The following is a 55,646-nucleotide window of genomic DNA, read 5'->3' on the forward strand; positions in this document are numbered from 1 at the left end:
GAAATACTCCGCTCGACTTGCATGTATTAGGCACGCCGCCAGCGTTCGTCCTGAGCCAGGATCAAACTCTCCATAGTAGCGAACGATTGCTCGTCCGTATATCTGAAAGCTGAAATGCTCAATTGACTTGCTAGCGAGATTTTGCAATCTCTTTTTTGAACGATTGCTCGTTCGTGCTTACTCACTCGTTGTTCAGTTTTCAAAGATCAATTTCTCTCTTTATTTCATCGCCTTCCGTTTAGCGGCGACTTTTTCAATATACCACAGCGACTTAGCACAATGCAAGTTTTATTTTCAAGAACTTTTAAAATTCTTTTCAACAACGCTCTTGCTTGTCCACCTTTTCGAAGGGGCGAGATATAAAATACCATAGAAAGAGAGGGTAAGTCAAGAACTACCCTCTATTTTTTTTGAGCCTGATTATTGCGGTTTCTGGCATACTTGGATATTTCCTTTGGTGACGCTAAACGAGCATACATCCTGAAGATGACTTTATATCTGGATTCTATGGCCCCTTTAATTTCTTGATCCATTCGTTTGTCATTAAGATCGAATAGCATTTCATCTAATTCTTTGCGCAAAACATAATCTAACTCTCTGCATTCCCGTTCATTGAACAAAAATCCGAGCATACATCCATCCAAACCCCTCTCAGCTGTAGAGATTTATGGCACTGCCAGTAATGGGTTAACGGAAGATAAGCCTGATCAAACAGCCCACCTCCTTACCGCTTTACTGTTATGCTCAGATTTTGCCATTTTTATGACAAGGATCTGAAAATATTTTACAGATGCACCAACCAGTACGTAAGGGTGCTTTCAATAATAGCTGCGAGCAGCAGCAAGACAACAATAGCTACTATAAGCGGCTTCGTGAGAGACATTACTTTCTTCAATTCGATACTAGCCGTTCTGAGTTTAACGGGAACAAACAGCTGCAAGCCTGATTTCCAAACCAATAATCCTAGCTTAAGCCCGTACGCGCACGCAATCAGAATAACCGGAATTTCTATAATGCCATGGGGAAGTATCCCTTTGAGAACTGCCGACAATGCGCTCTCATGTGTCTGCAGGGTGAGTACATAGCCAAGTATCATACCATTAGCGACAAGCATAAAGAGCGGTAAAATACCGAAGAGCAATCCAAGAAAAATAATAAGGACAGACTTAATAGCATTATTCAAAAAAATGATTACAAAATACCAAATTTGTGGATTGTCTTTGTTGCTAAGTGACTGGCTAATCGACTTAAGCCCCTGAATTTGCCCTTCTAGAAAGTGCGAGAACTGACTTGAATTGGACCAGCCCAAGTAAAAGCTGAATGCAAATACCAACACAACTACGATGAAATAATGTTTCATTTCTTTAAAATGGTGAAGCAGCGGTTTGAATGTCATCTTCCATTCCTCCAATTTCGGAAGCATAAGTCCTGTGTACGAGCATACAGTATTTAATAAAGAGTATACAAGCCTTGCCTGCCCAGGACGAGGTTTACAAGGAGGTACAAGCTACGGATGAACTACTTTTTCGTTGTCAACGCTAGGAAATTCAAACAATATGTGTTTATTGCGCTTGCTATTGTGTTCGCGGGAGCAATCGTCTATTCCGAGCAAAGCAATGTATCTGTTTTCTCAAACACGGAACCTTCGGCTATTTATAGTGTCCAGACGGAGAGAAAGGTCATTGCCCTGACCTTCGATATTTCCTGGGGTGAGAAGCGTGCAGAGCCTATTTTAAAAATACTTAAAGATAAAGGTGTGAATGATGCGACTTTCTTTCTATCCTCCCCCTGGAGTAAAAGCCACCCAGAAATTGTCGAAAAGATCAAAAAAGATGGCTTTGAAATCGGCAGTCATGGGAACAAACACGACAATTACAGCACGCTTAGTGACGAGGAAATACGCAGGCAAATCAGTACAGCACACGGTATTTTGACGGAATTGATCGGAAAAGAGCCGAATTTGATACGGCTACCCAATGGCGACTTCGACAAACGGGTTCTGCGGATTGCAGAGGACTTGGGCTATTCTGTTATTCAATGGGACACCGATTCGCAAGATTGGTTAAACAAAGGGGTCGATACCATTATTAATCGCGTCGTCTCCAAAGCTCATCCCGGAGACATCGTCCTCCTGCATGCCAGCGATTCTTCCCAGCAAACACATGAAGCACTCCCTGTCATCATTGATCAGTTAAAATCCAAAGGTTATGAGTTCGTTACCGTAAGCGAGTTAATCAAACAAACCAAAGTGGAAACAACGCCAGTAGAAGATCGCGCGATGAAGCAAATTCAATAAGGGTCTGTACGAAAAAAAGAGCTAAGTGATTAGCTCTTTTTGTTATCTAATATTTTATGTAGGATGAGGATTTGCCATGCATTACATACAAGCAATGGGGCTAACATGAAGAAGCTCGATGCTGCATTATCCAGCTTAAGCGCAGGCACAGCTTCCAAAACAGTTACCGCACACATGAAAAACAAAGTCGGGATAAACGCATTTCGATTCGTCATTTTTACTTTCCAGTAAGCAACGCCTAACGAAATAATTAATATAAGGATTGGCAACACTATGTAACTGAATACCGAGCCGGTGCCTTCAAAATTAGTCATTCTGAGATAGACGAGGTCAAACAATACAACAATGACAACGGCAAGCTGCAAGAGATCCCATACCGTTTTGGATCGAATAATCCCCACAGCAATAAATCTTACAATTAGATAAGCAAAAAAGCCCATTTGGCTGAGTACACTGATGGTTGCCCCACCAAGAAGCATGTTCAGCACATTAAATCCAACCGCCGATAACCCCATGACAGAAAATTCTTTGTCGGAATATTGTAATATGAGTCCAATAACTATAGATACAACCATTCCTAATAATAGTGTTGTCCAAAATAAATGAAACCATTTACGCAACGTCAAGATCATTACCTCCACACTTCAACTCTAATTGTTAATTGTACCAACGTTTGAGATAAAAAGCCAATGAATCCCCCTTATAATATCTCCCTAACCACACATACTAACATTATTAAGCTAGGGAAGGGAGCATGCTTTTATGTTCATAAGAAGGCTAAGAAAACTGCAAGTCTTACCGTTCATTTCAATCGCTTTGCTTCTCTCATCGTGTGGGTCTGATAATTCATCACAAGGTCAATCTCAAGCCAATACGTATAAAGAACAAAAGACCATGGTGCTCGACATCCTCAAGTCAGATGATGGTAAAAAAGCCATTAGCGCTGCAAACCGCAGCATCATGAATGGCGATGTTGGGACCAATAGCATTGCTGGTCAATCTCAAATCAAACTTCTTTCGGCGAATGAATCTTTACAGCTGCAAATGGCCGTTAAGGATGTTCTCACAGCCAAAGAAAATAATATGTTCCTTACCGACATGATGAAGGATCCCAAGTTTGCGGGAGATTTCGCCAAGGCGATTCAAAAGGAAACGAAGCAGATGTTTAAAGAGCTGCTCAAAGATCCTGAATACCAAAAATCGCTCGTTGATGTGATGAAAAATCCAGATTACGAGAAAATGATGCTAGATGTTATGAAAACAGCCTCCTATCGTCAGCAAATGATGACCGTCATGGAGGAATCCATCCAGAGTCCCCTATTCCGCTCACATATGGTAGATCTGCTTAAGTCAGCCATTGCGCAGCAAAGTAAACCGGATCAAATGCCTACAGCCAAAAGCGCAGATAAGAAATCTGGCGGCGGCGGTGGCGGCGGGGAAAGTAAAAGCGGAGATGATAAGCAGAAGGACGAAAAAAGCGATTCCAGTTCCGAGGACTCGGACCAGCAAGATGACAAGAAGAAAAAGAAGGACTCCGGTTCTTCCGAATCATAGGCCAACAAAAAGGGCGCGCGGACTTTCATCCGCATGCCCTTTTTGTTGTTTACTTCTCTAATTTGTTAATGATTGCCGCGGCCATTTCGAGGTACAACTGGCCTGTATTGGAGTCCTGCTTGTACACGGATGGAGAATAATCAATTTCGGAAATATGATTGTCTGGAGCTCCTAGTGGAATCTGCGCCAATAGTTCACTATGCAGATCTTCCGCCAGCTTTGCTCCGCCGCCTTTGCCGAACACATAATCTTTGGTGCCATCCTTGCTTTCGTAATAAGACATATTCTCAACAATACCTAGAATCTCATGGTTGGTTTGAATCGCCATAGCCCCCGCTCTGGCTGCCACAAAAGCCGCTGTCGCATGCGGGGTAGTCACGATGACCTCTTTGCTCTGAGGAATCAATTGATGCACGTCCAAAGCAACGTCACCGGTGCCTGGAGGAAGATCTAACAGTATATATTCAACATCTCCCCAATTAACTTCATTGAAGAAATTCCGCAGCATTTTGCCCAACATAGGTCCACGCCAAACAACGGGTGCATTGTCTTGTACAAAGAAACCCATAGAGATCACTTTAACGCCAAACTTCTCAACCGGAATAATGACATTGTCAACAAGCTTTGGCTGTTCTTCTATGCCCATCATATCCGGAATGCTAAAGCCATATATATCGGCATCAATAATGCCCACTTTCTTGCCTTGCCGAGCCAAAGCTACAGCCAAATTAACCGTTACCGTGGATTTACCAACTCCACCCTTGCCGCTGGCAATGGCGATGAATTCAACTGTAGACTTTTCTCCTAAAATAGGTTGGTCAATCGGCGGTTGAACAGGTTGCGTAGATTTCGGCTGCTCTGCCGATGCTGCATCGTTATTCCCAATCTGATTGCGCTCATAATCGGTCATAAGTCTAAAACGTACATGTACTTGGGCTGCACCCAATTTCTCTAAGGTTTGGCTTATGTAGGATTTGGCCTTCTCTTTGAAAGCCTCATCTTCTGATGTAATAATCAGGCTTAATGATACGTTCTCGCCGTTAAACAAGACGTCTCTAATTAAATTAAGCTCAACAACACTTTTGTTATACTGAGGTTCTATAAGAGGTTTTAATGCTTCAAACAGCTGATCTTTCGTTATCATAGCCACACCGCACCTTTATTTAGACATCGTATTTGTGGCTTTTATTATAACACATTCTGATTAAGAACCCACTTTTTCCCCAGCAAAATATCGCAGCACCCCTTGATAAATCGAAGCCGCTATCTTTCTCTGATATTTTTCATCAGCCAATAACCGCGCTTCCTCCGGATTTGAAAGAAAGCCTACTTCAATTAACGCACTAGGAATTTTTAAGGCTTTTAATAAATAAACGGTCTTGTCCGCTAGCTTGGCGACACGATCGGTATTTTCCAGATTTCTCTTAAGTTCAAGCTGTATGAGGGAAGCCAAATTCGGATTATTGGGATTATTCGCATAGTAGAACGTTTGTGCGCCTTTCCATTTTGGAGAGGGAATGCTGTTTAAATGCACACTAAGAAACAGATCCACATCCTTATCGTTGATAAGATCCGCACGATTGTGAAGATCTTCTGTTTTTCTCTTACTATAGCCTTTGGTACCTGGCTCAGCCAGATCCGTATCTGTTTCCCTTGTCATAATGACGAGAGCTCCGGCTTGCTGCAAGTAATCCCGCAATTGCAAGGTGATGGCAAGATTAATATCTTTCTCAATCACCCCTTCCTTGCTTGAAGCACCGCCATCTGGCCCTCCATGCCCAGCATCTAAAGCAATCGTTTTGCCTGACAAGGGCAGGCTCCAATCGGACCAGGTTTTCGTAGCCGGCAGCTCATAGGCATAGATGAATACGACCAGAGCGACCAACAAGGTCGAAAGGACAAGCTTAAGACTACTGTTAAAAGTCAGCCAAACGACCAACCTCTTCTTCCTTTTGCGCATAAAAAATCCACCTCTGTTCCCCATAGACTCTGTATCATCTATATGGGACAGGGTGGACAAATATACCTTGCTTACACTTGTTATCCAGGGTCTTTCAGACCTTCGACAAGAACTTCCGCTACTTCTGGACGCGTGAACTCCGGAGGCGGGCATTGGCCACCTCGAAGCAAACTGCGCACCTTTGTACCAGACAGTGTCATATGGTGAGATTTATCGTGCGGACACGTTTTGCTTGAAGCCATGTTGCCGCATTTGGCACAAAAGAAGCTGTGTTCGAAGAATAATGGCGTAATCCCGATCTCTTCTGCAGTAAAGCTGCTGAAAATCTCTTGCGCTTCATACGTGCCATAGTAATCGCCTACACCTGCGTGATCGCGTCCAACGATGAAATGGGTACAACCATAGTTTCTTCGTACAATCGCATGTAGAATCGCCTCACGAGGGCCTGCGTAACGCATAGCAGCTGGGTAAACCCTTGGGAAAGTACGATCTTTGGGATAGTAATACACGAATTTGTTTCAATGAAGTTGCTAAGCGAAGAAGTTATCTCTTTGTTCTGCAGGAACCAAGAGGTTAATCAAAGAACCACCATGAGGTTGTATCGTTGCCATACGTCGCACCTCCATGATATCTAGTTCAATAATTATTTATGGAGTCCACATTCTGTTTTCTCAATACTTGCCCAACGGCCCGCACGTGGATCTTCACCCTCAGCCACTGGCCGCGTGCAATGTGTGCATCCGATACTTGGGAAATTACGATCATGCAATGGATTATAAATAACGTCATTCTCACGAATGTAGTTCCAAACATCTTCAGAAGTCCAACCAGCAAGTGGATTGAATTTAATTAAACCAAATTTCACATCATATTCAACTTTTTTCGCATTAGCGCGTGTTGGCGCTTGATCGCGGCGGATACCAGTGATCCATGCATCATAATTTTTGAGGATATCTGTTAATGGATCTACTTTACGAATGTTGCAGCATTGGTTTGCATCGCTTTTCCAAAGCTCATCGCCGAATTTCTCAGCTTGCTCATCTAAGGTAAGCTTAGGCAGCACTTGAACAAACTTTGTTCCATAATGCTGTTCCAAACGATCTCTAGTCTCATAAGTTTCCGCGAAATGAACATTCGTGTCCAAATAAAAAATATCTACATTTGGATTAATCTTTTGCAGCATATCTACAAGCACAACATCTTCAGCGCCAAAGCTGCAAGCAAGCGTCAAGCTTGGAAAAGTCTCAACCGCTAATTTCAATAAAGCTTCCGGCGATTGATTTTCGAATTCCTCAGCAGCCTTCGTTACAAAAGCCTCTTTTTCAAAAAGATTCATGTGAGTACCTCCATTTTTATTTCATCTTTAATCCCGACTGATATTGTATGATTTACAATTAATTATAGCTGAGATCTTTCTTCTGTCAATGACTTTTCATCATTTTGGTATAAACTTTTGTTATCTTTATGAAAATAGACTCCATCTTGCTAGTGTATGAACACAAAAAAGAAACCTTTCCAGCAAAATGCCGAAAAGGTTTCTCTTGAGCGCCATAAGACGCCATTTCTTAACGTTTGGAGAACTGAGGAGCACGACGAGCGGCTTTCAATCCATATTTTTTACGCTCTTTCATACGGGAATCACGTGTTAAGAATCCTGCTTTTTTCAAGGATCCACGGTATTCCGGATCAACTTTCAGCAATGCACGGGAAATCCCATGACGAATTGCGCCAGCTTGTCCGCTGATGCCACCGCCATTTGCAATTACAAGAATGTCGTATTTACCAACAGTTTCTGTAAGTGCCAATGGTTGTTTAACGATCAGTTTCAAAGTTTCTAGACCGAAGTACTCATCTAGATCACGTTTATTGATGATGATACGTCCTTCACCCGGTAATAGGCGTACACGCGCTACCGAATGCTTACGACGACCCGTTCCATAATATTGAACTTGTGCCACGAAACGTTCCTCCTTATATTAACCGCGAAGATTCCAGACTTCTGGTAGTTGTGCTTGGTGTGGATGCTCTTCTCCACCGTAAACTTTAAGCTTTGTTTTCAAGCTATCACCAAGACGGTTCTTTGGAAGCATACCGTGCACGGCAAATTCGATCATGCGATCAGGTTTGCTGTTAAGCAAATCTTGAGCGGAAGTCACTTTTAAACCACCTTGGTACAAAGAGTGACGGTAGTACATTTTGTTTTGCATTTTTTTACCAGTTAGCTTAATTTGGGAAGCATTGATAACAACTACGAAATCGCCAGTATCTACGTGTGGAGTAAACTCCGGTTTGTGCTTACCGCGGATAATGCTAGCTACTTCACTTGCAAGACGGCCAAGTGTTTGGCCTGCAGCGTCAACAATGTACCATTTACGCTCAACTTCATTTGGCTTAGCCATATATGTGGTGCGCATGCTTAGTCCTCCTAAAAATATATCTCAATAACATTATTATTATGATTAAATTACATTAACGATGGATGGTATTCAAGGCAATTGAGGATCAGGGGCTGTGGGGTAGCCGATCACTAAACGCCAAGTTATATTTTACACGAAGATTCGATAAGAATCAAGTAGTGTTTTAGGCTTTTTAATACTCAACTCGCCATAGCGTTAAACCCATAGCTTCGGCCGTAGGCCCTGCTTCAGCTCGATCTCTGGCTTCAAGAATACGCAGCATGTCGCTGCTTGTTCTCTTGCCTTCACCGATCTGTATCAGCGTCCCTACGATGATCCTAACCATGTTATACAGGAAGCCGTTCCCCGTCACAATCAGACGGATCCTTGCGACCTTGTCCGTCGACATCATCTCATCGGTTTCAGTCTCCATACGAACCTCGTAGAGAGTTCTCACCTTGTCTTCCTTATCTGTTCTCACCGTACAAAAAGAAGTGAAATCATGCTCTCCTAGCAAGCAAGGGAGCGCCTCTCTCATGGCTTCCACATTTAAATGCGTAGGGTGATGGTATTCAAAGTTGCGGTGAAAGACATCAGGGAAGCGCGCCGAGCGAATCGTATAACAATATGTCTTGCGTTTCGCGGCTTTGCGAGAATGAAAGGAAGGAGGGACCTCTTCCGCGGTATGTGCGACGATATCTCTAGGCAATCGAGCATTTAGAGCTAAACACCAACGTTCCACTGGGATCTTGGAGTTCGTGGTGAAATTAATAACTTGTGCTTTCGCATGTACACCGGCATCTGTACGGCCGGATGAGATGACTTTCACCGACTCACCCGTCAACATCCTTACAGCTTGCTCCAAACGATACTGAACCGTATCTGCTTTGGGTTGTATCTGATATCCTGAATAGACCGTGCCATCATAGCTAATGGTAAAACGTAGATTTCTCAAGGCTTGTTCCTCCATGAGTCATCCTTCCTATCTCCGTGGTTAGCCAATGCTAAACTCACACTAGGGGAACGCGCCTAGACTGCAAAAAAAGGGCTTCACCAGAATCTAAGTAGATTCCGTCCACCCTTTCCCATCCGTTTTTATGCGCGATCTACTAGCTCTAGGTAAACCATTGGTGCTGCGTCACCGCGGCGTGGTCCCAGTTTAAGGATACGTGTGTATCCACCTGGACGCTCGGAGTAACGAGGTGCCAAATCGGAGAACAGTTTTTGAATCGCATCTTGATTCTCATTTGCAGCTTCTCTACGTACAAAAGCAGCTACCTGACGGCGTGCGTGCAGATCTCCGCGTTTCGCAAGAGTGATTAACTTCTCAGCGATTGAACGAAGTTCTTTTGCTTTTGCTTCTGTAGTTTGAATGCGTTCATGTATGAACAGATCTGTTACCAGATCACGGAATAATGCTTTACGATTACTGGAATCGCGGTTCAACTTCCTGTAGTTCATTGAATTAACCTCCTTCTGACACGATTATTCCTCGGTACGAAGACCCAAACCAAGCTCTTCGAGCTTTTCTTGAACTTCTTCAAGCGATTTGCGACCTAAGTTCCGAACTTTCATCATGTCTTCTTCTGTTTTGGTAATAAGCTCTTGTACGGTGTTAATCCCTGCGCGCTTGAGGCAGTTATAAGAACGAACAGATAGATCAAGTTCCTCGATAGTCATCTCTAGAACTTTCTCTTTCTTATCTTCTTCTTTCTCCACCATAATCTCAGCGTCTTTGGCTTCATCCGTCAAACCGACGAATAAATTCAAATGCTCCGTTAAGATTTTGGCACCCAAGCTCACTGCTTCTTCTGGTCGAATACTTCCATCGGTCCACACTTCGAGGGTCAACTTATCATAGTTAGTCACTTGGCCGACGCGAGTATTCTCAATACTGTAGTTTACTCGGGTAATAGGCGTGTAGATCGAATCAATTGGAATTACACCAATTGGTTGTTCTTCATGCTTATTTTTGTCCGATTGGACATAACCGCGACCTCTGCCCGCATGAATCCTCATATGAAGACGCGCATCTGGAGACAAGGTAGCGATATGAAGATCCGGATTAAGAATCTCTACATCGCTATCACCGCGGATATCAGCCGCCGTGATGTTGCCTTCTCCTTCAGCATCAATTTCAAGCACTTTCTCCTCGTCGGAGTGAATTTTCAACGAGAGACCTTTCAGATTGAGGATAATTTCCGTTACATCCTCAAGCACGCCAGGAATCGTTGAAAACTCATGCAAAACGCCATCGATTTGGACAGAGGTTACTGCTGCCCCGGGTAAAGAGGACAGTAAGATACGACGTAGTGAGTTACCTAAGGTTGTACCATAGCCACGCTCCAACGGCTCAATGATAAATCTACCATAAGCGCCATCTTCACTTAATGCTACAGTTTCTATTTTTGGCTTTTCGATTTCGATCATGAAATGTACCCTCCATTCAATACGTCGTTTCCCTCTGGATACTTCGCTTCAAAATTTAATAGTATGCCTATCCTTCAACCCATTATTCACGATTTTAGGAAAATTATACTACAAAGTGATCCCGAATTATACGCGACGACGTTTTGGAGGACGGCAGCCATTATGAGGAACCGGAGTCACGTCTTTAATTAGGTTTACTTCCAGACCTGCTGCTTGCAAAGAACGAATTGCAGCTTCGCGGCCAGCGCCTGGTCCTTTTACCATAACTTCAACAGTTTTCAAACCATGCTCCATTGCTGCTTTAGCTGCTTTTTCAGCTGCCATTTGCGCTGCGAAAGGAGTACTTTTACGGGAACCTTTGAATCCAAGGTTTCCTGAACTTGCCCAAGAAATTGCGTTACCATGAGGATCCGTGATCGTTACGATCGTGTTGTTAAACGTTGAACGGATGTGTGCTACACCAGTCTCAATATTTTTCCGGTCACGACGTTTCGTACGGACGACTTTTTTAGGTTTTGCCATTAGCTCTAACCCCCTTTATTATTTCTTCTTATTAGCTACCGTACGACGAGGACCTTTACGTGTACGAGCATTAGTTTTAGTACGTTGTCCACGAACAGGAAGACCACGACGGTGACGAAGACCACGGTAGGATCCGATTTCGATTAGACGTTTGATGTTTAAAGAAATTTCGCGGCGAAGGTCGCCTTCTACTTTAAGGGTTTTGTCAATTACATCACGGATTTTGCTCACTTCATCTTCCGTAAGGTCGCGAACGCGAGTACTAGCGTCGATACCTGTGGAAGCGATAATTTTCTGAGCAGTTGTAGTGCCGATACCGAAAATGTAAGTCAACGCGATTACAACTCGTTTGTCACGAGGTAAGTCAACTCCAGCTAAACGTGCCATCTACAGATTGCACCTCCTTTTAACCTTGTTTTTGTTTGTGCTTAGGATTTTCACAAATTACCATTACATTACCTTTACGGCGAATAACTTTACACTTCTCGCAAATCGGTTTGACTGACGGTCTTACCTTCATTTTAAGCCCTCCTTTAAGATTTCATCGTAAGCACCATGTTGCGTTTTCGTTAGAAAACTTGCTTCGTAAGCATACGCCTTGAAAGAGTAACTTACATATAAGCCAAACATTTATTTAAAACGGTAGGTTATACGGCCTCTCGTTAAATCGTAAGGCGATAATTCTACGGTAACCTTATCTCCAGGCAAAATGCGGATAAAGTGCATTCTGATTTTACCGGATACATGGGCTAGGATTTTATGACCATTTTCCAATTCAACTTTAAACATTGCATTCGGAAGAGGTTCAATCACTGTACCTTCTACTTCAATTACATCTTCTTTGGCCACAGTCATTCTCCTTTCAATTGTGCTTCATCTTGCATAAGTTCAACGAATTTGGCAATTGCGAAACGCAACTTTCCATTAGTAACACGACCTGTTTCCCTAATGCTGGACTCGACTTCACTGCTAATCGTTTCTTGTAATTGAAGATGATTCAGGTTCTTCTTCTTCGGTTGATCGAACTTGCGATGAACGCCGTCTGCAAGCCAGACAAAGCGATGATCGACAATGCCAATCACGACCGCATATTCTCCGGGATCTCTACCGCGAAGCACCTTTACGATTTGACCCACTTTTGGAATCCCACTATCCACACATCATCACCTACGATCTAGGCAAAGTTAATATTTCATAACCGGCTGCCGTAATTGCAATCGTATGTTCAAAATGAGCACACAGCGTACGATCCGAAGTGACTACAGTCCAATCGTCTTCGAGTGTTTGGACATATCTTTCGCCAACGACCACCATCGGTTCAATGGCTAGGACCATGCCTGGTTTGAGACGAGGACCTTTGTCTGGAACACCGTAATTCGGAATTTGTGGTTCTTCGTGAAGATCCGTTCCGATACCGTGACCGACATACTCTATAACCACGGAGAAGCCTGCGTCTTCAATACAAGTTTGGATTGCATGCGACAACGTGTAGAGTCTAGTATCCGGTTTAGCTTCTGCTATGCCTCGATAGAGTGATTCTTCTGTCACAGCTAACAAACGTTTGGCTGTTTCGGAAATCTCACCGACAGGATATGTCCAAGCAGAATCTCCATGATAACCTTTATACTGAGCACCAATATCAATACTAATGATATCGCCCTCAGCCAGCTTTCTTGGACCAGGAATACCATGAACTAATTCTTCGTTGACTGAAGCACAAATGCTTCCAGGAAAACCGTTATAGCCTTTGAAAGATGGAATCGCTCCCTGACTGCGAATGAATTCCTCTGCGATCTGATCAAGTTCTTTCGTTGTAATGTTCGGACGAATCGCCCTTGCCAATAAGCGGTGCGTTTCGGCTACGATACGACCAGCTTCTCGCATTAGGTCTAGTTCAACCTCGGACTTACAAATGATCATTACGCTAGACCTCGTAGCAGTGAGCTAATTTGTTCGGTTACCGCATGAATGTCTTGTTCCCCGTTAACCTCACGCAATAATTCCCTCTTTTGGTAGTAATCCAGCAGCGGAGCCGTTTTGTTGATATACTCATCCAAACGTGTTCCAACTTTCTCTTCCGTATCATCAGATCGTTGGTACAACTCACCTGAACATTTATCGCATACGCCTTCTTGCTTTGGTGGGTTGAAGATTACATGATACGTAGCACCACAGGATTTACAAATTCTTCGGCCGGTTAGTCGAGCAAGCAAGAAACTGCGATCAACGGAAAGATTAATAACGATCTCAATCTTCTTACCCAATGATTCAACGATTTCAGATAATGCATCTGCTTGAGCAACAGTTCTAGGGAACCCGTCAAGCAAGAAACCTTTGTCGCAATCCGGTTGAGCAAGTCGCTCTCTCACAATACCATTCGTGATTTCATCAGGAACCAGAAGTCCCTTATCCACATAACCTTTGGCTTCAACACCAAGTGGTGTTCCTTGGCTCATCGCCAAGCGAAATGCATCTCCAGTTGAAATATGAGGAATTTGAAATTCACTTACGATTTTCTCAGCCTGCGTACCTTTGCCTGCACCAGGAGGCCCCATAAAAATTACGTTCAACTTTATAACCTCCCATCGCACTCGGCATTACGAACAGCACAATAGGTGCCGATGTCGCATAACTTGCCCCATCAGAACCTATTAGCTATTTATTGATAAACCCTTTGTAATGCCGCTTAATCAATTGGCTCTCGATTTGTTTCATTGTCTCAAGACCAACGCCTACTACGATAAGTAAAGATGTACCACCAATCCGAACCGAACTAGGCAAACCTGCAAGTCCTCCAAACAACATGGGAAGAATCGAGATTGCTGAGAGAAACAGAGCTCCAGAAAGAGTAATTCTAGTCATTACACGAGTCAGATAAACGGAAGTTGTCTTCCCGGGTCTAATACCTGGAATGTAGCCACCATTTTTCTTCATCTGATCAGCCATTTGAACTGGATTAATTTGAACGAAGGTATAAAAGTAGGTGAAGCCAATAATCAACAGTACATACAATACAATCGCTAAAGGTGCAGTTTGGTTAATACTCAAGTTATTAATGATCCACTCTGCAACAACATTCCCTCTCCAATAACTTGCGATAGTAGGAGGAAACATCAACAACGATAGTGCAAAGATAACTGGGATTACGCCAGCAGCATTCACTTTAAGTGGAATGTGCGTCGTTTGACCACCGTACATTTTACGACCAACTACGCGTTTGGCATATTGAACAGGTATCTTGCGAACACCTTGTTGAACAAATATGACTCCGGCAATAATCAGTATGACAACCAAAGCAATAATGATCAGTTTCACGATGTTCAGGAACAAAGCTCCTTCGGTCGCAAACAGTGATTTGTAAATTTGCTGTATGCTTGTAGGAATCGCCGCGACGATACCTGCAAAGATGATAATGGAAATACCGTTGCCAATCCCGTACTCCGTGATTTGCTCACCAAGCCACATCAAGAAGGCTGTACCAGCTGTCAGTATTATAGCAATCATGGCAAAAGTAGTGAAGCCCGGATCAATCACGAGTCCGCTGTAAAGACGGTTAAACCCGATGGAAAGACCAAAAGCTTGAATCACACCTAGCACAATCGTACCGTACCGAGTAACCTGTGTCATCTTCTTTCTTCCGACATCTCCTTCTTTTGCCCATTGCGCAAAGCGCGGGATAACATCCATGGACAAAAGCTGAACAATGATGGAAGCCGTAATGTAAGGCATAATTCCCATCGCGAAGATGGAGAATTGGAAGAGCGCACCGCCGGAAAACGTGTTAAGCAAACCAAAGACATCGCTCTGATTCGCTTGATCTTGAAGTTTCAGAACATCAGTGTTAATGTTCGGCACCGGAATGAACGCGCCTAAGCGGTAGACGATAAGCAAAATGAGCGTGAATAAAATTCTTCTCCGTAAATCTTCTACCTTGAAGATGTTGGCTATGGTACTGAACATTAAATCACCTCGGTTTGACCGCCGACAGCTTGGATTTTCTCAATCGCTGATTGAGAGAACTTATTCGCTTTAACGGTTAATTTTACTGTGATTTCACCGTTTCCTAAAATCTTGATGCCGTCTTTAGGAGCTTTAACAATACCAGCCTCCATTAGAACTTCTGGAGTAACTTCAGTACCAGCTGCGAAATTGTTCAAATCTTCAAGGTTCACAATTGCGTATTCCGTACGGAAACGGTTCGTGAAACCACGTTTAGGTAAACGACGGTATAACGGGTTTTGTCCACCCTCGAATCCAGGACGAACGCCTCCACCGGAACGTGCGTTTTGACCCTTGTGTCCGCGAGTTGATGTTTTACCCATGCCGCTACTAGTACCACGTCCAACACGTTTACGAGTTTTACGGGAACCAATAGCAGAACTTAGCTCATGTAACTTCATCGTTGCACACCTCCTCTAGATCTTAATATGTGTTACTATGCTTCGATTTCTTTAACTTCTACCAAATGGCTTACTTGATTAACCATGCCTCTGATTGCAGCATTATCTTGATGAAGAACAGTTTGGTGCAGCTTGCGCAGACCAAGTGTTTTCACAGTAACGCGTTGCGTTTCAGGGCGGCCAATCAGGCTGCGTTTTAGGGTAATTTGTAATTGTTTCGCCATGTTTACCCCTCCTAACCTAATAGCTCTTGAACTGTTTTTCCACGAAGCTTTGCAACTTCTTCCGCTTTTTTCAAACGGCTTAAGCCTTCAAGCGTTGCGTTAACCATGTTCATGGAGTTCGATGAACCCAGGGATTTTGTCAAGATATCGCCGATACCAGCAAGTTCAAGTACTGCACGAACTGGTCCGCCTGCGATAACTCCTGTACCTTGGGAAGCTGGTTTCAACAGAACACGTCCTGCACCAAACTTACCTGTTACAAGGTGAGGAATCGAAGTGCCTACGATTGGAACATGAATCAAGTTCTTTTTCGCATCTTCAATGCCTTTGCGGATTGCATCAGGAACTTCGGAAGCTTTACCGATTCCTGCGCCAACCCAGCCATTGCCATCGCCAACGACAACAAGTGCGCTGAAGCTGAAACGACGTCCGCCTTTTACTACTTTAGCTACGCGATTAATATTAACGACTTTTTCTGTTAGCTCTAAAGTATTAGGATCTACACGCAAGTCTTTTACCTCCTTATATATGTTTTTCCTAGAATTCTAGTCCAGCTTCACGAGCTGCATCAGCTAATGCTTGAACACGTCCATGATAAAGGTATCCACCGCGGTCAAAAACCACTTTGTCAAAACCTTTAGCTTTCGCGCGCTCAGCGATTAATGCGCCAACTTTACGAGCAGCTTCTACGTTACCACCGTTACCAATATCACTTTTCAGATCTTTATCTTGAGTCGATGCCGAAGCGATTGTTACACCCGTTGTATCATCGATCAATTGAGCGTACATGTGTTTGGAAGAACGGAAAATGTTTAAGCGCGGACGAACAGTTGTACCTTCAATTTTCTTACGAACACGAAGGTGTCTTTTCAGACGTGCTTTGTTTTTATCGCTTTTAGTAATCATCTATACTTACACTCCTTTCATCATCTTATGATGCGAGGCTTATGCTTACGTAGCAAGCTCTCTCGAGAGAACTTTTAGCTATTACTCGCGATCTTACGATCTTATTTCTTCTTACCTGCTTTACCTTCTTTACGAAGGATGCGCTCGCCTTCATACTTGATCCCTTTACCTTTATACGGCTCTGGTTCACGTACGGAACGAACTTTTGCTGCCATAGCGCCTACTAATTCTTTATCAATACCTTTAACGATAATTTTCGTGTTCGTTGGAACATCGAATTCAATACCGTTCTCAGGAGTGATTTCAACTGGATGGGAGTAACCAACGTTGAGAACCAGCTTGTCACCGCTTTTGTTTGCACGGTAACCTACGCCTACTAGATCCAAAGATTTCGTGAAGCCTTCCGTTACGCCACTTACCATGTTGGCAACAACACTACGTGTTGTACCATGCAGGGAACGGTGGAGTTTGTTATCGGAAGGACGCTCAACGGAAATCTCGTTTTCTAGAACATTTACTTTCATATCTTTATGAAGTTCACGGGATAAAGAACCTTTAGGGCCTTTAACCGTAATTTGAGTATTGTCTAGTGTTACATTTACACCACTTGGAATGGTGATTGGCTTACGACCAATACGAGACATGTTTGCACCTCCATTCAATTACAATTGTATTACCAAACGTAGCAGATAACCTCTCCGCCAGCTTTGGATTGACGAGCATCTTTATCCGTCATAACTCCTTTAGATGTGGAGATGATGGCAATCCCTAATCCGCCCAATACACGAGGGACTTCTTGTGATTTTGTATAAACGCGTAGACCTGGTTTACTAATTCTTTTCAAACCAGAGATAACACGCTCATTGTTTGAACCGTATTTCAGGAACAAACGAATGATACCTTGTTTGCTATCTTCAACGTACTCAGCATCACGGATAAATCCTTCTTTTTTAAGGATTTCAGCGATTTCCCTCTTCACTTTTGACGCAGGAATTTCAACTGTTTCATGACGTACGATATTCGCATTACGAATGCGAGTTAGCATATCTGCAATTGGATCTGACATGACCATTTTGTGTAAACCTCCTTCCCGAAAATAGGGTGATTACCAGCTTGCTTTTTTAACGCCAGGAATCTGACCTTTATGTGCTAATTCGCGGAAACAAATCCGACAAATTTTGAACTTGCGAAGCACTGAATGCGGACGTCCGCAGCGCTCACAACGTGTGTATGCTTGCACTTTAAACTTCGGGGTACGTTGCTGTTTGACTTTCATCGAAGTTTTTGCCACTTAATATAACACCTCCTGATAGGTACGACTGGTGACCTATTTTACGAATGGTGCTCCGAGTTGTGTTAAAAGCTCGCGAGCTTCCTCGTCAGACTTAGCCGTCGTTACGATAACAATATCCATACCACGAACTTTATCAATTTTATCATACTCAATTTCAGGGAAAATGAGTTGTTCTTTCAGACCAAGTGTGTAGTTTCCACGGCCATCAAAAGCCTTGTTGGAAATACCACGGAAGTCACGTACACGTGGAAGTGATACGTTGAAAAGTTTATCCAAGAAATGATACATGCGCTCGCCGCGAAGTGTTACTTTCACGCCGATTGGCATATTCTCACGAAGTTTGAAACCCGCGATAGCTTTTTTGGATTTAGTTACAACTGGTTTTTGACCAGCAATTTTTTGAAGATCTTCTACTGCAGTGTCAAGTACTTTGGAGTTCGAAACAGCCTCACCAACACCCATGTTGATAACGATTTTCTCGACTTTAGGAACTTGCATTACTGTTGAGTAGTTAAATTTTTGGATTAACGCTGGAGTAATTTCGTTCAAATAACGATCTTTCATTCTTACTGCCATGACTCATTTGCCTCCTTTCCATGCTTGTTTGTATTAATCGATAACTTCGCCGGATTTTTTCGCGATGCGAACTTTCGTTCCGTTATCCAATACTTTGTAACCTACGCGAGTAGGCTTGCCGCTCTTAGGATCAATCAGCATCACGTTGGAAACGTGGATTGCCGCTTCTTGATTTAAGATACCGCCTTGTGGGTTTTGTTGGGATGGTTTCGCATGTTTCTTAACCATGTTCACACCTTCAACAAGTACACGGTTTTGACGAGGATAAGCAGCGATAACGCGACCCTTTTTACCTTTGTCTTTACCTGTGATCACAAAAACCGTATCGTCCTTTTTCACGTGCAGTTTATTGTTATGAGATTCTAATCTCTTTTTTAATCTTGGCATTAGCTTCTACACCTCCTGAGGTTTCCCGTAAGGAAAACAAACATCGTAACTGTTCTTAGATAACTTCTGGAGCCAAGGATACGATCTTCATGAAGTCTCTGTCACGAAGTTCGCGCGCAACTGGTCCAAAGATACGTGTACCACGTGGGCTTTTATCTTCTTTCACGATAACAGCCGCATTCTCATCAAATGAGATATATGAACCGTCTTTACGACGAGCTCCGCTCTTCGTACGAACGATAACTGCTTTAACAACGTCACCTTTTTTGACAACGCCACCTGGTGTTGCTTCTTTTACTGAACAGACGATCAAATCACCAATGTGACCAACGCGACGACCAGTACCACCCAAAACGCGGATACACATTAATTGTTTCGCACCTGAGTTGTCAGCGACAGCCAAACGAGTAAATGGTTGAATCATCGTATTCCCTCCTTTCGAGGTTCATGTCTATAATATTAGATAACAACTGCAACTTCAATTACTTCAACCAGTCTCCAGCTTTTATCTTTGGACAATGGTCTAGTTTCACTGATTTTCACAGTGTCACCAATTTTAGCTTGGTTGTTTTCATCATGTGCTTTAAACTTTTTCGTATGCTTGATTCTCTTGTGATAGAGATCATGTTTTTTGTAAGTTTCGACAGCAACAACAATGGTTTTATCCATTTTATCGCTGACAACTTTACCGATCAGGACTTTACGATCGTTACGTTCAGCCATCTAAGGAACCCTCCCTTCTAGATTTGGTTACCCAATCCCCAATTCTCTTTCACGCAAAATAGTCTTGGCACGAGCGATCTCTTTACGCAAATCACGAATTTGAGTCGGGTTGTCCAATTGACCAGTAGCTAGTTGAAAACGGAGGTTAAAGAGTTCTTCTTTAAAACCATTAACTTTTTGCTCAATTTCAGCAGTGGTTAAGTTCCGGAATTCACTACCCTTCATTTGCTTCACCGCCTACTTCTTCTCTTTTCACGAATTTCGTTTTGATTGGAAGCTTGTGAGCAGCAAGACGCATCGCTTCACGAGCGACCTCTTCACTTACACCAGCAAGTTCAAACAAAATTTTACCCGGTTTAACTACAGCAACCCATTTTTCCACGTTACCTTTACCACTACCCATACGAACTTCGAGCGGTTTTTGTGTAACTGGTTTAGCTGGGAAGATTTTAATCCAAACTTTACCGCCACGTTTGATGTAACGTGTCATGGCAATACGTGCTGCTTCGATTTGACGGTTGGAAACCCAAGCCGGTTCTACCGCTTGCAGACCATATTCGCCAAAAGCTACTTCCGTACCGCCTTTAGCGCGACCCTTCATGTTACCGCGGTGTTCTTTACGGTGTTTTACACGTTTAGGTACTAACATGATTTAAATTCCTCCTTCCGGCTGAGCCTTTTTCTTAGCTGGCGGAAGTACTTCTCCACGATAAATCCATACTTTTACACCGATACGTCCATAAGTAGTGGCTGCTTCAGCAGTACCATAGTCGATATCCGCACGAAGCGTATGAAGTGGAACAGTTCCTTCGCTATATCCTTCCGTACGAGCAATCTCAGCACCGCCAAGACGTCCGCTAGTTGCTACTTTAATACCTTTAGCTCCGGATCTCATTGTTCTTTGCATAGCTTGTTTCATCGCACGACGGAAAGAAACACGACGTTCCAATTGAAGTGCAACAGCTTCAGCTACTAGAATAGCATCAAGGTCAGGGCTTTTGATTTCAGAAATGTTGATGTGAACTTTTTTATTGGACATAGCAGCGATGTAGTTGCGAATAACTTCAACTTCAGCTCCGCCTTTACCAATAACCATTCCTGGTTTTGCAGTATGAATCGTAACGTTCACACGGTTAGCCGCGCGCTCGATATCGAATCGGGAAACTGCGGAATCTTTAAGTTTATTCTTCAAGTATTCGCGGATTTTGACATCTTCAAGCAACAGAGTTCCGAAATCTTTCTCTGCGAACCATTTGGACTCCCAATCACGAATAATACCAATTCTAAAGCCTACCGGGTTTACTTTCTGACCCACACGTTATCCCTCCTTATTTTTCAGATACCACGATTGTGATGTGGCTGGTACGTTTTTTGATCGCGCTAGCACGGCCCATTGCACGTTGTTGGAACCTTTTCATTGTTGGTCCTTGGTTAACAAACGTCTCAGAAACCACTAGTTTATTAGGATCTAATGAATAGTTATGCTCTGCATTGGCAATTGCGGAATTCAATAGTTTCTCCAGAATTGGAGAAGCTGCTTTAGGCGTATGACGCAGAATCGCGATCGCTTCACCTACCGCTTTTCCCCGAATCAAGTCAACAACTAGCTTTGCTTTACGAGGAGCAATCCGAGCGTGGTTCAATATTGCTTTAGCTTGCATGGTAGTACCTCCTCTCGGTTAAAAATGAAATTAACGTTTTCCGGTTTTTTTATCGTCGTCGTGACCTTTGTAAGTACGTGTTGGAGCAAATTCACCAAGCTTATGTCCAACCATATCTTCTGTTACATAAACAGGCACGTGTTTTCTTCCATCGTACACTCCGAAAGTGTGACCAACGAATTGCGGGTAAATCGTAGAACGACGGGACCACGTTTTGATAACCAGTTTTTTACTGGATGTGTTCAAGTCTTCTACTTTTTTCAGTAAGTATCCATCAATAAATGGACCTTTCTTTAAGCTGCGACCCATGGGTGTTCCTCCCTTCCTTGAACCTTAAGAGAATTCATATTACTTCGTACGGCGACGTACAATGTATTTATCGGATGCTTTACCTTTTTTACGAGTTTTGAAACCAAGCGTCGGTTTACCCCATGGAGACATAGGTGATTTACGTCCGATTGGTGCGCGTCCTTCACCACCACCGTGTGGGTGATCATTCGGGTTCATTACGACCCCACGAACTTGTGGACGATTGCCTTTCCAACGATTACGTCCTGCTTTACCGATTTTCACGAGTTCGTGATCTTCGTTACCAACAGAACCGATTGTTGCGCGGCAAACTTTAAGTACTTTACGAACTTCACCGGATGAAAGGCGAATCGTTACGTAAGTTTCTTCTTTACCAAGCAATTGAGCTTCTGTACCAGCAGCGCGCACTAATTGCGCACCTTTACCAGGTTTCAACTCAATGTTGTGGATAACTGTACCAACTGGAATGTTTTCCAATGGAAGAGCGTTACCGATTTTGATATCGGATTGTGGTCCGGATACGATGCGATCGTCCACTTTAAGACCTTTAGGAGCGATGATGTATCTTTTCTCACCATCTGCATAATGAATCAATGCGATGTTTGCGGAACGGTTAGGATCGTACTCAACTGTAGCAACGCGTCCTGGTATTCCATCTTTAGTACGTTTGAAATCGATAATACGGTATTTACGTTTGTGTCCACCACCATGGTGACGAACCGTAATTTTACCTTGGTTATTACGACCAGCATGCTTGAACAGAGGAGCAAGCAAGGATTTCTCCGGTGTTGATGTTGTGATTTCTTCAAAAGTAGAAACCGACATCGCACGTCGTGCTGGTGAGGTTGGTTTATATTTTTTAATTGGCACTCTGATTTCCTCCTAACTTTAAGAAATGGGGTTTATACCGATTCAAAGAATTCCAATTCTTTGCTTTCTGCGCTCAAGGACACGATAGCTTTCTTCCAGATGGAAGTGTAGCCGGAGTGTTTGCCATAGCGTTTAGGCTTAGCTGGCATTCTCAATGTGTTTACATTTGTAACTTTTACTTTGAAGATTGCTTCAATAGCTTGTTTAATTTCTGTTTTGTTAGCGCGAAGATCCACTTCAAAAACATACTTTTTGTTAGCCATTAGGTCGCTTGTACGCTCAGTGATGATCGGGCGCTTGATAATGTCGCGTGGATTTTTCATTGTGCAAGCACCTCCTCAACTTTCTGTACAGCTTCTTGTGTAATGATCAATTTGTCATACAACATGACATCAAGAACATTCACACCATTAGCAGCAACGAATTTCACACCTGGGATATTGCGAGCAGATAAAGCAACGTTGGAGTCGTTAGCAACGCCTACAACCAATACTTTACGATCTACTTTCAGGTTGTTCAAGATTGCTACGAATTCTTTCGTCTTAGGAGCATTCAATTCAAGTTGATCCAGAACGATCAAGTTGTTATCGATAAGTTTCGAGGACAAAGCGGATTTGATCGCTAAGCGACGAACTTTTCTAGGCAATTTGAAACCATAGCTGCGAGGAGTTGGTCCGAATACGGTACCGCCGCCTTTCCACTGTGGAGCACGAATACTACCTTGACGAGCACGGCCTGTTCCTTTTTGTTTCCAAGGTTTGCGACCGCCGCCGCGTACTTCCGAACGACCTTTAGTTTTGTGAGTTCCTTGACGCACAGCTGCTTGTTGCAAAAGAACAGCTTCGTGGATCGCATGAACGTGAGGTTCAATTCCGAAAACAACATCAGACAGTTCAACTTCTCCTACCTGAGCACCTGTTACATTATATAAAGCTACTTTTGGCATCTGTCTTCCTCCTTTCTTACTTTTTCACAGCAGACTTCACGCTAACGTAGCTGTTTTTAGGACCCGGAATGGAACCTTTAACTAGCAACACATTACGCTCAGCATCTACTTTAATGATTTGCAGGTTTTGCAAAGTTACTGTTTCGTTACCCATGTGCCCTGGCAATTTCTTACCTTTAGGAACGCGGTTTGCTTGAATGGAACCCATCGAACCTGGTCCGCGGTGATAACGTGATCCGTGTGCCATAGGGCCCGTGGATTGGTTATGTCTTTTGATGTTACCTTGGAAACCTTTACCTTTGGAAGTACCCGTTACATCAACGAATTCGCCCTCTGTAAACAGATCTGCTTTCAGCTCTTGACCAACTTCATAGTCACCCAACTGAATGCCACGAATTTCTTTAACGTAGCGCTTAGGCGTTGCCCCTGCTTTTTTCGCATGGCCAAGCTCTGGTTTAATGATTCTGCTAGCTTTCACATCATCAAAACCGATTTGGATTGACTCATATCCGTCGTTATCCACATCTTTCTTTTGCAGTACCACACATGGTCCCGCTTGAATGACAGTTACCGGAACTACATTACCCTCCGGAGTAAACAACTGTGTCATCCCAAGTTTTTTTCCTAAGATACCTTTCATCGTTGACACCTCATTTCCTTCCTAAACGTTCAATTCTATAGTAGTTTTACAGTTTGATCTCGATGTCAACGCCAGACGGTAAGTCTAAACGCATCAGAGCATCAACTGTTTGTGGTGTAGGATTCACAATATCGATTAGACGCTTATGCGTACGCATTTCGAATTGCTCACGCGAATCCTTGTACTTGTGTACCGCACGAAGAATCGTGATGATTTGCTTCTCTGTCGGAAGCGGAATCGGACCGGATACACCTGCACCGGAACGCTTGGCAGTTTCCACGATTTTCTCAGCTGATTGATCAATGATTCTGTGATCATAAGCTTTCAAACGGATACGAATTTTTTGCTTTGCCATATAAGTCCCTCCTTCTATCGCCCAATTTAGTATCGGACATACTCCGTGAAAATTCTCCAACAACCATCCCCATGGCAAAGGGGCCAGGTGTGTCGGCAACCTTTCACATCATCGCAACGTCACAGACCAACGTTTTATATTATATAAAATTTGAAAAGGAATTGCAAGCGAAAGTTTAGGCATTCGCATAAAAAAACACCCACCGCCAAAACGATGAGTGTTTCTTCTATAAAAAGGTATTATTTTTGAATTGTAGCAACCGCGCCCGCACCAACTGTACGTCCGCCTTCACGAATCGCGAAGCGTGTTCCTTCTTCGATTGCGATTGGGTTGATCAGTTCAACTGTAACTGTGATGTTATCACCTGGCATAACCATCTCAGTACCTTCTGGAAGGGAGATGATACCTGTTACGTCAGTTGTACGGAAGTAGAACTGTGGACGGTAACCAGTGAAGAAAGGCTTATGACGGCCACCCTCTTCTTTAGTTAGAACGTAGATTTGAGCTGTGAAGTTCGTGTGTGGTTTAACTGAACCTGGTTTCGCAAGAACTTGTCCACGCTCGATGTCTTTACGGTCAACACCACGAAGCAATGCTCCGATGTTGTCCCCAGCTTGAGCGGAATCAAGCAATTTACGGAACATCTCTACACCAGTTACGATGCATTTACGAGTTTCTTCAGCGATACCAACGATTTCAACTTCTTCTTGTACTTTAACAGTACCACGCTCAACACGACCAGTTGCAACTGTTCCACGACCAGTGATTGAGAATACATCCTCAACCGGCATAAGGAACGGTTTGTCAGTTTGACGCTCAGGAGTTGGGATATAAGTATCAACTTGTTCGAACAACTCGATGATTTTGTCAGCCCAAGGACCATCTGGGTTTTGAAGAGCTTCACGAGCTGCTCCACGGATGATTGGAGTATCATCGCCTGGGAACTCATATTCGTTAAGAAGGTCGCGAACTTCCATCTCAACCAATTCAAGCAACTCTTCGTCTTCAACCATATCACATTTGTTAAGGAATACTACGATGTAAGGTACGCCTACTTGACGGGAAAGAAGGATGTGCTCACGAGTTTGCGGCATAGGGCCGTCAGCTGCGGATACAACCAGGATCGCTCCGTCCATTTGTGCTGCACCAGTAATCATGTTCTTAACATAGTCGGCATGTCCAGGACAGTCAACGTGTGCGTAGTGACGATTAGGTGTTTCGTACTCAACGTGAGCTGTGGAGATTGTGATACCGCGCTCGCGCTCTTCTGGTGCTTTATCGATTTGGTCGAAAGCTACTGCTGCTCCACCGTATCTTTTGGACAATACAGTAGTGATTGCAGCTGTTAAAGTTGTTTTACCATGGTCGACGTGACCGATAGTACCGATGTTAACATGCGGTTTGTTACGTTCAAATTTAGCCTTTGCCATTTTAAACGATTCCTCCTTAGAGTGACTATTAGTTTTATATTAAGCGCCTTTGCCTTTTGCAATAATTTCTTCTGCAATGGACTTAGGTACTTCTTCATAATGCGAAAGTTCCATGGAGTAAACACCACGGCCTTGTGTTCTCGAACGAAGTGTTGTGGAATAACCAAACATTTCGGAAAGAGGTACCTTAGCACGGATGACTTGCGCTCCATGACGGCTGTCCATACCTTCGATACGTCCACGACGGGAGTTAAGGTCACCCATAACATCGCCCATGTACTCTTCTGGTACAGTAACTTCAACCTTCATGATTGGCTCAAGAAGAACCGGTTTACATTTTTCTTTTGCTGCTTTAAGAGCCATGGATCCCGCAATTTTGAACGCCATTTCATTGGAGTCAACATCATGGTATGATCCATCAACAACAGTAGCTTTGATATCCACGAGCGGGAATCCTGCGATTACACCGTTTTTCATGGACTCTTCGATACCAGCTTGAATAGGTGCGATATATTCTCTAGGAATAGATCCCCCTACTACCTTGTTCTCGAAGATGAAACCAGTGCCAGCTTCTTGAGGTTCAAACTCAACCCAACAATGTCCGTATTGACCACGACCACCGGATTGACGAACGAATTTACCCTCAACTTTAGCAGCAGCACGGAATGTTTCACGGTATGCTACTTGAGGTTTACCTACATTCGTTTCTACTTTGAATTCACGAAGCATACGGTCAACGAGGATTTCAAGGTGAAGCTCACCCATACCCGCGATGATCGTTTGTCCTGTTTCTTCATCTGTAGAAGCACGGAACGTAGGATCTTCTTCTGCAAGCTTTTGCAATGCGATACCCATTTTATCTTGGTCGGCTTTCGTTTTCGGCTCAACAGCAAGCTGGATAACCGGTTCAGGAAAGACCATTTTCTCAAGGATAACAGGGTTCTTCTCATCACAAAGTGTATCACCAGTTGTTGTATCTTTCAAGCCAACAGCCGCGGCAATATCACCTGCGTATACGATGCTGATTTCTTGACGTGAGTTCGCATGCATTTGCAGAATACGACCAACACGCTCACGTTTGCCTTTAGTTGCGTTAACAACATAGGAACCGGAGTTCAATGTACCAGAGTATACACGGAAGAAGGTAAGACGACCAACGAAAGGATCTGTCATGATTTTGAATGCAAGTGCTGAGAACGGTTGATCATCAGCAGACTTACGAATCACTTCAGTACCATCGTCAAGTACACCTTTAATATCAGGTACATCAAGTGGGGATGGCAGGTAGTTGATAACTGCATCCAACATCAATTGAACACCTTTGTTTCTGTAAGAAGACCCTACGATAACTGGGAAGATTTTCACTTCACAGACACCTTTACGTAGCGCTCCTTTGATCTCATCAACAGTAAGCTCTTCACCTTCGAGATATTTCATTGTAAGCTCTTCATCAAGCTCAGCAACTTTCTCGATCAGTTCCAATCTTAATTCTGCAACTTGATCTTTGAACTCAGCAGGAATTTCAACTTTCTCGATATCCTTGCCAAGATCGTCTTTGTACATATACGCCACTTCTTCAACTAAATCGATGATTCCTTTGAATTCATTCTCAGCACCGATCGGAAGTTGAATAGCAACTGCATTTGCACCAAGCTTTAGACGCATGGATTCAACAACTTGCAAGAAGTCTGCACCGATGATATCCATTTTATTTACGTATGCGATACGTGGAACGTTGTATTTATCAGCTTGTCTCCAAACTGTTTCCGATTGAGGCTCAACGCCCTCTTTCGCACTAAATACACCAACTGCTCCATCCAACACACGAAGGGAACGCTCTACCTCAACAGTAAAGTCAACGTGTCCCGGGGTATCAATGATATTGATGCGGTGACCTTCCCATTGCGCAGTCGTAGCGGCGGAAGTAATCGTGATTCCGCGCTCTTGTTCCTGTTCCATCCAGTCCATCGTAGCTGCACCTTCGTGCACTTCTCCGATTTTGTGAACTTTACCAGTGTAGTAAAGAATACGCTCTGTTGTTGTCGTTTTACCAGCATCGATATGAGCCATGATCCCGATATTACGTGTGTTTTTTAAGGAGAACTCTCTAGCCATAGGTCGTTATGTCTCCTTTCTGAAATTAATTTTCTTATTCTACCAACGATAATGAGCGAATGCTTTGTTAGCTTCAGCCATTTTGTGCGTATCTTCACGTTTCTTAACGGAAGAACCTGTGCTGTTGCTAGCATCGATAATTTCGTAAGCCAATCTTTCTTCCATCGTCTTCTCACCGCGTAGGCGGGAGTAGTTGACCAACCAACGCAAGCCTAATGTCGAACGACGATCAGGTCTTACTTCGATAGGCACTTGATAGTTCGCTCCACCAACACGGCGAGCTTTGACTTCAAGTACTGGCATAATGTTTTTGATAGCTGCTTCGAACACTTCCATTGGCTCTTTACCTGTACGATCTTTCACGAGGTTAAAAGCATTGTATAAAATGGACTGTGCTACCCCTCTTTTTCCATCAATCATGATACGATTGATAAGACGAGTGACAAGTTTGCTATTATAAATTGGATCTGGCAATACGTCTCTGCGAGTAACTGGACCTTTACGAGGCATAGTTATCCCCCTTTCTTATAAGAATCATCCCTGATTATTATCTCTTATTTTTTAACTTTCGGACGTTTCGTACCGTATTTGGAACGGGATTGCTTACGGTTGTTAACACCGGAAGTATCCAGCGCGCCACGCACGATGTGATAACGTACCCCTGGAAGATCTTTAATTCTACCTCCACGGATCAATACAACACTGTGTTCTTGCAGGTTGTGACCGATACCTGGAATGTAAGCTGTCACCTCTACGCGGTTCGTTAAACGAACACGTGCATATTTACGAAGTGCGGAGTTAGGCTTCTTAGGAGTCATAGTACCTACACGCGTGCAGACACCACGTTTTTGAGGTGCACTCAAATCCGTTGCTTCTCTTTTCAAAGCGTTAAAACCTTTTTGCAAAGCTGGTGATTTAGATTTATCCACCTTCGCTTGACGACCTTTACGTACTAGTTGGTTAATTGTTGGCATATCGCCACCTCCTCCCTACATTCATAACATGATGTTCTCTTGCAAGCCCACAGATCCAGGCGAGTCATAAATGAGCAAATAGAAAGTCCTTGCCATGGACAGCTGCAAAAGTCATGAAAACTTATGTATGCTAAGCCCACTAACAAAAACGTCATTAGCGTTTATTCATTTACAACAGCTGCTACCGCAGCTCCAACTTCAATTCCACATGCTTTACCTAGCATCTTCATAGAATCTACGTAGGTTACAGGTATTCCCTTCTGCGTACAGAGGGCTACCAGTTTTATCGTCAATCGCGGATCTGCATCTTTGGAAACAAATACTTCGACAGCTTGATCTTGCTCCACTATCTTCGTGACTTTCTTAGTACCTACACGTATATTCTTCGCCTGTTTGACTTTATCATAAGACATAAGGCACCCCCTTCAAAGAAAGGAAAGAATATCAACTTAGGCACACTACGATATATTAGCACTTTGAACTTCGAGTGTCAAGGAATAACTTCTCTTCCCCATCAACAATCTCATAGTTTCATATGAAAAATGAAAAGGGATCGCTCACTTCATTCAAAGTGAGCATCCCTCTCTCATTATATCGTCTTTATTCGACTGCGACCGTTTCTTTCTCAAGGTCCTCATCTTGCACGACAACTTCGTTAGGATCCGTAATACGGATGTTCCGGTAACGAGGCATACCTGTACCTGCAGGAATGAGCTTCCCGATAATAACGTTCTCCTTAAGACCAAGCAATTGGTCAACCTTGCCTTTGATCGCGGCATCTGTCAAGACACGTGTAGTCTCTTGGAAGGATGCTGCAGATAGGAAGGAATCTGTCTCAAGGGACGCCTTCGTAATACCGAGCAAGATTGGTCTTGCTACAGCCGGCTCGTTGCCAGCGAACAAGGCTACTTTGTTAGCTGCTTCGTATTCATGAATGTCTACGAAGGAACCTGGAAGAAGCGTTGTATCTCCAGCGTCAACGATACGGATTTTCCGCAACATTTGACGAACCATAACTTCGATATGCTTATCGTTAATTTCTACCCCTTGGTTACGATAGACGCGTTGAACCTCTTGCAGAATGTAGTTCTGCACGCCGCGGATACCTTTAATACGAAGCATCTCTTTCGGATCGATAGATCCGTCAGTCAACTCATCTCCAGCTTCCACTTGTTGATTCAATGAAACACGAACACGTGAACCGTAAGGAACTGCATATACTTTGGATTCCGCTTCGCCTTGGACTTCAATCTCACGACGGTCCTTCGCTTCACGGATCTCTTTGACGGTACCATCAATCTCGGAAATGATCGCTTGACCTTTCGGATTCCGAGCTTCGAAGAGCTCTTGAATACGCGGCAAACCTTGCGTAATATCGTCTCCGGCAACACCACCGGTATGGAATGTACGCATCGTCAGCTGTGTTCCTGGCTCACCGATGGATTGTGCAGCAATAATACCAACAGCCTCACCAACCTCAACGAATTGGCCAGTAGCCAAGTTGCGGCCGTAACATTTTTTGCATACACCATGATTCGTGCGGCAGCTAAGAACGGAACGAATTTGCAATTTCTCGATGCCAGCTTCGATAATCGTGTCTGCAATACCGGACTCGATGAGTTCATTGCGTTGAACAATAACTTCACCTGTTTTCGGATGACGAAGCGTTTCATACGCATAGCGCCCTTCAATACGGTCGTAAAGATCTTCAATAACCTCTTTACCGTCTTGAATTTTGCTAACCATGAAGCCTTTGTCTGTTCCGCAATCATCTTCACGTACGATTACGTCTTGTGCTACGTCAACGAGACGACGAGTCAAGTAACCGGAATCGGCAGTACGCAGGGCTGTATCGGCAAGACCTTTACGCGCTCCGTGCGTGGAGATAAAGTACTCCAAGATCGTTAAGCCTTCACGGAAGTTTGATTTAATCGGCAACTCCATAATTTTACCGGATGGATTCGCCATCAAACCACGCATACCGCCAAGCTGTGTAATCTGGGATTTGTTACCCCGTGCTTTGGATTCAACCATCATGCTGATGGAGTTGTACTTATCTAGGGATTTCATCAAGATATCTGTGATTTCATCCTTCGCTTTACTCCAGATCGCAATGACACGGTCATAACGCTCTTCATCCGTAATCAAACCACGACGGTATTGATTCGTAACTACGCGTACTTTCTCTTCGCAATCCTTGAGGATAGCTACTTTTTCAGTTGGAACTACAACGTCAGAGACAGCTACGGTAATACCCGCTTTCGTGGAATACGTGAATCCAAGCTCTTTGATTTTATCAAGGATCATCGACGTTTGTGTCGTGTGGTATTTACGGAAACACTCAGCAATAATAGAACCGAGATATTCTTTACCTACCGCTTTGTTCTCTTCGCGTTCCAACATAATGGCTCTGAGATCAGCACCTTTTTCAAAAACAAAGTGAGCATCAGGGATACCATTGAGCAAATTCGTTTTGGTTGGCTCATTAATGAACGGGAAATCGCTAGGGAAGATCTCATTCATAATAATTTTACCAATTGTTGTGATTAGAATTGCATTTTGTTGCTTCTCAGTGAAGCTAACTTTGTTCAAAGCTTTTGCAGGAATGGCAACACGTGCGTGCAGCGCCATTTTGCCCGATTGGTAAGAAGAAACCGCTTCGTGAACAGTTCTGATAATAGAACCTGCACCTTTAGCGAATTTGTTGTCTGTTGTCAAATAGAAGCTTCCCAGAACCATATCCTGTGAAGGCGTAACAACCGGCTTACCATCTTTCGGATTCAAAATGTTGCCTGACGCAAGCATCAGCAAACGAGCTTCAGCTTGAGCTTCAGAGGACAATGGTACGTGAACGGCCATTTGGTCACCGTCGAAGTCAGCATTGTAAGCTGTACAAACGAGCGGATGGAGCTTAATGGCGCGGCCTTCAACCAGAATCGGTTCGAAAGCTTGAATACCAAGTCTATGCAGCGTAGGGGCACGGTTCAGCAGAACCGGGTGCTCCTTGATTACTTCTTCTAGAACATCCCATACATCCGGGCTTACGCGTTCTACTTTGCGTTTCGCACTTTTGATGTTGTGAGCCAAACCTTTATTCACAAGCTCTTTCATAACGAAAGGCTTGAACAATTCAAGTGCCATTTCCTTCGGAAGACCACATTGGTACATCTTCAGGTTAGGACCTACAACGATAACGGAACGTCCGGAGTAATCGACACGTTTACCGAGCAAGTTTTGACGGAAACGGCCTTGTTTACCTTTCAGCATATGGCTGAGGGATTTCAAAGGACGGTTACCAGGTCCTGTAACAGGGCGGCCGCGACGACCGTTATCAATAAGCGCATCGACCGCTTCTTGAAGCATCCGTTTCTCATTTTGAACAATGATATCCGGAGCCCCTAGGTCGAGCAATCTTTTGAGACGGTTGTTACGGTTGATAACACGACGGTACAAATCATTCAAGTCGGAAGTCGCGAAACGACCGCCGTCGAGCTGTACCATCGGGCGAAGCTCAGGAGGGATAACCGGAAGTACATCCAGAATCATCCAGCCAGGCAGGTTTTTGGAGTTACGGAAAGCTTCCATAACTTCCAATCGCTTAATCGCACGATTACGGCGTTGACCTTGCGCTGTTTTGAGTTCTTCTTTAAGCGTATCTACTTCACGTTCGATATCGATGTCGACCAATAATTTCTTAACGGCCTCAGCACCCATACCAGCTTGGAAAGCATACCCGTACTTCTCACGGTAACTGCGGTATTCTTTCTCGGAAAGCAGCTGCTTTTTCTCCAAAGGCGTATCACCTGGATCCGTAACAACATAGGAAGCGAAGTAGATAATTTCCTCCAAGGATCTTGGAGACATATCCAGCGCAAGCCCCATGCGGCTCGGAATACCTTTGAAGTACCAAATGTGAGATACCGGAGCAGCAAGTTCAATATGACCCATGCGCTCACGACGTACCTTCTGGCGTGTTACTTCAACGCCACAACGGTCACAAACGACGCCTTTATAGCGAACACGTTTGTATTTACCGCAATGACATTCCCAATCTTTCGTAGGCCCGAAGATCTTTTCGCAGAAAAGACCTTCTTTCTCAGGCTTTAAGGTTCTGTAGTTAATCGTTTCCGGCTTCTTTACTTCCCCACGGGACCAAGAGCGAATTTTATCGGGTGATGCCAAGCCGATTTTCATAAACTCGAAGTTGTTAACGTCCATCAAGGAGCAACCCTCCTTTAAGAATTTAAACCCACTATGCAGTGAATCGTTCTCGATCTATTGTGGTGTTCTTTATTCGTTGACTCCTAATTCAGAGCCCTCTAAGTTTAGGTTTAATTTATCGCTAGTGACTTCGTCATCATCGTCGGCTTCTCGCATTTCGATCTCTTCTTCATCGCCGGACAAGATTTTGACATCCATCCCCAAGCTTTGAAGCTCTTTGATCAAAACTTTGAATGATTCCGGAACACCTGGTTCTGGAACATTTTCACCTTTGACGATCGACTCGTATGTTTTCACACGGCCAACAACGTCATCTGATTTCACGGTAAGAATCTCTTGCAGTGTATAAGCCGCTCCGTAAGCCTCAAGCGCCCATACTTCCATCTCCCCGAAACGTTGTCCACCGAACTGCGCTTTACCACCCAGCGGCTGCTGAGTAACAAGGGAGTAAGGTCCTGTGGAACGGGCATGGATTTTATCATCAACCATGTGCGCCAATTTGATCATGTACATGACACCAACGGTAACTTCACGCTCGAACGACTCACCCGTACGACCATCGTACAGAATCGTTTTGCCGCTACGCTGCATACCAGCTTCTTCCATCGCATCGAACACGTCATACTCACGCGCTCCATCGAATACCGGCGTTGCAGCATGGATACCGAGGTACTTGGAAGCCATACCCAAGTGAACTTCAAGCACTTGACCAATGTTCATCCGTGAAGGAACCCCTAGTGGATTCAATACAACTTCAACCGGCGTACCATCTGGCAGGAAAGGCATATCTTCTTCAGGAAGAATGCGTGCTACTACCCCTTTGTTACCGTGACGTCCCGCCATTTTATCGCCTTCGGAAATTTTCCGTTTTTGCGCGATATAAACGCGTACGAGTTGGTTCACGCCTGGAGGCAGCTCATCGCCATTCTCACGAGTAAATACTTTCACATCTACGACAATACCATCTGTACCATGCGGTACGCGAAGGGATGTATCACGAACTTCACGAGCTTTCTCTCCGAAGATTGCATGCAGCAATCTTTCTTCCGCTGTCAGCTCCGTTACACCTTTTGGTGTGACTTTACCAACAAGGATATCGCCTGCGCCGATTTCGGCACCGACACGGATGATACCACGCTCATCAAGGTTTTTCAGTGCATCTTCCCCAACGTTCGGGATATCGCGTGTGATTTCTTCAGGTCCAAGCTTCGTATCACGTGCTTCGGACTCGTATTCCTCGATATGAATCGAAGTGTACACATCTTCTTTGACAAGCTTCTGGCTAAGCAAGATCGCATCCTCGTAGTTGTAACCTTCCCAAGTCATGAAAGCTACGACAACGTTACGCCCAAGCGCCAATTCCCCTTGCTCTGTCGATGGTCCGTCGGCAAGAATATCGCCAGCCTTGACCAATTGTCCTTTTTTCACAATCGGACGTTGATTGATACACGTACCTTGGTTGGAACGCATAAATTTGTGAAGCTTATATTTGACGATGTTGCCGCTGACTAATTTGCCGTCTACCAATTCCTGGCGACGCAGCCAAATTTCGTTGGCAGCAGCTTTTTCAATAATTCCATCAAATTTGGATACAATACATACTCCGGAGTCTTTAGCAACCTTATGCTCCATACCTGTACCTACGAGAGGTGCTTTAGGGATAAGCAAAGGAACAGCTTGACGTTGCATGTTTGAACCCATGAGCGCTCTGTTGGAGTCATCATTTTCGAGGAACGGAATTAGCGCCGTTGCAACGGAAACAACTTGCTTCGGAGAAACGTCCATGTAATCGACACGTTCAACCGGCAGCGTTAAGTTATCATCCTTGTAACGAACGATAATGGCATCTTCAACGAATTTGTTTTCTTCCGTCAATTCTGCGTTCGCTTGAGCGATAACATAGTTATCCTCTTCATCAGCAGTCAGGTACGCGATTTGATCGGTAACCAAACCTGTCTTCGGATCTACCCAACGGTAAGGAGCCTCAATGAAGCCATACTCATTAATACGGGCAAATGTCGACAACGAGTTGATCAAACCAATGTTCGGTCCCTCAGGGGTCTCAATAGGACACATACGGCCATAGTGAGAGTGATGCACGTCACGAACTTCCATCCCTGCGCGCTCTCTCGTCAAACCGCCGGGTCCGAGTGCAGATAGACGTCTTTTGTGCGTCAATTCAGCAAGTGGATTCGTTTGGTCCATAAACTGAGAAAGTTGGGAACTACCGAAGAACTCTTTAATAGATGCAATAACAGGTCGAATGTTGATCAAAGCTTGCGGAGTAATAACATTCGCATCTTGAATCGACATACGCTCACGAACAACACGTTCCATACGGGAAAGACCGATACGGAATTGGTTTTGCAGCAGTTCGCCTACAGAACGAAGACGACGGTTGCCCAAGTGGTCAATATCATCTGTATTCCCGATACCATGAAGCAGGTTGATGAAATAGTTAATGGATGAAATGATATCGGCAGGCGTAATATTCTTAACTGCTTTATCAATCACACCATTGGAGATAACTTTAACAATCTTGCCTTCTTCTGTTGGTGAGTAAACATTAATGCACTGAACAGGGATTGTGTCCGCGCCAGTCACACCTTTGGGAATCGTGAATTCTTGATAACCTGCTCCTTTTTCAATAAAAGGAAGAATTTCATCAAGCACACGACGGTCAAGCAATTGTCCAGCTTCTGCAATGATTTCACCCGTTTCGGAATCCACCAGTGTTTCTGCTAAACGTTGATTAAACAATCTATTTTTGATGTGTAATTTCTTGTTGATTTTGTAACGTCCTACATTCGCTAGATCATAACGCTTCGGATCAAAGAAACGAGCAACGATCAAGCTTCTTGCATTATCAAGTGTAGGAGGCTCGCCCGGGCGAAGACGCTCATAGATTTCGATTAACGCTTTTTCCGTAGAATCCGTGTTATCTTTATCGAGCGTATTGCGGATGTACTCATTATCACCGAGCAAATCCAGAATTTCAGCATCTGTGCCGAAACCTAAGGAACGAAGCAAAACAGTTACTGGAATTTTACGTGTGCGGTCAATACGAACATAGATGATATCTTTCGCATCAGTCTCAAGTTCGAGCCAAGCTCCACGGTTCGGAATAACGGTTGCGGTGTAAGTTTTTTTGCCGTTTTTATCCACTTTCGTGCTATAATAAACACTGGGTGAACGAACGAGCTGGGAGACGATTACACGCTCCGCACCGTTAATAATGAACGTTCCCGTGTCAGTCATGATAGGGAAATCCCCCATGAACACTTCTTGTTCTTTGACCTCGCCGGTTTCCTTATTAATCAAACGGACTTTGACTCTTAACGGCGCCGCATAGGTTACGTCGCGTTCTTTGGATTCATCAACTGAATACTTAGGATCGCCTAAGCTATAGTCAATAAACTCCAGTACCAGGTTCCCTGTAAAATCCTGAATCGGAGAGATATCCTGAAACATCTCACGAAGTCCCTCTTCCAAAAACCACTCATACGATTTTTGCTGGATTTCAATCAGGTTTGGAATGCCCAGCACCTCATTAATTCGTGCATAAGTCCTGCGTTTACGTCGTCCAAATTGAACAAGATGTCCCGCCAACTTTCATTCACCCCTCAACTCTACTCAATAAATAAAAAGAAAGAAGAAAAACTTCGACCGACGTACACTCAGGACGCCTCCGTTAGTGGAGCCCGTCCGAATAAGCGACTGTATGGATGAAGGTTTTTCTCTGTCATCACTAAAACTTTTCCAAATATTTCTTCTCATCCTGTTAGAGTTTCCCAAAATTCAAACATTATACGTTATATGTTCAAATTTTATTCATCTCGGACGAAAAAAAGACTTGACATTTTTGTTAACTAAAGACATGTGTCCCATCTTAATACTGACATTTTTTAATAATACCACATCTAAAATGTCAAGTCAAACAAATTCCCGCGATTGTGCGATAAGACGTTCAGCCTGTTGCTTCAGAAGCTTACTTCGTTGCTTTGAGGATCTTATAGCCTTTATCCTTGGAGACTTCAACAACGTCACGATAGAGTGACTCCAGCTTCTTCATCGCCGAAGGAGCGCCTTGTTTCTTTTGAATCACAACCCAGATGGATCCACCTTCCACTAAGCAATCATAAGCATCTGTGAAAATGCGATGGACCACTTCTTTACCGGCGCGAATCGGAGGATTCGTCAGCACAGCATCATAACGCTGATCTTTCACTTGCTCCAGCAGATCGCTTTGGATAATACTCACGTTAGCGATGCCGTTGCGCTTTGCGTTATCCAATGAAAGCTCAATCGCTCTTTCATTGATGTCGACCATTGTCACATGTCCCTTCGGGCACATCACAGCAGCACTAAGCCCAATGGGTCCATAGCCGCACCCAACATCCAATACTTTGGCGTCTTCGTTCAATTGCATCGTTTCAATCAGATGCTTACTTCCATAATCGACACCTTTTTTCGAAAAGACGCCCGCATCCGTCAAGAATGTGTACGTCCTGCCGCGCAGCTCCTCTTGCATGGTGTGAACATCCCGTTTAGCCGTAGGCCGCTGCGTATAATAGTGCTCTGACACGTTAAGCTTCCCTCCTTCTTTTTACCTATAGGAAAATCTAATAACAGAGCGCGTTCCTAAGGCTTTCCTAAGGGTAAAAACTTAGGTTTAAAAAAACCCCTTGAAGGCAAGCTTCAAGAGGTTTCCTAAGGTAAAGAAATTATTTCACTTCTACGGAAGCGCCAGCTTCAGTAAGCTTAGCTTTAACAGCGTCTGCTTCTTCTTGGCTAACTTTTTCTTTAACTGCTTTTGGAGCTCCGTCAACAAGGTCTTTCGCTTCTTTCAGGCCAAGACCTGTGATTTCGCGAACTACTTTGATTACGTTGATTTTGGAAGCGCCAGCGCTTGTCAAGATAACGTCAAACTCAGTTTGAGCTTCTTCAACTGCTGCTGCTGCGCCACCGCCAGCTGCTACTGGAGCTGCTGCTGTTACGCCAAACTCTTCTTCGATTGCTTTAACCAGGTCGTTCAATTCCAAGATTGTCATGCCTTTGATTGCTTCTAGGATCGTTGCATTTGTGCTCATGGTTAAACCTCCATTATCATTTCATATATTTTGTGGTTGTTGTTGTAAAACAAAATTAAGCTTGACCTTCAGCTTCTTTTTTCTCAGCAACTGCTTTAACAGCAAGTGCAAAGTTACGAACTGGAGCTTGAAGAACGCTAAGCAACATGGAGAGAAGACCATCTCTGGATGGAAGTTCTGCAAGTGCTTTGATTTGATCGTATCCAACTACGCGGCCTTCGACCACGCCACCTTTTACGCTCAATTGATCATTCTTTTTCGCAAATTCAGTCAAGATTTTCGCTGGAGCAACTAGATCGTCTTTGCTGAAAGCAATAGCAGTTGGACCTGTTAGGTATTCATCCAATGCGCTTAGCTCAGCATTTGCCGATGCGCGTCTAGCCAACGAGTTCTTGAGAACTACGAATTCAATACCAGCTTCGCGCAAGGTTTTACGCAACTGTGTTACTTGAGCTACGTTTAAACCGCGGTAGTCAGCGATGATTGTAGAAGCACTAGCTTTAAACTTTTCAGTTACTTCAGCTACTGCTTGTTCTTTCTCTGCAAGAATTTTCGCGTTTGCCATAGTACACCTCACTTCTTATGCATTTATCTTTCAAGATCGCAAACAGTAGGAGCATCAGCATTCCTTATATAATAAGAAATGCCTTCGTAGACGCTACGAAGGCATGATGTGTTCACTTTTTCCCTGATGTACAAAGAAATCGCTATATATATCATAACACCTCGGTAGGAAATTAAGCCCGGTGGCACCTACTGTCTACGGTTTGCATATTCATTTTTAGGACCTTTGATAGAGTATCATGCCCAGCAACCGAAGTCAACTGGAAGCTTCTACTTATCTGAAGGACGACAGGTTCACACGAACACTAGGGCCCATAGTCGAAGATACAGCAATGTTCTTCAGGTAAACACCTTTAGCCGCTGCTGGTTTCGCTCTAACAAGCGCATCAACCAATGCTTTGAAGTTTTCGTTCAACTTGTCTGCATCGAAAGATACTTTACCAAGTGGAGCATGAATTTGTCCTGCTTTATCAAGACGGTATTCGATTTTACCAGCTTTGATCTCCTGAACAGCTTTGGTAACGTCGAAAGTAACTGTTCCTGCTTTAGGGTTTGGCATTAAACCTTTACCCCCGAGGATACGACCCAGTTTACCCACTTCGCTCATCATGTCTGGAGTAGCTACGCAAACGTCAAATTCGAACCAACCTTGTTGAATTTTGTTGATCATGTCAGCATCACCAACAAAATCTGCACCAGCTGCTTCAGCTTCTTTCGCTTTCTCGCCTTTGGCAAATACGAGTACACGTTTTGTTTTACCAGTACCGTGTGGAAGTACAACGACACCACGAACAGCCTGATCTTGTTTTCTTGGGTCAACACCCAGACGAACTGCAACATCTACAGTTTCATCGAATTTAGCAGGAGCTGTTTTCTTAACAAGCTCGATTGCTTCTGATGGATCATACAAGGTTTCAGCATTTACAAGCTGAGATACCTCGCGGTATTTTTTACCGTGTTTAGGCATAATGATATTCCTCCTTAGTGGTATTAGCGGATAATCCTCCCACCGAGCGGCTGAAGAGTTCCCTCGAAGAAAACTCACTTCGCAAGCGATTGCTTAACGGTTAACCGCATTCCTTGCGGAATTAATCTTCGATAGTGATTCCCATGCTGCGAGCAGTACCTTCGACCATACGCATTGCAGCCTCAACGGATGCAGCATTCAAGTCAGGCATTTTTTGTTCAGCGATTTCGCGAACTTTTGCACGTTTCACAGTTGCAACTTTCTTTTTGTTTGGTTCACCGGATCCTTTTTCGATACCAGCAACGACGCGAAGAAGAACTGCAGCCGGAGGCGTTTTAGTGATGAATGTAAAGGAGCGATCCTCGAATACTGTGATTTCAACTGGAATGATAAGACCAACTTGATCAGCAGTACGAGCGTTAAACTCTTTACAGAAAGCCATGATGTTCACACCTGCTTGACCCAATGCTGGACCGATCGGTGGTGCTGGATTTGCTTTCGCAGCTTGAACTTGAAGCTTCACGATTTTGATAACCTTTTTTGCCATGATAGACACCTCCTTGCATTTAATATGGAATCTGGTGCGATCCCACTAACGAAGGTCTATCCCGAGGAATAGACCTGGCAGAAACCCTTGGTTGTCTTTGTTTTATAGCTTTTCCACTTGGTCGAAATCGAGCTCAAGCGGGGTTTCTCTACCAAACATGTTGACATGCACCTTAAGTTTACCCTTGTCAGCCACAATTTCTTCAACAGATCCAACAAAGTTTGCGAAAGGTCCCACCTTGACGCGTACGGTTTCTTTGAGTTCGAAGTCGATAATCTCCTTCGGCTCTTCCATCCCCATATGCTTCAAAATAGATTCAACTTCCTCAGGTAATAATGCAGTCGGTTTAGAGCCGGATCCTGTAGAACCTACGAATCCAGTCACTCCTGGCGTATTACGCACTACGTACCAAGAGTCGTCCGTTTGAATCATTTCGACGAGGACATATCCTGGGTAAACTTTGCGCATGACGACTTTTTTCTTGCCGTCTTTGTTTACCAATTCTTCTTCCATGGGCACAAGCACACGGAAGATCTTGTCCGTCATTTCCATAGATTCTACACGTTTCTCTAGGTTGGCTTTCACTTTGTTCTCATACCCTGAATAGGTATGTACGACGTACCATCTTTTTTCCATGAATAAATTCACCTATAGTCCTGTTTATTTAAAAACAAGGCGCAGCAACTCAGAAATTCCTAGATCAAGCACAAAAAAATAAATAGCAACAAAAGCTACGGTACCAATAACGACAAGCGTATAGGTAGTCATCTCTTTGCGACTTGGCCACTTGACCTTTTTGAGTTCTGTCCAACTGTCGGTGAAGAAGGAAAAAGTGGATCCGAAGCTTTGTCTCATTCTAGCCAAGAACGCCACAAACTACACCTCCAAAGAACTACCTAGTCTCGCGATGAGCAGTATGTTCATTGCAAAATTTGCAATATTTCTTCAACTCAATACGGTCGGGATTGTTGCGCTTATTTTTAGTGGATGCATAGTTTCTTTGTTTGCAATTTGTGCACGCTAATGTGATGATGACCCGCATGATGTACACCTCCTACAGACACGTTCTAATTAAAGCCCTTCGAAGCGCGTCAAAAAGAAAGCGACTTTTAGGGCTACCTGAAATACTTTATCACAATCCGTGATAGAGTGTCAAGGCTCAAGTCTCACAAAAGCGAGAGTATCAACAGTATAGACTCTCCTGCGAATTGTTAAACATCCGCGCAAAGAAAAATACCCGCGCAGTTGTAGCAGCACGGGTACAATTTATAAATCTCTGACTTCCAGATATCTTTCCAACTTGCGTTTGACGCGTTGAAGAGCATTATCAATAGACTTCACATGTCGATCAAGATCAACAGCAATCTCTTGGTAGGATCTACCGTCAAGATAAAGCATCAGTACTCTGCGCTCTAAGTCGCTTAATATCTCTCCCATTTTATCTTCAAGGCCCGTAAACTCCTCTTGATTAATCACGAGCTCCTCAGGATCTGTCACCCGGGAACCACTAATAACGTCAAGCAAGGTACGATCAGAATCTTCATCATAGATAGGCTTGTCCAGTGAAACATAGGAATTAAGAGGAATGTGCTTCTGACGCGTTGCTGTCTTGATGGCCGTGATGATCTGTCTCGTGATGCACAGTTCAGCAAAGGCTTTGAATGAAGCAAGCTTGTCTCCTCGGAAGTCGCGAATAGATTTGTATAAACCTATCATGCCTTCCTGCACAATGTCTTCTCGGTCTGCACCTATCAAAAAATAAGAACGTGCTTTGGCACGTACGAAATTCTTATATTTATTGATAAGGTATTCCAACGCTTCGCTATTGCCTTCACGGACTGCTTCGACGATGTCTTCATCTGGCTTGAGGTCATAATCATACATTCTCAGTTCTTTGAGGTCGACACTCACCAACAATCCCTCCGGCCTGCAGGACTACCCAGATTCTCTATAAAAGTTTAGGTTAAGTATACATGATGAAATCTCACACCGTCAACGGGGAACCGCACCATTTCTAGCATTTGGAGGATTTCACTCGCCTCTTCGCCAGCGTTCGAACTGCGCTTTAAGCTCACTGCTCAGCTTTCCTTCGAACGGATTGCGTTTCGTTGATGTTTCCGGATGAATGCGTTCTCGCACTTCTTTGCGGTTCTGCTTGATTTTGACCAGCAATTCACCGGCAGGCAAACGAAGAGCGCCTTTGCCGAAAATCACGTGCTGCTCAATCATATCCGATGTTGCGACATAGATTTGCTTGCGGCGGCCCATCAAATTCGTGACCAAACGCTCGATTCGTTCATCTGCCGTTTCCTTCTCTTTGGTGTAGAGGACAATCAATTTGCTTTGCACATACTTCTTCCCTAACCCCGGCACCATATAAGCATCAAAAACAAGGTAGACCTTCATCCCGGAGTAGGATTGATATTCCGCCAGCATATGGATCAATTTATCCCGAGCGCCTTCCAGATCCGTATCCTTCAGTTTACTGAGTTCCGGCCAAGCTCCAATGATATTGTAGCCATCTACAATTAGAAACTCTTCCATCCCATTTAACTCTGTTTACGCTGTCGTACCACTTCGTACATCAACACACCCGCAGCAACGGATGCATTCAAAGAATTCACATGTCCCGCCATCGGCAGCTTGACCAAGAAGTCGCACTTTTCCTTAATTAATCGGCCAACGCCTTTGCCTTCATTCCCAATAACGAGTGCAATAGGCATGTTGAAATTAGCTCGATAGACATCCTGTGCGGCAGATACGTCCGTTCCTGCTACCCAAACACCTTGTTCTTTCAATTTCTCGATCGTCTGTGCGATATTCGTCACGCGTGCGACCGGTACGTATTCAACAGCCCCCGCGGAAGTTTTGGAAACTGTGGCCGTGAGCCCCACCGAACGGCGTTTGGGAATAATCACGCCATGAACCCCTGTACAATCAGCCGTCCGCAAAATAGAACCCAGGTTATGCGGATCCTCAATCTCATCCAAAATCAAAATAAACGGCTCTTGCCCCAGTTCCTTGGCTTTCGCCAGAATGTCTTCAACCTCCACATAAGCATAGGCCGCCACTTGCGCTACAACACCTTGGTGCTGCAGCCCTTCCGCCATTTGGTCAAGCTTCCGTTTGTCCGTGAATTGCACTAGAATCCCTAAATTTTTGGCTTCTGCCACAATCGGGCCAGCGAACTGCTTCTGAGCATTCTCCGCTATCCATATTTTATTAATCGTCCGGCCTGCACGAATCGCTTCTAACACGGAGTGCTTGCCGCCAATATACTCCTGATCTTCTTCCATTCTCTTTCTTCCTCCTAGACGTTTCGCTTAAGATTGCCGTTTGTAGGCAAGAGCAAAGTCCAATATTTCCTTCAATCTATCAAAGGATTGCTTATAGTACAAATATCCGATCAAGCACTCAAACGCGGTACTGTGCCGGTATTCCAGCACCTCCGCGTTCTTGGCTGTTGTTCCTGATTTGGCATTGCGCCCCCGCTTCACCATGTCAACTTCCTCTTCCGTCAGCATCGGCATCAAAGCCTCAAGTATCTTAGACTGGGCTTTCGCCGAGACATAGCCAGTTGAGGCTTTATGCAAATGGTTCGGCCGATGATTCGCTCCAGAGATGACATATTGCCTGATATAAACCTCATAAACAGCATCCCCAATATAGGCCAAAACTAAAGGGTTCAGCAAATGCGGGCTCTTGGAAGGCGGGAAAACAAACAGATTGGCATTATCAGTAGAGATTTCGCTCATTTGCGGCGCCAGCGTATTCCCTGTGGTGTATCCTCCAGGAATATCCCTTTCTCCGTGAGCAGGTCGCGGATTTCATCGGCACGCGCCCAGTTCTTGGACTTGCGTGCTTCTGTCCGATCTACAATCAATTGTTCGATGTCTTCATCCAACAGCTCGTCGGCTTGCTGCGAGAGAATGCCCAAAGTTTGGTCGAAAGCTTGCAATTGATCCATAAAAAGCTGCAGTACGCCTGCATGCACCCGCTCCTGCTGCAGATAGAGATTAGCTTCGGCAACCAGATCGAAAACAGCGGTAATGGCATCCGGTGTGTTGAAATCATCATTCATTTTATCCGTAAATTGCTTGGCAATCGCGGCTAGTCGATTCGTTATCGCCGGATCCACTTCACTGGAATCAGACGCGGTAGCTAGACGATATTTTAAATTATCGTAGGCATTCTGAATCCGCTCCAAGGCATTAGAAGCTTGCTTTAGGCTTTCATCGCTGAAGTTCAGCGGATTACGGTAATGCGCAGATAACATAAAGAAGCGGAATACTTCCGGCTTAATTTGCTGCACTAAGTCGCGAATCAGAATACCGTTGCCCAGCGATTTGGACATTTTTTCGTTATCGATATTCAGAAAAGCATTATGCATCCAATAGTTAGCCATTGGCTTACCCGTCACGGCTTCAGTCTGAGCAATTTCGCACTCATGATGCGGGAAGGTCAGATCGAACCCGCCGCCATGGATATCAATCGTTTCACCCAAATATTTGCGAACCATCGCCGAGCATTCAATATGCCAGCCTGGGCGACCATGCCCCCAAGGGCTATCCCAAGAAATCTCTCCTGGCTTCGCCGCTTTCCAGAGAACGAAATCCTGTGGATTCTCTTTGCGATCGTCCACTTCAATCCGGATGCCGTATTGGAGCTCTTCCAAATTCTGATTCGACAGTTTGCCATAGTCGGCAAATTTGCTCGTACGGTAGTATACGTCGCCGCGGGCTTCATAAGCGTAATCTTTCTCCACGAGAGCAGCAATGAAATCAATGATTTCCTGGATGTTCTCCGTTACGCGCGGATTCATGCTGGCTTCGTGAACGCCGAGCTTAGAGATATCCTCTAAAAAGGCTTGGATGAACGTCTCTGCCAGCTCCGGAACCGAAACCGCCAGCTCCTCGGCTTTGCGAATCATTTTATCATCCACATCGGTAAAGTTCGTAATGTAGTTGACTTCATACTGCTGAGTCTCCAAATAACGGCGTACAACATCAAAAAAGATAACCGGACGGCCATTCCCAATATGAATGTAGTTATAGACAGTAGGGCCACATACATACATTTTCACTTTGCCTGGCTCTAGAGGGATGAATTCTTCTTTCTTACGTGTTAAGGTGTTATACACTTTGAGCGTCATGTTCTCTCGCTTCTCCATTCTTTGAACGTTCTAGTTCAAGCTGCTCTTTGAGTTCGTTAATTTGCTGCTGCAATTCCTGAAATATATCAATAATCGGATCCGGCAGGTTGCCGTGGTCCAAACGATTCACGCGAACGCCATCCCGCTTCACCAGCTTAGCCGGCATTGTGACGACCGTACTGTTAGAGGGAACCTCCTGAATAACGACCGCATTAGACCCAATGCGTGAATTCTCGCCCACCAGAAAAGATCCCAGAATTTTGGCGCCTGAGCCAACAACAACATTATTGCCAATCGTCGGGTGTCTCTTCCCCTTCTCTTTGCCCGTTCCTCCCAAGGTAACCCCTTGGTAAAGAATAACATCGTCTCCGATTTCGCAAGTTTCCCCAATCACGACCCCCATGCCATGATCAATAAACAGTCTTCGGCCAATCGTCGCGCCCGGATGAATTTCAATCCCCGTCATGAACCGGCTCCATTGTGAAATCACACGAGCAATGGTATACAGCCCTCGTTTGTAGAACCAGTGACCTACCCGATGCGCCCAAATCGCATGAAGCCCAGAATACGTAAACACAACTTCAAACCAGCTGCGCGCAGCCGGATCGTTATCGAATACAGCGGAAATATCAGATTTGATGGATGTCCACATGCTCTCACCTTCTCGCTTCTCAATAGAAAATCATGCAAAAAAGCCCCCGCAGCCATATGGCTGCAGAGGCGTAGTTATCGCGGTTCCACTCTGCTTGGTGACTCGGAAGTCTCCCAACTTAGGTTCCCGTAACGTGGGTACTCCGGCTGCACCTACCCTACTCTTGCGAGGATTCGGCGCGGCAGCTCCCAGGTGCATTTCCGGTTAGCGGGATTGGATAACTCACAGCCGAAGCCGCTAGGCCTCGATTATCCTCTCTGATGAATCCCAAATTAAACGTACTCTCCTGATCATCGCATTGCGTATTAGATTCAGTATAGCGAAAAGAAACTTGCTTTACAATAAGTTCCTTAGACGTGAAGCGACTTTTTCTTTACCCAGCAGATAAAGAGACACATTCAGGTCAGGCCCGTGCACTTGTCCTGTCAGTGCGGAACGGATGGACATGAAGAGCTGCTTCCCTTTAAATCCTGTATCTTTCTGCACTTGTTTCAACAAAGCGGGAATAGCTTCTACCGTGAAGGCTTCCGCCTGCTCCACTTGGGTCAGGAAGCTAGCTAATACCACAGGAACATGCTCCTCTTTCAGCACAGCCGCCGCTTCCTCATCAATGACAAGCTCATCTTTGAAGAAGATGGTCGATAATTCAACAATCTCAGCCGCGTAGCGCATTCTGTCTTGATTAAGGCCCACGAGCGCCGTAACCCAAGCTTCCTTCGCTTCATCCAACTCCGATTGAATATAACCAGCTTTTTGCAGATGCGGCTTGCATAATTCCACCACGCGCGCGAGTGGCGTTTTCTTCAAATACGCATTGTTCATCCAATTCAATTTATCCATATCAAACACAGCCGGACTTTTGGATACGCGATCCAAGTCGAACTGGGCAATCAATTCTTCTTTGGTGAAGATCTCTTCTTCGCCTCCCGGAGACCAGCCAAGCAGAGCAATGAAGTTAACAACCGCTTCCGGCAGATAGCCAAGCTCTCTATACTGCTCAATGAACTGGATGATGGACTCATCCCGCTTGCTCATCTTCTTGCGGTCTGGATTCAAGATTAACGCCAGATGTGCAAAGTCAGGAACTGGAAGCCCGAGCGCTTCATACATCAGGATTTGTCTTGGTGTATTGGACAGATGCTCTTCGCCGCGAATAACGAGATTGATTTTCATCAAATGGTCATCCACAATGACGGCAAAATTATACGTAGGAATCCCGTCTGTACGTGCAATAATGAAATCGCCGATGCCATTGGATTCAAATTCAACATGCTCCCGCACTTTGTCCTCGATTGCAATTATACGGTCTGCCGGCACACGGAAACGGGTAGATGGCTTGCGGCCTTCCGCTTGGTGCGCAGCGATCTGCTCTGGCGTTAAATGACGGCACTTTCCGGAGTAGCCGCCCATCTCGCCGCTCGCTTCTTGCTCAGCCCGCTCCTGCTCCAAATCGGCTTCTGAACAATAGCAGTGGTACGCATGCCCGCTCTGCAGCAATTGATCCAGATAAGTTTGGTAGATGTCCAAACGCTCCATTTGACGATAAGGACCATAAGGACCTCCAATATCTACGCTCTCATCCCATTCCAAGCCCAGCCATCTTAGACCGTTCAATTGATCCTCGATGCCAGACTCCTTATGACGGGTTTGATCCGTATCTTCGAAACGCACTACAAAAGCACCGCCATGGCGGCGCGCCAGCAAATAATCGAACAATGCCGTACGGGCACCGCCAATATGTAAATGCCCGGTCGGACTAGGTGCATAACGCACACGTAAAGGTTGATTCATGACTGTTATCTCCTCTTATCCCCAATTAATACCTGCTATTCTAGCACATCTCGAATTAAACAAACAACCGATTGCGCAGCAATGCCTTCTCCTCGCCCCGCGAAACCAAGCTGTTCCGTCGTCGTCGCCTTCACATTGACTTGCTCCGGCTTAGCTTCAAGCGCGTCGGCGATAATGTCAACCATTTGCGGAATATAGGGCGCCATCTTTGGCTTCTGGGCAATAATCGTGGAGTCGATATTCCCCAAATGATAACCTTTGTCTCTAGCCAGCTGCCAAACCTGTTTCAACAGAACTAAGCTGTCCGCATCTTTGAACTCTGCAGCCGTATCCGGGAAATGCTTCCCGATATCGCCTAAGCCCAGCGCGCCCAGAACCGCATCGCTGATCGCATGAAGCAGAACATCCGCATCCGAATGCCCCAGCAATCCTTTGTCATAAGGAATCGTCACGCCCCCAATAATACACTTGCGGCCTTCAACCAATTGATGAACATCAAATCCTTGTCCTACGCGAATCATAGCTGTCCCTCTCCCCTAACATGATTTAAAATCCACTCCGCCCAAGGCAGATCTTCCGGTGTCGTAATCTTGATATTGTAGTAATCCCCTTCAACTACATGCACCGTTGTTCCGAGCCGTTCTACCAGCATAGCATCATCTGTCCCTATAAAGCTCTCTTGGGATGCGCGCTTATGCGCTTCCTGCAAGAGGGAAAGCCGAAAAGCTTGCGGCGTTTGGATCGCCCACAAGCTTCGTCTATCTGGTGTAGATTGAATTCGTTTTGCGGAATCTACGACTTTAATTGTATCTTTTACAGGTACGGCCAGCACGGCTGCATCTTGTTCCTTGGCCTTTTTCAGGCAATCGAACACATGTTCTTTTTTGACGAATGGCCGAACACCATCATGAACGAGCACCCAATCGATCCCCTGCTGTAAGGAGTCCAGCCCCCGCCTAACGGAATCTTGACGCTCAGCGCCGCCTGCTAGCACATGAGTGGTCTTAGACAGCCCATAGTCCTGTACATAGCCTCTACAGCGATCTAGGTCGTGTTCCCCAACCACCAGAATGATTTCATGCACTTCCTGTATGTTTTGAAATAATTGCAAGGTATGTACCAGAATTGGCTTCTGACCCAGTTGTAAGTACTGCTTACTTTCAGCCGTTCCCATGCGCGAGCCCTTGCCCGCCGCCACGATGATAACCCCTAGCTTCCCCATAAGTCCTCCAACTACGCGCTTTCATCCGAAAGCTTTCTTTCGTAAGCTATGTTACATCTCCTTATCATACTGGTTTTACTGCGCTTTTTCCAATAGTTTTGGTTTCGCGAAGATCATTCGGCCTGCCGACGTCTGCAGCACACTGGTGACCATCACCTCAAGCGTCATGCCAATGAACTCGCGCCCGCCTTCAACTACGATCATCGTACCATCATCCAGATAAGCGACACCTTGTCCATGTTCCTTGCCGTCTTTAATGACTTGAACGATAATTTCTTCCCCAGGAAGGACAACAGGCTTCACAGCGTTAGCCAAATCATTAATGTTGAGAACCGATACACCTTGCAATTCACACACTTTATTCAAATTAAAATCGTTCGTAATCACTTTGCCTTGCAATACCTTGGCTAGACGGACCAGCTTGCTGTCCACCTCCGATATTTCTTCGAAATCTCCTTCATAAATAAGGACCTTCACTTCAAGTTCTTTTTGAATTTTGTTTAAAATGTCCAATCCGCGGCGACCGCGATTCCGCTTGAGTAGATCCGATGAATCCGCAATATGCTGCAGCTCTTCAAGAACAAACTCCGGGATGACAAGCGTCCCTTCGATAAAGCCTGTTTTGCAAATATCTGCGATTCTTCCGTCAATAATGACACTTGTATCCAAAATCTTGTGTTCCTCATACGGACGATGCGTCTGCTTCTCCGGTCCGGTTGACCGGCTCTTCACGATAATTTGAACCAATTCTTCCCGTTTGTTGTACCCAATTCGGAAACCCATCACAGCCAATACAGCCGAAACAATAAACGGCAAAAACGGACCTGCCCATTTCGCTTGCTCCAGCACAGGGAACACCATTACCGATATAAGCAATCCAATGACCAATCCAAGGGTCCCTGAGAGCAAATCCGAGACGGGGATATCCGCAACGTTCTTCTCCCCCTTCATCAGGAGCTTCATGCCTTGACCGGCCACCCATGCTGAAAGGAAGAACATCACAACCGCGCACAGACTATTAATCCAAATTCCTTTACCTGCTTCACTTATGAATCCTGTCGTTCGAAAGATCGTATCGCTCCATCCATAACCTAAACTGCCACCCATGATTGCCAAAATGAATTGTACCCATTTCCTCATCATAGATTCACCCCCTAATCAACTTGTTGATAAATGCTTTATTACAATTATGTTCCAATTTCTCCAACGTTAATCACTTCTTCATATGGAAAATTGAAAAATTAAAGGGCTTCCTTTATAATGAAATTGGAAGTTACCAACACACCCGAGGTGGATGGAATGAGCTCCTTGACTTTAAAGCAGTTTCAAGATCAAGTATCCGAATTGTTACTCCGTCACCGAAGTCTGCTTGACGTTCTATCCAAATTTCAACAGTCAGGCGCAGCTGCTAATCGTTCCGTGGTGAAATCCATTACCGAATGTGGATGTATTCAGGTTCATGCGGCCAAGCAAGAGTATCATCCCGAAATGACTTTAAACGAAGCCAAGGATGTGCTCGGCACTCATGTAACAGGACACTTATGTGAACAATGCATCGAAGTTGTGAGTAATGAGCTGGGCAGGAACTTGTTCTATATGTCCGCACTAAGCAACATACTTGACATTAATTTGGAACAAGTCGTTGAGAACGAATCTAAGAAATGCACAACCCTAGGACTTTTTAACATGTCATGAACAACGAAAAAAAGCATTTATTTCCTTTCTGAGTTATCAGAAGAAAATAAATGCTTTTTATTTTCGTATTAGGATCTAGAGATCGGATTTGACGGACTTGGAATCGTCCATTCCGCGTCTTTTGTTCTTTCTGCGCAGACGGATGAAGAATCCATCAACGTTTTTTTTTAAGCCGTATAGCGCATACCCTAACAAAGGTACGAAAATCATTTTGGAAATGGACTCTGGCCATTTGATGGCAATAAGAATGGCAACAGCGACGATAATAGGTGTAATCCAAATTGCTGCTTTGGGAATGCCCGCTTTCTTGAAGTTCGGGTATTTCACTGTGCTTACCATCAAGTAAGATAACATGATCGTACTGACTAGAAGCACATACACATTAATTTCGTTCACGAACAAAGCCAGTGTACACAGCACGCCACCTGCAGCTGGAATCGGAAGACCGATGAAATAGCCTGGCGTACCGGCAACAACATTAAAGCGAGCCAAACGGAGTGCTCCACAAATCGGGAAGATCGCAGTAACAATCCATGCAAACGCTGGACTAATGACACTCGGATCATTGAATGCAACAACATACATGATAAATGCTGGTGCTACACCAAAGGAAATCACGTCAGACAGCGAATCTAATTCTTTACCAAACTCACTCTGCGCATTTAACGCTCTAGCTACCCGTCCATCCAGACCATCCAGCAGCATAGCGACTATGACGAGCACTGCTGCAACACCATGTTCTCCGCTAAAAGCAAGAATAATTGACAGAACGCCTAGGAATAAGTTCCCTACTGTAAAAAGACTGGGAATCGATTTCGTTAACATATGTTTTTGTCCACCTCTGAATTTACTATACCCTAATCTTGACTTAATAAAACCTGATTGACTTCACAAAACCTCAACATTGATACTTTATGATTGTATCCAGTTTAAATATGTCTGTCAATGAAGACTTGTTCCTGAATCCTCTTAAGACCTTCCTTAATGGCGCGGGCTCTCACTTCTCCGATTCCGTCAACTTCATCCAATTCTTCAATTGTCGCCATCATCATGTGTGGCAGGTAATCGAACTTCTCGACCAAATTAGCAATAATAATCGAGGGCAGCCTCGGTATTTTCCCAAGAATCCGGAAGCCGCGAGGCGAAACGGGTTCTTCGACAATGGAATTCGTATGCGGATAACCGAGTAACCGGATAATCTGGTGCGGCTCCAGCAGTTCATCCGAAGATAACCGCTTTAATCCGGCTTGCATATCTTTGACGCGATCTTCCGATAATTCTCTTACATAATCTTTTACGAGCAAACGCGCTTCAAGTTCCGCATTGCCCACAAGTTCTTCCAATTGCATGCTGATGAGGCGCCCTTCATTCCCCAATTCATTAATATATCGATTGATCTCCGCTTTAATGCGTAAAACCATCTCGAAACGAGCAATAACATTCGTCACATCGTGAAGCGTAACAAGCTCCTCAAACTCAGATGCGCTAAGATTGGTCAACGACTGATCGAGGACAACCTTGTAGCGTTCCAACGTTTGAATCGCTTGATTCGCCTTCGTTAGAATGACACCAATATCCTTCAGCGCATAGCGCAAATTGCCTTGATATAGGGTAATGACATTCCGCCGCTGCGAAATGGAGACGACTAATTTGTTCGTTTGCTTCGCAACACGTTCAGCCGTCCGGTGTCTAATTCCTGTCTCCGATGAAGAGATGGAGGAATCAGGAATTAACTGTGTGTTCGCATAGAGAATTCGTTTGATGTCTTCACTTAATATAATCGCGCCATCCATCTTGGCAAGCTCATATAAATAATTGGGAGAGAAGTCGCAATCGATGGAGAAACCCCCATCTACAATTTCTCTGACCTCCGCACTATAACCAACAACAAGAAGTCCACCCGTTTTGGCGCGTAGGACATTCTCCAAACCATCGCGGAACGGCGTACCGGGTGCTACCATTTGCAGCAGCTGGCTCATGACGTCTCGCTTTATCTCTTCTTTACTCATCTTTTTCCTCCTGAAGGCTTGCAGGTTGAATGACCACGAGTTAACCCAGTGCTGCTCGCAATGCTTCTGCCACTGTGTTCACTCCGATAATCTCCATACCGGGCGGATGCGTCCACCCCTTCAAACTTTTCTCTGGCATAATACGATTTCACCGAACACCACATCATAGGGTTGTATGGCTTGATCCATAAACTGGAGGCAATACGAGTCCAGGATAATTGACGATTAAACAATCCCTATATATATCATACATTTCACATTCGCAATTCATGCTGCTTTGATAAAGTCCATTTGCTAAATCCTTACAACTAAGTATAACGGAAAATGCTTTCCTTTAAAAGAATTTGTATACAATGAACGAACAGTTCTCGTTTTCTTAGGTTAACCAGTTTAATTTATAACTAAGTTTGAACTTTTATTAACAATCAAAACAAAAAAGCAACCACTCTCTTTTGACTTGTGAGATGGTTACTTTTGTAATTATTTATATCAATTATTCCTCCTCGTCCCACGGTGCTTTCTGCTCTTTGCCTTTGGGAGAAGAACCAAATACAGAATGAATGACTTGGCTCAAGGTTTTACAAGGAATTACCTTTATTGTAGAAAACGTAGTTGTGCTTTTCAAGCCATTGAGCGCAACATAGACACGTTTGAAACCCATTCTTTCAAGTTCTCTAACTCTTACTTCTAGCGTAGGAACTTTCTTTAATTCACCTGTTAAACCAATATCGGCGATAAAGACGGTATCATTGGGGATACCTTGATTCTTACAGGAAGATACAATACTCATGATTGCCGCCAAATTGGATGATTGTTCTTTCAGCCTCATACCGCCAGTTGTTTTCACTACTACATTCTTATCATGAAGTGGCATATTAGCCCTTTGTTCCATAATGCTGATAAGTGTATTAACATGGTCCTTTTTTAAACACTCGGCAATACGGCTTGGGTATGGCATGAACGTAGTTGAAACCAAGCTTTCTATTTCCAAAATAATAGGTCGTGTACCTTCTTTAACAACGGTTAACGCACTTCCACTAACCACATCATTCTCGTCTCGTTGTGTCATAAAGAATTCAGAGGGATTATCAATAGGTGTCAGCCCTTGCTCGCCCATTGTGAAAAATCCAAGCTCCCCTGTGCTGGCATACCGGTTTTTCGTGGAAAACAGCTGTTTTAGCTCCTCTCCCTCTTCTCCTTCAAGAACAAGAACGGCATCCACCAAATGTTCTAATGCTCTTAAACCAGCTAATTCGTTATCTTTTGTCATCTGTCCCACCATAATAATGGCTCTTGGTCTTTGCGCATCTTTGGCAACTTTGAGGAGAGCATTGGCACATTCCATCGTTTGCGTGGGAGAGCCCGGTCTTTGTGGATATTCTTCCAATACAAAAGTTTGAATACTATCTATAATAATAAGATCTGGGTCTACTTGATCAATACAACCTAAGACATTATTCAAGCTGTTGTCCGAATAAACCCAAACGTTTTGATGAATATTTTGCAGGACTCGCTCTGCTCTTCTCTTGATCTGACTGTCACTTTCTTCCCCTGAAGCATACAGTACTTTCAATCCTTGCTTTGCCACATCATCCGATATTTGCAGTAAAAGTGTGGATTTCCCCGCACCTGGAACAGCCGTAATAATCGTAACAGAATCTTTCACGATTCCTCCACCCATTACACGATTGAATTCATTGTACTTGGTAACAATCCTATCACTGTTCTGGGATACGGTATCTGTAAGACGATTAATGATAACATTTTTCTTTTTCGTTATGCCCTTTTGGCCGCCACTAGGAGCATTGATAATATCTTCTTCTTCAAGAGTGTTCCACTCACGGCAACTATTGCACGAACCTTGCCATTTGGGATGCTCTTGACCACAACTGGTGCACTTATATATGGTTTTCTTTTTCATACTCAGATTCACTTCCCTACATTAATTCAAAAATTTCGTCCAAAATGATCCTACCAAGTAAAGTTTACTATTTTTGTGAAGCCCGTGAAAGGGCTGAAATAAATAAAAAGCATTTTGCCCACCCAAGCTGGATGGAGCAAAATGCTTCTTTGCTTTTATTATTTAGCAGCTACGCCTTCGCCTTTCAGGACAACAAGCTCGCCTTCATTCTCATCAATCGTCAAGGAATCACCTTTGGAGATGTTTCCTCTGAGCAGCTCCTCAGACAAGCGATCTTCAATATGCTTCTGAATCGCTCTGCGCAGCGGTCTTGCTCCATACGTCGGATCAAATCCTTCTTTGGCTAGGAACAACTTCGCTTTGTCTGTCAGCAAGAAATCAACCTCTTGCTCTTTGAGACGTTTGCGAAGATCATCCGCCATCAAGCTGACGATTTGGGCAATATGCGTTTCATCCAAGGAATGGAACACGATGGTTTCATCAATCCGGTTAAGGAACTCAGGACGGAAGCTTTTCTTCAGCTCACCCATCACTTTGTCTTTCATATTCGTATAGTCTCTGCCTGCATCTACCGCGGCGGTAAAGCCCAGGGACGAATTCTTCTTGATCACATCGGCACCCACATTGGATGTCATAATAATCAATGTGTTGCGGAAATCAACAGTACGCCCTTTGGAGTCTGTTAGACGCCCATCTTCCAAAACTTGAAGGAGGATGTTGAACACTTCTGGATGTGCTTTCTCGATTTCATCGAGCAGCACGACGGAATATGGCTTACGACGAACCTTCTCGGTAAGTTGGCCGCCTTCTTCATAGCCCACATAGCCTGGAGGCGCCCCAACGAGTC

At 44.3% G+C, this 55,646-nt stretch carries 72 protein-coding genes, 1 rRNA gene, 1 pseudogene and 1 other annotated feature (1 of these 75 running past the window's edge); of the genes and pseudogenes, 3 read left to right on the forward strand and 71 right to left on the reverse strand.

Going from position 1 to position 55,646, the window contains the following annotated elements; genetic code table 11:
• From HQN90_RS31740 to HQN90_RS31750, 3 genes are all read right to left on the reverse strand, one after another.
• A 16S ribosomal RNA gene (locus tag HQN90_RS31740) occupies window positions 1-77 on the reverse strand; the annotation flags it as partial.
• Between the two features lie 324 nt (window positions 78-401).
• Entirely contained in the window at window positions 402-632 is a 231-nt protein-coding gene (locus HQN90_RS31745; RefSeq protein WP_079417935.1) for a hypothetical protein, read from the reverse strand.
• Window positions 633-784: 152 nt separating this feature from the next.
• The gene (locus HQN90_RS31750) at window positions 785-1,396 is read right to left on the reverse strand and encodes a stage II sporulation protein M (protein WP_173226617.1); all 612 of its coding nucleotides are present in this window, start codon (window positions 1,394-1,396) and stop codon (window positions 785-787) included.
• 117 nt (window positions 1,397-1,513) lie between these two features.
• On the opposite strand from HQN90_RS31750, the gene pdaB reads away from it, so the two are divergent.
• Window positions 1,514-2,296 (forward strand): polysaccharide deacetylase family sporulation protein PdaB, encoded by a 783-nt coding sequence (gene pdaB, locus HQN90_RS31755; protein WP_173226619.1) that lies wholly within the window; start codon window positions 1,514-1,516, stop codon window positions 2,294-2,296.
• A gap of 29 nt (window positions 2,297-2,325) precedes the next feature.
• On the opposite strand, the gene HQN90_RS31760 is transcribed toward pdaB, so the two are convergent.
• Window positions 2,326-2,922 carry a KinB-signaling pathway activation protein gene (locus HQN90_RS31760; protein WP_173226621.1) on the reverse strand — a complete coding sequence of 199 codons (597 nt, stop codon included), beginning with the start codon at window positions 2,920-2,922 and terminating at the stop codon, window positions 2,326-2,328.
• 136 nt (window positions 2,923-3,058) lie between these two features.
• On the opposite strand from HQN90_RS31760, the gene gerD reads away from it, so the two are divergent.
• Entirely contained in the window at window positions 3,059-3,850 is a 792-nt protein-coding gene (gerD, locus tag HQN90_RS31765) for a spore germination lipoprotein GerD (RefSeq protein WP_173226623.1), read from the forward strand.
• A gap of 49 nt (window positions 3,851-3,899) precedes the next feature.
• On the opposite strand, the gene HQN90_RS31770 is transcribed toward gerD, so the two are convergent.
• From HQN90_RS31770 to HQN90_RS32080, 63 genes and pseudogenes are all read right to left on the reverse strand, one after another.
• Window positions 3,900-4,994, reverse strand: a complete 1,095-nt coding sequence (locus HQN90_RS31770; RefSeq protein ID WP_173226625.1) for an Mrp/NBP35 family ATP-binding protein — start codon at window positions 4,992-4,994, stop codon at window positions 3,900-3,902.
• Window positions 4,995-5,054: 60 nt separating this feature from the next.
• Window positions 5,055-5,810 carry an N-acetylmuramoyl-L-alanine amidase CwlD gene (gene cwlD, locus HQN90_RS31775; protein WP_173226627.1) on the reverse strand — a complete coding sequence of 252 codons (756 nt, stop codon included), beginning with the start codon at window positions 5,808-5,810 and terminating at the stop codon, window positions 5,055-5,057.
• 80 nt (window positions 5,811-5,890) lie between these two features.
• A pseudogene (gene sat, locus HQN90_RS31780) lies at window positions 5,891-6,313 on the reverse strand (sulfate adenylyltransferase); the annotation flags it as partial.
• Between the two features lie 140 nt (window positions 6,314-6,453).
• Window positions 6,454-7,146, reverse strand: a complete 693-nt coding sequence (locus HQN90_RS31785) for a phosphoadenylyl-sulfate reductase (RefSeq protein WP_173226629.1) — start codon at window positions 7,144-7,146, stop codon at window positions 6,454-6,456.
• Window positions 7,147-7,375: 229 nt separating this feature from the next.
• A complete protein-coding gene (rpsI, locus tag HQN90_RS31790) occupies window positions 7,376-7,768 on the reverse strand; it encodes a 30S ribosomal protein S9 (RefSeq protein WP_079417958.1) in 393 nt (130 codons plus the stop codon).
• Window positions 7,769-7,786: 18 nt separating this feature from the next.
• Window positions 7,787-8,224, reverse strand: a complete 438-nt coding sequence (rplM, locus tag HQN90_RS31795) for a 50S ribosomal protein L13 (protein WP_079417962.1) — start codon at window positions 8,222-8,224, stop codon at window positions 7,787-7,789.
• A gap of 175 nt (window positions 8,225-8,399) precedes the next feature.
• Window positions 8,400-9,161, reverse strand: a complete 762-nt coding sequence (gene truA, locus HQN90_RS31800) for a tRNA pseudouridine(38-40) synthase TruA (protein ID WP_173226631.1) — start codon at window positions 9,159-9,161, stop codon at window positions 8,400-8,402.
• Between the two features lie 140 nt (window positions 9,162-9,301).
• A complete protein-coding gene (gene rplQ, locus HQN90_RS31805) occupies window positions 9,302-9,667 on the reverse strand; it encodes a 50S ribosomal protein L17 (RefSeq protein WP_079417964.1) in 366 nt (121 codons plus the stop codon).
• Between the two features lie 24 nt (window positions 9,668-9,691).
• On the reverse strand, window positions 9,692-10,636 hold the full coding sequence (locus HQN90_RS31810; RefSeq protein ID WP_029196443.1) for a DNA-directed RNA polymerase subunit alpha: 945 nt from the start codon (window positions 10,634-10,636) through the stop codon (window positions 9,692-9,694).
• A 126-nt stretch (window positions 10,637-10,762) separates the two neighbouring features.
• The gene (gene rpsK / locus HQN90_RS31815; protein ID WP_079417968.1) at window positions 10,763-11,158 is read right to left on the reverse strand and encodes a 30S ribosomal protein S11; all 396 of its coding nucleotides are present in this window, start codon (window positions 11,156-11,158) and stop codon (window positions 10,763-10,765) included.
• 18 nt (window positions 11,159-11,176) lie between these two features.
• Complete coding sequence (gene rpsM / locus HQN90_RS31820; RefSeq protein WP_028557471.1) at window positions 11,177-11,545, reverse strand: 30S ribosomal protein S13; 369 nt, start codon at window positions 11,543-11,545, stop codon at window positions 11,177-11,179.
• Between the two features lie 19 nt (window positions 11,546-11,564).
• Entirely contained in the window at window positions 11,565-11,678 is a 114-nt protein-coding gene (rpmJ, locus tag HQN90_RS31825) for a 50S ribosomal protein L36 (RefSeq protein ID WP_003333770.1), read from the reverse strand.
• Window positions 11,679-11,788: 110 nt separating this feature from the next.
• Window positions 11,789-12,007: a translation initiation factor IF-1 gene (gene infA, locus HQN90_RS31830; protein WP_009676800.1), complete on the reverse strand. Its 219-nt coding sequence runs from the start codon at window positions 12,005-12,007 to the stop codon at window positions 11,789-11,791.
• 2 nt (window positions 12,008-12,009) lie between these two features.
• Window positions 12,010-12,315 (reverse strand): KOW domain-containing RNA-binding protein, encoded by a 306-nt coding sequence (locus HQN90_RS31835; RefSeq protein WP_326073914.1) that lies wholly within the window; start codon window positions 12,313-12,315, stop codon window positions 12,010-12,012.
• 10 nt (window positions 12,316-12,325) lie between these two features.
• A complete protein-coding gene (map, locus tag HQN90_RS31840; RefSeq protein ID WP_173226633.1) occupies window positions 12,326-13,078 on the reverse strand; it encodes a type I methionyl aminopeptidase in 753 nt (250 codons plus the stop codon).
• Entirely contained in the window at window positions 13,078-13,728 is a 651-nt protein-coding gene (locus HQN90_RS31845; protein WP_079417983.1) for an adenylate kinase, read from the reverse strand. The genes map and HQN90_RS31845 overlap by 1 nt, the downstream gene beginning before the upstream one ends.
• An 85-nt stretch (window positions 13,729-13,813) precedes the next feature.
• The gene (gene secY, locus HQN90_RS31850; protein ID WP_079417987.1) at window positions 13,814-15,118 is read right to left on the reverse strand and encodes a preprotein translocase subunit SecY; all 1,305 of its coding nucleotides are present in this window, start codon (window positions 15,116-15,118) and stop codon (window positions 13,814-13,816) included.
• Entirely contained in the window at window positions 15,118-15,558 is a 441-nt protein-coding gene (rplO, locus tag HQN90_RS31855; protein WP_079417990.1) for a 50S ribosomal protein L15, read from the reverse strand. Before rplO ends, secY begins: the two co-directional genes overlap by 1 nt.
• Window positions 15,559-15,593: 35 nt before the next feature.
• The gene (gene rpmD / locus HQN90_RS31860; protein ID WP_079417994.1) at window positions 15,594-15,782 is read right to left on the reverse strand and encodes a 50S ribosomal protein L30; all 189 of its coding nucleotides are present in this window, start codon (window positions 15,780-15,782) and stop codon (window positions 15,594-15,596) included.
• Between the two features lie 11 nt (window positions 15,783-15,793).
• Window positions 15,794-16,291 (reverse strand): 30S ribosomal protein S5, encoded by a 498-nt coding sequence (gene rpsE / locus HQN90_RS31865; protein ID WP_029196451.1) that lies wholly within the window; start codon window positions 16,289-16,291, stop codon window positions 15,794-15,796.
• Between the two features lie 28 nt (window positions 16,292-16,319).
• Entirely contained in the window at window positions 16,320-16,688 is a 369-nt protein-coding gene (gene rplR / locus HQN90_RS31870) for a 50S ribosomal protein L18 (RefSeq protein WP_079417997.1), read from the reverse strand.
• 101 nt (window positions 16,689-16,789) lie between these two features.
• Entirely contained in the window at window positions 16,790-17,332 is a 543-nt protein-coding gene (gene rplF / locus HQN90_RS31875) for a 50S ribosomal protein L6 (RefSeq protein WP_047683181.1), read from the reverse strand.
• Between the two features lie 29 nt (window positions 17,333-17,361).
• On the reverse strand, window positions 17,362-17,760 hold the full coding sequence (gene rpsH, locus HQN90_RS31880; protein WP_056834171.1) for a 30S ribosomal protein S8: 399 nt from the start codon (window positions 17,758-17,760) through the stop codon (window positions 17,362-17,364).
• A gap of 33 nt (window positions 17,761-17,793) precedes the next feature.
• Window positions 17,794-17,979: a type Z 30S ribosomal protein S14 gene (locus HQN90_RS31885; protein ID WP_029196455.1), complete on the reverse strand. Its 186-nt coding sequence runs from the start codon at window positions 17,977-17,979 to the stop codon at window positions 17,794-17,796.
• A 36-nt stretch (window positions 17,980-18,015) separates the two neighbouring features.
• Window positions 18,016-18,558, reverse strand: coding sequence for a 50S ribosomal protein L5 (rplE, locus tag HQN90_RS31890; protein ID WP_079418003.1), 543 nt, complete (start codon window positions 18,556-18,558; stop codon window positions 18,016-18,018).
• Between the two features lie 33 nt (window positions 18,559-18,591).
• Window positions 18,592-18,945, reverse strand: coding sequence for a 50S ribosomal protein L24 (gene rplX / locus HQN90_RS31895; RefSeq protein WP_079418006.1), 354 nt, complete (start codon window positions 18,943-18,945; stop codon window positions 18,592-18,594).
• 55 nt (window positions 18,946-19,000) lie between these two features.
• Window positions 19,001-19,369, reverse strand: a complete 369-nt coding sequence (gene rplN, locus HQN90_RS31900) for a 50S ribosomal protein L14 (RefSeq protein WP_028557485.1) — start codon at window positions 19,367-19,369, stop codon at window positions 19,001-19,003.
• A gap of 35 nt (window positions 19,370-19,404) precedes the next feature.
• Window positions 19,405-19,668 (reverse strand): 30S ribosomal protein S17, encoded by a 264-nt coding sequence (rpsQ, locus tag HQN90_RS31905; protein WP_079418009.1) that lies wholly within the window; start codon window positions 19,666-19,668, stop codon window positions 19,405-19,407.
• A 27-nt stretch (window positions 19,669-19,695) separates the two neighbouring features.
• Window positions 19,696-19,893, reverse strand: a complete 198-nt coding sequence (gene rpmC / locus HQN90_RS31910) for a 50S ribosomal protein L29 (RefSeq protein WP_028557487.1) — start codon at window positions 19,891-19,893, stop codon at window positions 19,696-19,698.
• Complete coding sequence (gene rplP / locus HQN90_RS31915; protein ID WP_029196459.1) at window positions 19,883-20,317, reverse strand: 50S ribosomal protein L16; 435 nt, start codon at window positions 20,315-20,317, stop codon at window positions 19,883-19,885. Before rplP ends, rpmC begins: the two co-directional genes overlap by 11 nt.
• A gap of 3 nt (window positions 20,318-20,320) precedes the next feature.
• Window positions 20,321-20,983 (reverse strand): 30S ribosomal protein S3, encoded by a 663-nt coding sequence (rpsC, locus tag HQN90_RS31920; protein WP_079418013.1) that lies wholly within the window; start codon window positions 20,981-20,983, stop codon window positions 20,321-20,323.
• A gap of 13 nt (window positions 20,984-20,996) precedes the next feature.
• Window positions 20,997-21,329, reverse strand: coding sequence for a 50S ribosomal protein L22 (gene rplV, locus HQN90_RS31925; RefSeq protein WP_028557490.1), 333 nt, complete (start codon window positions 21,327-21,329; stop codon window positions 20,997-20,999).
• Window positions 21,330-21,359: 30 nt separating this feature from the next.
• A complete protein-coding gene (gene rpsS, locus HQN90_RS31930; RefSeq protein WP_029196461.1) occupies window positions 21,360-21,638 on the reverse strand; it encodes a 30S ribosomal protein S19 in 279 nt (92 codons plus the stop codon).
• A 39-nt stretch (window positions 21,639-21,677) separates the two neighbouring features.
• Window positions 21,678-22,508 carry a 50S ribosomal protein L2 gene (gene rplB, locus HQN90_RS31935; RefSeq protein WP_173226635.1) on the reverse strand — a complete coding sequence of 277 codons (831 nt, stop codon included), beginning with the start codon at window positions 22,506-22,508 and terminating at the stop codon, window positions 21,678-21,680.
• 32 nt (window positions 22,509-22,540) lie between these two features.
• A complete protein-coding gene (rplW, locus tag HQN90_RS31940) occupies window positions 22,541-22,831 on the reverse strand; it encodes a 50S ribosomal protein L23 (RefSeq protein ID WP_028557493.1) in 291 nt (96 codons plus the stop codon).
• Window positions 22,828-23,454 (reverse strand): 50S ribosomal protein L4, encoded by a 627-nt coding sequence (gene rplD, locus HQN90_RS31945; protein WP_079418020.1) that lies wholly within the window; start codon window positions 23,452-23,454, stop codon window positions 22,828-22,830. Before rplD ends, rplW begins: the two co-directional genes overlap by 4 nt.
• A 16-nt stretch (window positions 23,455-23,470) precedes the next feature.
• Window positions 23,471-24,094, reverse strand: a complete 624-nt coding sequence (gene rplC / locus HQN90_RS31950; protein WP_029196463.1) for a 50S ribosomal protein L3 — start codon at window positions 24,092-24,094, stop codon at window positions 23,471-23,473.
• A 46-nt stretch (window positions 24,095-24,140) separates the two neighbouring features.
• Entirely contained in the window at window positions 24,141-24,449 is a 309-nt protein-coding gene (gene rpsJ / locus HQN90_RS31955) for a 30S ribosomal protein S10 (protein ID WP_028557496.1), read from the reverse strand.
• Between the two features lie 239 nt (window positions 24,450-24,688).
• Window positions 24,689-25,879 (reverse strand): elongation factor Tu, encoded by a 1,191-nt coding sequence (gene tuf, locus HQN90_RS31960; RefSeq protein ID WP_028557497.1) that lies wholly within the window; start codon window positions 25,877-25,879, stop codon window positions 24,689-24,691.
• A 39-nt stretch (window positions 25,880-25,918) separates the two neighbouring features.
• Window positions 25,919-27,994: an elongation factor G gene (gene fusA, locus HQN90_RS31965; RefSeq protein WP_173226637.1), complete on the reverse strand. Its 2,076-nt coding sequence runs from the start codon at window positions 27,992-27,994 to the stop codon at window positions 25,919-25,921.
• A gap of 39 nt (window positions 27,995-28,033) precedes the next feature.
• A complete protein-coding gene (rpsG, locus tag HQN90_RS31970; protein ID WP_047683198.1) occupies window positions 28,034-28,504 on the reverse strand; it encodes a 30S ribosomal protein S7 in 471 nt (156 codons plus the stop codon).
• A gap of 44 nt (window positions 28,505-28,548) precedes the next feature.
• Window positions 28,549-28,968: a 30S ribosomal protein S12 gene (gene rpsL / locus HQN90_RS31975; protein WP_028557500.1), complete on the reverse strand. Its 420-nt coding sequence runs from the start codon at window positions 28,966-28,968 to the stop codon at window positions 28,549-28,551.
• Between the two features lie 161 nt (window positions 28,969-29,129).
• Window positions 29,130-29,381, reverse strand: a complete 252-nt coding sequence (locus tag HQN90_RS31980; protein WP_079418027.1) for a ribosomal L7Ae/L30e/S12e/Gadd45 family protein — start codon at window positions 29,379-29,381, stop codon at window positions 29,130-29,132.
• 187 nt (window positions 29,382-29,568) lie between these two features.
• Window positions 29,569-33,189 (reverse strand): DNA-directed RNA polymerase subunit beta', encoded by a 3,621-nt coding sequence (rpoC, locus tag HQN90_RS31985; protein ID WP_173226639.1) that lies wholly within the window; start codon window positions 33,187-33,189, stop codon window positions 29,569-29,571.
• Between the two features lie 69 nt (window positions 33,190-33,258).
• Complete coding sequence (gene rpoB, locus HQN90_RS31990; protein ID WP_173226641.1) at window positions 33,259-36,798, reverse strand: DNA-directed RNA polymerase subunit beta; 3,540 nt, start codon at window positions 36,796-36,798, stop codon at window positions 33,259-33,261.
• Between the two features lie 379 nt (window positions 36,799-37,177).
• The gene (locus tag HQN90_RS31995; RefSeq protein WP_173226643.1) at window positions 37,178-37,774 is read right to left on the reverse strand and encodes a methyltransferase; all 597 of its coding nucleotides are present in this window, start codon (window positions 37,772-37,774) and stop codon (window positions 37,178-37,180) included.
• Window positions 37,775-37,913: 139 nt separating this feature from the next.
• Complete coding sequence (gene rplL, locus HQN90_RS32000) at window positions 37,914-38,279, reverse strand: 50S ribosomal protein L7/L12 (RefSeq protein ID WP_173226645.1); 366 nt, start codon at window positions 38,277-38,279, stop codon at window positions 37,914-37,916.
• A gap of 55 nt (window positions 38,280-38,334) precedes the next feature.
• Window positions 38,335-38,844: a 50S ribosomal protein L10 gene (gene rplJ / locus HQN90_RS32005; protein WP_047683208.1), complete on the reverse strand. Its 510-nt coding sequence runs from the start codon at window positions 38,842-38,844 to the stop codon at window positions 38,335-38,337.
• A 64-nt stretch (window positions 38,845-38,908) separates the two neighbouring features.
• Window positions 38,909-39,063: a sequence feature (ribosomal protein L10 leader region), on the reverse strand.
• A 54-nt stretch (window positions 39,064-39,117) separates the two neighbouring features.
• Complete coding sequence (gene rplA / locus HQN90_RS32010) at window positions 39,118-39,810, reverse strand: 50S ribosomal protein L1 (RefSeq protein WP_079418037.1); 693 nt, start codon at window positions 39,808-39,810, stop codon at window positions 39,118-39,120.
• A 121-nt stretch (window positions 39,811-39,931) separates the two neighbouring features.
• Window positions 39,932-40,357, reverse strand: coding sequence for a 50S ribosomal protein L11 (rplK, locus tag HQN90_RS32015; RefSeq protein WP_029196472.1), 426 nt, complete (start codon window positions 40,355-40,357; stop codon window positions 39,932-39,934).
• A 102-nt stretch (window positions 40,358-40,459) separates the two neighbouring features.
• On the reverse strand, window positions 40,460-40,993 hold the full coding sequence (gene nusG, locus HQN90_RS32020; protein WP_079418039.1) for a transcription termination/antitermination protein NusG: 534 nt from the start codon (window positions 40,991-40,993) through the stop codon (window positions 40,460-40,462).
• A gap of 24 nt (window positions 40,994-41,017) precedes the next feature.
• Window positions 41,018-41,230 (reverse strand): preprotein translocase subunit SecE, encoded by a 213-nt coding sequence (gene secE / locus HQN90_RS32025; RefSeq protein ID WP_028557510.1) that lies wholly within the window; start codon window positions 41,228-41,230, stop codon window positions 41,018-41,020.
• 19 nt (window positions 41,231-41,249) lie between these two features.
• Window positions 41,250-41,399 carry a 50S ribosomal protein L33 gene (gene rpmG, locus HQN90_RS32030; protein ID WP_079418041.1) on the reverse strand — a complete coding sequence of 50 codons (150 nt, stop codon included), beginning with the start codon at window positions 41,397-41,399 and terminating at the stop codon, window positions 41,250-41,252.
• A gap of 224 nt (window positions 41,400-41,623) precedes the next feature.
• Window positions 41,624-42,268 (reverse strand): RNA polymerase sporulation sigma factor SigH, encoded by a 645-nt coding sequence (gene sigH / locus HQN90_RS32035; protein WP_079418043.1) that lies wholly within the window; start codon window positions 42,266-42,268, stop codon window positions 41,624-41,626.
• A 120-nt stretch (window positions 42,269-42,388) separates the two neighbouring features.
• A complete protein-coding gene (locus HQN90_RS32040; RefSeq protein WP_173226647.1) occupies window positions 42,389-42,901 on the reverse strand; it encodes an NYN domain-containing protein in 513 nt (170 codons plus the stop codon).
• A gap of 5 nt (window positions 42,902-42,906) precedes the next feature.
• Window positions 42,907-43,653, reverse strand: coding sequence for a 23S rRNA (guanosine(2251)-2'-O)-methyltransferase RlmB (gene rlmB / locus HQN90_RS32045; protein WP_079418047.1), 747 nt, complete (start codon window positions 43,651-43,653; stop codon window positions 42,907-42,909).
• 27 nt (window positions 43,654-43,680) lie between these two features.
• On the reverse strand, window positions 43,681-44,112 hold the full coding sequence (locus tag HQN90_RS32050; protein ID WP_173226649.1) for a Mini-ribonuclease 3: 432 nt from the start codon (window positions 44,110-44,112) through the stop codon (window positions 43,681-43,683).
• Window positions 44,109-45,509, reverse strand: a complete 1,401-nt coding sequence (cysS, locus tag HQN90_RS32055; protein ID WP_173226651.1) for a cysteine--tRNA ligase — start codon at window positions 45,507-45,509, stop codon at window positions 44,109-44,111. Before cysS ends, HQN90_RS32050 begins: the two co-directional genes overlap by 4 nt.
• Window positions 45,490-46,161, reverse strand: coding sequence for a serine O-acetyltransferase (gene cysE / locus HQN90_RS32060; RefSeq protein WP_079418053.1), 672 nt, complete (start codon window positions 46,159-46,161; stop codon window positions 45,490-45,492). Before cysE ends, cysS begins: the two co-directional genes overlap by 20 nt.
• A gap of 336 nt (window positions 46,162-46,497) precedes the next feature.
• Window positions 46,498-47,952 carry a glutamate--tRNA ligase gene (gltX, locus tag HQN90_RS32065; protein ID WP_173226653.1) on the reverse strand — a complete coding sequence of 485 codons (1,455 nt, stop codon included), beginning with the start codon at window positions 47,950-47,952 and terminating at the stop codon, window positions 46,498-46,500.
• A 35-nt stretch (window positions 47,953-47,987) separates the two neighbouring features.
• The gene (gene ispF / locus HQN90_RS32070; RefSeq protein WP_173226655.1) at window positions 47,988-48,473 is read right to left on the reverse strand and encodes a 2-C-methyl-D-erythritol 2,4-cyclodiphosphate synthase; all 486 of its coding nucleotides are present in this window, start codon (window positions 48,471-48,473) and stop codon (window positions 47,988-47,990) included.
• Window positions 48,470-49,174, reverse strand: coding sequence for a 2-C-methyl-D-erythritol 4-phosphate cytidylyltransferase (ispD, locus tag HQN90_RS32075; RefSeq protein ID WP_173226657.1), 705 nt, complete (start codon window positions 49,172-49,174; stop codon window positions 48,470-48,472). Before ispD ends, ispF begins: the two co-directional genes overlap by 4 nt.
• A gap of 75 nt (window positions 49,175-49,249) precedes the next feature.
• Entirely contained in the window at window positions 49,250-50,317 is a 1,068-nt protein-coding gene (locus HQN90_RS32080; protein ID WP_173226659.1) for a PIN/TRAM domain-containing protein, read from the reverse strand.
• A 156-nt stretch (window positions 50,318-50,473) separates the two neighbouring features.
• On the opposite strand from HQN90_RS32080, the gene HQN90_RS32085 reads away from it, so the two are divergent.
• Window positions 50,474-50,869, forward strand: coding sequence for a nucleoside triphosphate pyrophosphohydrolase family protein (locus HQN90_RS32085; protein WP_079418106.1), 396 nt, complete (start codon window positions 50,474-50,476; stop codon window positions 50,867-50,869).
• A gap of 75 nt (window positions 50,870-50,944) precedes the next feature.
• On the opposite strand, the gene pssA is transcribed toward HQN90_RS32085, so the two are convergent.
• From pssA to clpC, 4 genes are all read right to left on the reverse strand, one after another.
• The gene (pssA, locus tag HQN90_RS32090; RefSeq protein ID WP_173226660.1) at window positions 50,945-51,694 is read right to left on the reverse strand and encodes a CDP-diacylglycerol--serine O-phosphatidyltransferase; all 750 of its coding nucleotides are present in this window, start codon (window positions 51,692-51,694) and stop codon (window positions 50,945-50,947) included.
• A gap of 104 nt (window positions 51,695-51,798) precedes the next feature.
• A complete protein-coding gene (gene disA / locus HQN90_RS32095) occupies window positions 51,799-52,878 on the reverse strand; it encodes a DNA integrity scanning diadenylate cyclase DisA (RefSeq protein WP_173226662.1) in 1,080 nt (359 codons plus the stop codon).
• Window positions 52,879-53,371: 493 nt separating this feature from the next.
• Complete coding sequence (gene radA, locus HQN90_RS32100; RefSeq protein ID WP_173226664.1) at window positions 53,372-54,799, reverse strand: DNA repair protein RadA; 1,428 nt, start codon at window positions 54,797-54,799, stop codon at window positions 53,372-53,374.
• Between the two features lie 158 nt (window positions 54,800-54,957).
• On the reverse strand, window positions 54,958-55,646 hold the 3' end of the coding sequence (gene clpC / locus HQN90_RS32105; RefSeq protein WP_173226666.1) for an ATP-dependent protease ATP-binding subunit ClpC. The gene runs 1,753 nt beyond the window's last position; only the last 689 of its 2,442 coding nucleotides appear in the window; the start codon falls outside the window, past its right edge — the gene reads right to left on this strand; the stop codon is at window positions 54,958-54,960.

Origin of the sequence: Paenibacillus alba (assembly GCF_013204855.1) — a bacterium.
In the GTDB taxonomy this organism is placed as follows: Bacteria; Bacillota; Bacilli; order Paenibacillales; family NBRC-103111; genus Paenibacillus_E; species Paenibacillus_E alba.

What these genes read in the sequence shown, in the direction of transcription:
- rplP (WP_029196459.1), bottom strand. Translation starts at nt 20,317, where the DNA reads ATGTTAGTACCTAAACGTGTAAAACACCGTAAAGAACACCGCGGTAAC.
- cysS (WP_173226651.1), bottom strand. Translation starts at nt 45,509, where the DNA reads ATGACGCTCAAAGTGTATAACACCTTAACACGTAAGAAAGAAGAATTC.
- nusG (WP_079418039.1), bottom strand. Translation starts at nt 40,993, where the DNA reads ATGGAAAAAAGATGGTACGTCGTACATACCTATTCAGGGTATGAGAAC.
- rplJ (WP_047683208.1), bottom strand. Translation starts at nt 38,844, where the DNA reads ATGGCAAACGCGAAAATTCTTGCAGAGAAAGAACAAGCAGTAGCTGAA.
- pssA (WP_173226660.1), bottom strand. Translation starts at nt 51,694, where the DNA reads ATGTTAACGAAATCGATTCCCAGTCTTTTTACAGTAGGGAACTTATTC.
- rplR (WP_079417997.1), bottom strand. Translation starts at nt 16,688, where the DNA reads ATGATTACTAAAAGCGATAAAAACAAAGCACGTCTGAAAAGACACCTT.
- HQN90_RS32040 (WP_173226647.1), bottom strand. Translation starts at nt 42,901, where the DNA reads ATGGAAGAGTTTCTAATTGTAGATGGCTACAATATCATTGGAGCTTGG.
- gerD (WP_173226623.1), top strand. Translation starts at nt 3,059, where the DNA reads ATGTTCATAAGAAGGCTAAGAAAACTGCAAGTCTTACCGTTCATTTCA.
- rplM (WP_079417962.1), bottom strand. Translation starts at nt 8,224, where the DNA reads ATGCGCACCACATATATGGCTAAGCCAAATGAAGTTGAGCGTAAATGG.
- rpmJ (WP_003333770.1), bottom strand. Translation starts at nt 11,678, where the DNA reads ATGAAGGTAAGACCGTCAGTCAAACCGATTTGCGAGAAGTGTAAAGTT.
- rpsM (WP_028557471.1), bottom strand. Translation starts at nt 11,545, where the DNA reads ATGGCACGTTTAGCTGGAGTTGACTTACCTCGTGACAAACGAGTTGTA.
- ispF (WP_173226655.1), bottom strand. Translation starts at nt 48,473, where the DNA reads ATGATTCGCGTAGGACAAGGATTTGATGTTCATCAATTGGTTGAAGGC.
- HQN90_RS31980 (WP_079418027.1), bottom strand. Translation starts at nt 29,381, where the DNA reads ATGTCTTATGATAAAGTCAAACAGGCGAAGAATATACGTGTAGGTACT.
- pdaB (WP_173226619.1), top strand. Translation starts at nt 1,514, where the DNA reads ATGAACTACTTTTTCGTTGTCAACGCTAGGAAATTCAAACAATATGTG.
- rplW (WP_028557493.1), bottom strand. Translation starts at nt 22,831, where the DNA reads ATGAAAAATCCACGCGACATTATCAAGCGCCCGATCATCACTGAGCGT.
- HQN90_RS31745 (WP_079417935.1), bottom strand. Translation starts at nt 632, where the DNA reads ATGCTCGGATTTTTGTTCAATGAACGGGAATGCAGAGAGTTAGATTAT.
- rpsH (WP_056834171.1), bottom strand. Translation starts at nt 17,760, where the DNA reads ATGGTCATGTCAGATCCAATTGCAGATATGCTAACTCGCATTCGTAAT.
- HQN90_RS31750 (WP_173226617.1), bottom strand. Translation starts at nt 1,396, where the DNA reads ATGACATTCAAACCGCTGCTTCACCATTTTAAAGAAATGAAACATTAT.
- cysE (WP_079418053.1), bottom strand. Translation starts at nt 46,161, where the DNA reads ATGTGGACATCCATCAAATCTGATATTTCCGCTGTATTCGATAACGAT.
- HQN90_RS31810 (WP_029196443.1), bottom strand. Translation starts at nt 10,636, where the DNA reads ATGATCGAAATCGAAAAGCCAAAAATAGAAACTGTAGCATTAAGTGAA.
- secY (WP_079417987.1), bottom strand. Translation starts at nt 15,118, where the DNA reads ATGTTCAGTACCATAGCCAACATCTTCAAGGTAGAAGATTTACGGAGA.
- disA (WP_173226662.1), bottom strand. Translation starts at nt 52,878, where the DNA reads ATGAGTAAAGAAGAGATAAAGCGAGACGTCATGAGCCAGCTGCTGCAA.
- rplK (WP_029196472.1), bottom strand. Translation starts at nt 40,357, where the DNA reads ATGGCAAAAAAGGTTATCAAAATCGTGAAGCTTCAAGTTCAAGCTGCG.
- rplL (WP_173226645.1), bottom strand. Translation starts at nt 38,279, where the DNA reads ATGAGCACAAATGCAACGATCCTAGAAGCAATCAAAGGCATGACAATC.
- rplX (WP_079418006.1), bottom strand. Translation starts at nt 18,945, where the DNA reads ATGCCAAGATTAAAAAAGAGATTAGAATCTCATAACAATAAACTGCAC.
- map (WP_173226633.1), bottom strand. Translation starts at nt 13,078, where the DNA reads ATGATCATTTGTAAGTCCGAGGTTGAACTAGACCTAATGCGAGAAGCT.
- rplE (WP_079418003.1), bottom strand. Translation starts at nt 18,558, where the DNA reads ATGGCAGTAAGAATGAAAGATCGTTATTTGAACGAAATTACTCCAGCG.
- rplQ (WP_079417964.1), bottom strand. Translation starts at nt 9,667, where the DNA reads ATGAACTACAGGAAGTTGAACCGCGATTCCAGTAATCGTAAAGCATTA.
- rplV (WP_028557490.1), bottom strand. Translation starts at nt 21,329, where the DNA reads ATGCAAGCTAAAGCAATATTGAACCACGCTCGGATTGCTCCTCGTAAA.
- gltX (WP_173226653.1), bottom strand. Translation starts at nt 47,952, where the DNA reads ATGAATCAACCTTTACGTGTGCGTTATGCACCTAGTCCGACCGGGCAT.
- rpsG (WP_047683198.1), bottom strand. Translation starts at nt 28,504, where the DNA reads ATGCCTCGTAAAGGTCCAGTTACTCGCAGAGACGTATTGCCAGATCCA.
- rlmB (WP_079418047.1), bottom strand. Translation starts at nt 43,653, where the DNA reads ATGGAAGAAGATCAGGAGTATATTGGCGGCAAGCACTCCGTGTTAGAA.
- HQN90_RS32080 (WP_173226659.1), bottom strand. Translation starts at nt 50,317, where the DNA reads ATGATGAGGAAATGGGTACAATTCATTTTGGCAATCATGGGTGGCAGT.
- rplN (WP_028557485.1), bottom strand. Translation starts at nt 19,369, where the DNA reads ATGATTCAACCATTTACTCGTTTGGCTGTCGCTGACAACTCAGGTGCG.
- rplA (WP_079418037.1), bottom strand. Translation starts at nt 39,810, where the DNA reads ATGCCTAAACACGGTAAAAAATACCGCGAGGTATCTCAGCTTGTAAAT.
- rplC (WP_029196463.1), bottom strand. Translation starts at nt 24,094, where the DNA reads ATGAAAGGTATCTTAGGAAAAAAACTTGGGATGACACAGTTGTTTACT.
- rpmC (WP_028557487.1), bottom strand. Translation starts at nt 19,893, where the DNA reads ATGAAGGGTAGTGAATTCCGGAACTTAACCACTGCTGAAATTGAGCAA.
- radA (WP_173226664.1), bottom strand. Translation starts at nt 54,799, where the DNA reads ATGAAAAAGAAAACCATATATAAGTGCACCAGTTGTGGTCAAGAGCAT.
- cwlD (WP_173226627.1), bottom strand. Translation starts at nt 5,810, where the DNA reads ATGCGCAAAAGGAAGAAGAGGTTGGTCGTTTGGCTGACTTTTAACAGT.
- rplD (WP_079418020.1), bottom strand. Translation starts at nt 23,454, where the DNA reads ATGCCAAAAGTAGCTTTATATAATGTAACAGGTGCTCAGGTAGGAGAA.
- rpmG (WP_079418041.1), bottom strand. Translation starts at nt 41,399, where the DNA reads ATGCGGGTCATCATCACATTAGCGTGCACAAATTGCAAACAAAGAAAC.
- ispD (WP_173226657.1), bottom strand. Translation starts at nt 49,174, where the DNA reads ATGGGGAAGCTAGGGGTTATCATCGTGGCGGCGGGCAAGGGCTCGCGC.
- rpsJ (WP_028557496.1), bottom strand. Translation starts at nt 24,449, where the DNA reads ATGGCAAAGCAAAAAATTCGTATCCGTTTGAAAGCTTATGATCACAGA.
- fusA (WP_173226637.1), bottom strand. Translation starts at nt 27,994, where the DNA reads ATGGCTAGAGAGTTCTCCTTAAAAAACACACGTAATATCGGGATCATG.
- HQN90_RS32085 (WP_079418106.1), top strand. Translation starts at nt 50,474, where the DNA reads ATGAGCTCCTTGACTTTAAAGCAGTTTCAAGATCAAGTATCCGAATTG.
- HQN90_RS31785 (WP_173226629.1), bottom strand. Translation starts at nt 7,146, where the DNA reads ATGAATCTTTTTGAAAAAGAGGCTTTTGTAACGAAGGCTGCTGAGGAA.
- rplF (WP_047683181.1), bottom strand. Translation starts at nt 17,332, where the DNA reads ATGTCTCGTATTGGTCGTAAGCCAATCACCATTCCAAGTGGTGTAAAT.
- rpsK (WP_079417968.1), bottom strand. Translation starts at nt 11,158, where the DNA reads ATGGCAAAACCTAAAAAAGTCGTCCGTACGAAACGTCGTGACCGGAAA.
- rplO (WP_079417990.1), bottom strand. Translation starts at nt 15,558, where the DNA reads ATGAAGTTACATGAGCTAAGTTCTGCTATTGGTTCCCGTAAAACTCGT.
- rpmD (WP_079417994.1), bottom strand. Translation starts at nt 15,782, where the DNA reads ATGGCGAAACAATTACAAATTACCCTAAAACGCAGCCTGATTGGCCGC.
- HQN90_RS31770 (WP_173226625.1), bottom strand. Translation starts at nt 4,994, where the DNA reads ATGATAACGAAAGATCAGCTGTTTGAAGCATTAAAACCTCTTATAGAA.
- tuf (WP_028557497.1), bottom strand. Translation starts at nt 25,879, where the DNA reads ATGGCAAAGGCTAAATTTGAACGTAACAAACCGCATGTTAACATCGGT.
- rpsL (WP_028557500.1), bottom strand. Translation starts at nt 28,968, where the DNA reads ATGCCAACAATTAACCAACTAGTACGTAAAGGTCGTCAAGCGAAGGTG.
- rpsQ (WP_079418009.1), bottom strand. Translation starts at nt 19,668, where the DNA reads ATGGCTGAACGTAACGATCGTAAAGTCCTGATCGGTAAAGTTGTCAGC.
- rpsS (WP_029196461.1), bottom strand. Translation starts at nt 21,638, where the DNA reads ATGGGTCGCAGCTTAAAGAAAGGTCCATTTATTGATGGATACTTACTG.
- HQN90_RS32050 (WP_173226649.1), bottom strand. Translation starts at nt 44,112, where the DNA reads ATGAGCGAAATCTCTACTGATAATGCCAATCTGTTTGTTTTCCCGCCT.